The 57671-nt window shown below is 43.3% G+C and carries 46 protein-coding genes and 1 tRNA gene (1 of these 47 running past the window's edge); 25 read left to right on the forward strand and 22 right to left on the reverse strand.

Annotated elements, in window-relative coordinates; all coding sequences use genetic code 11:
* Positions 1-127: 127 nt before the first annotated feature.
* On the reverse strand, positions 128-1918 hold the full coding sequence (locus tag ACFQZX_RS12785) for a M61 family metallopeptidase (RefSeq protein WP_377115902.1): 1791 nt from the start codon (positions 1916-1918) through the stop codon (positions 128-130).
* Between the two features lie 197 nt (positions 1919-2115).
* Here ACFQZX_RS12785 and ACFQZX_RS12790 point away from each other — a divergent pair, with 197 nt between their 5' ends.
* From ACFQZX_RS12790 to ACFQZX_RS12810, 5 genes are read left to right on the forward strand one after another with little or no spacing between them, the layout of a single operon-like run.
* On the forward strand, positions 2116-3189 hold the full coding sequence (locus ACFQZX_RS12790) for an efflux RND transporter periplasmic adaptor subunit (RefSeq protein WP_377115904.1): 1074 nt from the start codon (positions 2116-2118) through the stop codon (positions 3187-3189).
* Positions 3190-3195: 6 nt separating this feature from the next.
* On the forward strand, positions 3196-6315 hold the full coding sequence (locus tag ACFQZX_RS12795; RefSeq protein ID WP_377115906.1) for an efflux RND transporter permease subunit: 3120 nt from the start codon (positions 3196-3198) through the stop codon (positions 6313-6315).
* A gap of 5 nt (positions 6316-6320) precedes the next feature.
* The gene (locus tag ACFQZX_RS12800) at positions 6321-7637 is read left to right on the forward strand and encodes a TolC family protein (protein ID WP_377115908.1); all 1317 of its coding nucleotides are present in this window, start codon (positions 6321-6323) and stop codon (positions 7635-7637) included.
* A 31-nt stretch (positions 7638-7668) separates the two neighbouring features.
* Entirely contained in the window at positions 7669-8052 is a 384-nt protein-coding gene (locus ACFQZX_RS12805) for a response regulator (RefSeq protein WP_377115910.1), read from the forward strand.
* Entirely contained in the window at positions 8049-8912 is an 864-nt protein-coding gene (locus tag ACFQZX_RS12810) for an N-acetylglucosamine kinase (protein WP_377115912.1), read from the forward strand. Before ACFQZX_RS12805 ends, ACFQZX_RS12810 begins: the two co-directional genes overlap by 4 nt.
* 46 nt (positions 8913-8958) lie before the next feature.
* Here ACFQZX_RS12810 and lnt read toward each other — a convergent pair whose 3' ends face one another.
* Entirely contained in the window at positions 8959-10569 is a 1611-nt protein-coding gene (lnt, locus tag ACFQZX_RS12815) for an apolipoprotein N-acyltransferase (protein ID WP_377115914.1), read from the reverse strand.
* A gap of 86 nt (positions 10570-10655) precedes the next feature.
* Positions 10656-11618: an isopenicillin N synthase family dioxygenase gene (locus ACFQZX_RS12820; protein ID WP_377115916.1), complete on the reverse strand. Its 963-nt coding sequence runs from the start codon at positions 11616-11618 to the stop codon at positions 10656-10658.
* Between the two features lie 169 nt (positions 11619-11787).
* Here ACFQZX_RS12820 and ACFQZX_RS12825 point away from each other — a divergent pair, with 169 nt between their 5' ends.
* Positions 11788-13242: a DUF6600 domain-containing protein gene (locus tag ACFQZX_RS12825; protein WP_377115918.1), complete on the forward strand. Its 1455-nt coding sequence runs from the start codon at positions 11788-11790 to the stop codon at positions 13240-13242.
* 55 nt (positions 13243-13297) lie between these two features.
* Here ACFQZX_RS12825 and ACFQZX_RS12830 read toward each other — a convergent pair whose 3' ends face one another.
* Together ACFQZX_RS12830 and ACFQZX_RS12835 are read right to left on the reverse strand one after the other, a co-directional pair.
* Positions 13298-14143, reverse strand: coding sequence for a ferritin-like domain-containing protein (locus ACFQZX_RS12830; protein WP_377115920.1), 846 nt, complete (start codon positions 14141-14143; stop codon positions 13298-13300).
* A gap of 11 nt (positions 14144-14154) precedes the next feature.
* Positions 14155-14844 (reverse strand): ferritin-like domain-containing protein, encoded by a 690-nt coding sequence (locus tag ACFQZX_RS12835; protein ID WP_377115922.1) that lies wholly within the window; start codon positions 14842-14844, stop codon positions 14155-14157.
* A gap of 415 nt (positions 14845-15259) precedes the next feature.
* Between ACFQZX_RS12835 and ACFQZX_RS12840 the strand changes: the two genes are divergently transcribed.
* From ACFQZX_RS12840 to ACFQZX_RS12850, 3 genes are all read left to right on the forward strand, one after another.
* The gene (locus ACFQZX_RS12840) at positions 15260-15571 is read left to right on the forward strand and encodes a hypothetical protein (protein WP_377115924.1); all 312 of its coding nucleotides are present in this window, start codon (positions 15260-15262) and stop codon (positions 15569-15571) included.
* Between the two features lie 95 nt (positions 15572-15666).
* A tRNA-Val gene (locus ACFQZX_RS12845) sits at positions 15667-15741 on the forward strand.
* 262 nt (positions 15742-16003) lie between these two features.
* Complete coding sequence (locus tag ACFQZX_RS12850) at positions 16004-17098, forward strand: heavy metal-binding domain-containing protein (protein WP_377115926.1); 1095 nt, start codon at positions 16004-16006, stop codon at positions 17096-17098.
* 296 nt (positions 17099-17394) lie between these two features.
* Here ACFQZX_RS12850 and ACFQZX_RS12855 read toward each other — a convergent pair whose 3' ends face one another.
* Positions 17395-17958 carry an RNA polymerase sigma-70 factor gene (locus tag ACFQZX_RS12855; RefSeq protein WP_377115928.1) on the reverse strand — a complete coding sequence of 188 codons (564 nt, stop codon included), beginning with the start codon at positions 17956-17958 and terminating at the stop codon, positions 17395-17397.
* A 197-nt stretch (positions 17959-18155) separates the two neighbouring features.
* Between ACFQZX_RS12855 and ACFQZX_RS12860 the strand changes: the two genes are divergently transcribed.
* The 3 genes from ACFQZX_RS12860 to ACFQZX_RS12870 all read left to right on the forward strand — a co-directional run bounded on the left by ACFQZX_RS12860 (position 18156) and on the right by ACFQZX_RS12870 (position 24678).
* Positions 18156-19220 (forward strand): FecR family protein, encoded by a 1065-nt coding sequence (locus tag ACFQZX_RS12860; protein ID WP_377115930.1) that lies wholly within the window; start codon positions 18156-18158, stop codon positions 19218-19220.
* A gap of 118 nt (positions 19221-19338) precedes the next feature.
* Positions 19339-22884 (forward strand): TonB-dependent receptor, encoded by a 3546-nt coding sequence (locus tag ACFQZX_RS12865; protein WP_377115932.1) that lies wholly within the window; start codon positions 19339-19341, stop codon positions 22882-22884.
* An 18-nt stretch (positions 22885-22902) separates the two neighbouring features.
* Positions 22903-24678 (forward strand): RagB/SusD family nutrient uptake outer membrane protein, encoded by a 1776-nt coding sequence (locus ACFQZX_RS12870; RefSeq protein WP_377115934.1) that lies wholly within the window; start codon positions 22903-22905, stop codon positions 24676-24678.
* Between the two features lie 343 nt (positions 24679-25021).
* On the opposite strand, the gene ACFQZX_RS12875 is transcribed toward ACFQZX_RS12870, so the two are convergent.
* The 10 genes from ACFQZX_RS12875 to ACFQZX_RS12920 form a co-directional block, all read right to left on the reverse strand.
* On the reverse strand, positions 25022-26203 hold the full coding sequence (locus ACFQZX_RS12875; RefSeq protein ID WP_377115936.1) for a glycoside hydrolase family 76 protein: 1182 nt from the start codon (positions 26201-26203) through the stop codon (positions 25022-25024).
* 7 nt (positions 26204-26210) lie between these two features.
* Positions 26211-28577: a GH92 family glycosyl hydrolase gene (locus tag ACFQZX_RS12880; protein ID WP_377115938.1), complete on the reverse strand. Its 2367-nt coding sequence runs from the start codon at positions 28575-28577 to the stop codon at positions 26211-26213.
* Between the two features lie 33 nt (positions 28578-28610).
* The gene (locus ACFQZX_RS12885) at positions 28611-29834 is read right to left on the reverse strand and encodes a glycoside hydrolase family 76 protein (protein ID WP_377115940.1); all 1224 of its coding nucleotides are present in this window, start codon (positions 29832-29834) and stop codon (positions 28611-28613) included.
* Between the two features lie 51 nt (positions 29835-29885).
* Entirely contained in the window at positions 29886-31004 is a 1119-nt protein-coding gene (locus tag ACFQZX_RS12890) for a SusE domain-containing protein (protein ID WP_377115942.1), read from the reverse strand.
* A 19-nt stretch (positions 31005-31023) separates the two neighbouring features.
* The gene (locus tag ACFQZX_RS12895) at positions 31024-32655 is read right to left on the reverse strand and encodes a RagB/SusD family nutrient uptake outer membrane protein (RefSeq protein ID WP_377115944.1); all 1632 of its coding nucleotides are present in this window, start codon (positions 32653-32655) and stop codon (positions 31024-31026) included.
* Between the two features lie 28 nt (positions 32656-32683).
* On the reverse strand, positions 32684-33772 hold the full coding sequence (locus tag ACFQZX_RS12900; protein ID WP_377116175.1) for a TonB-dependent receptor domain-containing protein: 1089 nt from the start codon (positions 33770-33772) through the stop codon (positions 32684-32686).
* A 15-nt stretch (positions 33773-33787) separates the two neighbouring features.
* On the reverse strand, positions 33788-35833 hold the full coding sequence (locus ACFQZX_RS12905) for a SusC/RagA family TonB-linked outer membrane protein (RefSeq protein ID WP_377115946.1): 2046 nt from the start codon (positions 35831-35833) through the stop codon (positions 33788-33790).
* A 38-nt stretch (positions 35834-35871) separates the two neighbouring features.
* The gene (locus ACFQZX_RS12910; RefSeq protein WP_377115948.1) at positions 35872-37311 is read right to left on the reverse strand and encodes a sugar porter family MFS transporter; all 1440 of its coding nucleotides are present in this window, start codon (positions 37309-37311) and stop codon (positions 35872-35874) included.
* 5 nt (positions 37312-37316) lie between these two features.
* Positions 37317-39122 carry a class I mannose-6-phosphate isomerase gene (locus ACFQZX_RS12915; protein ID WP_377115950.1) on the reverse strand — a complete coding sequence of 602 codons (1806 nt, stop codon included), beginning with the start codon at positions 39120-39122 and terminating at the stop codon, positions 37317-37319.
* A 462-nt stretch (positions 39123-39584) separates the two neighbouring features.
* Positions 39585-40892 (reverse strand): spondin domain-containing protein, encoded by a 1308-nt coding sequence (locus ACFQZX_RS12920; protein ID WP_377115952.1) that lies wholly within the window; start codon positions 40890-40892, stop codon positions 39585-39587.
* 321 nt (positions 40893-41213) lie between these two features.
* Here ACFQZX_RS12920 and ACFQZX_RS12925 point away from each other — a divergent pair, with 321 nt between their 5' ends.
* Together ACFQZX_RS12925 and ACFQZX_RS12930 are read left to right on the forward strand one after the other, a co-directional pair.
* Positions 41214-42017: a helix-turn-helix domain-containing protein gene (locus tag ACFQZX_RS12925; RefSeq protein WP_377115954.1), complete on the forward strand. Its 804-nt coding sequence runs from the start codon at positions 41214-41216 to the stop codon at positions 42015-42017.
* Between the two features lie 62 nt (positions 42018-42079).
* Positions 42080-43540 (forward strand): alpha/beta fold hydrolase, encoded by a 1461-nt coding sequence (locus ACFQZX_RS12930; RefSeq protein ID WP_377115956.1) that lies wholly within the window; start codon positions 42080-42082, stop codon positions 43538-43540.
* Between the two features lie 147 nt (positions 43541-43687).
* On the opposite strand, the gene ACFQZX_RS12935 is transcribed toward ACFQZX_RS12930, so the two are convergent.
* Positions 43688-44143, reverse strand: a complete 456-nt coding sequence (locus ACFQZX_RS12935) for a winged helix-turn-helix transcriptional regulator (RefSeq protein ID WP_377115958.1) — start codon at positions 44141-44143, stop codon at positions 43688-43690.
* Between ACFQZX_RS12935 and ACFQZX_RS12940 the strand changes: the two genes are divergently transcribed.
* The 3 genes from ACFQZX_RS12940 to ACFQZX_RS12950 all read left to right on the forward strand — a co-directional run bounded on the left by ACFQZX_RS12940 (position 44136) and on the right by ACFQZX_RS12950 (position 46946).
* On the forward strand, positions 44136-45095 hold the full coding sequence (locus ACFQZX_RS12940; protein ID WP_377115960.1) for an alpha/beta hydrolase family esterase: 960 nt from the start codon (positions 44136-44138) through the stop codon (positions 45093-45095). The genes ACFQZX_RS12935 and ACFQZX_RS12940 overlap by 8 nt on opposite strands.
* An 80-nt stretch (positions 45096-45175) precedes the next feature.
* A complete protein-coding gene (locus tag ACFQZX_RS12945; protein WP_377115962.1) occupies positions 45176-46012 on the forward strand; it encodes an SDR family NAD(P)-dependent oxidoreductase in 837 nt (278 codons plus the stop codon).
* Between the two features lie 28 nt (positions 46013-46040).
* Complete coding sequence (locus tag ACFQZX_RS12950; RefSeq protein WP_377115964.1) at positions 46041-46946, forward strand: helix-turn-helix domain-containing protein; 906 nt, start codon at positions 46041-46043, stop codon at positions 46944-46946.
* Between the two features lie 193 nt (positions 46947-47139).
* Here the strand turns inward: ACFQZX_RS12950 and ACFQZX_RS12955 are convergent, their stop codons facing one another.
* Positions 47140-47979 carry an NAD-dependent epimerase/dehydratase family protein gene (locus ACFQZX_RS12955; RefSeq protein ID WP_377115966.1) on the reverse strand — a complete coding sequence of 280 codons (840 nt, stop codon included), beginning with the start codon at positions 47977-47979 and terminating at the stop codon, positions 47140-47142.
* Between the two features lie 63 nt (positions 47980-48042).
* The gene (locus ACFQZX_RS12960; RefSeq protein ID WP_377115968.1) at positions 48043-48894 is read right to left on the reverse strand and encodes a helix-turn-helix domain-containing protein; all 852 of its coding nucleotides are present in this window, start codon (positions 48892-48894) and stop codon (positions 48043-48045) included.
* 90 nt (positions 48895-48984) lie between these two features.
* On the opposite strand from ACFQZX_RS12960, the gene ACFQZX_RS12965 reads away from it, so the two are divergent.
* Genes ACFQZX_RS12965 through ACFQZX_RS12975 form a run of 3 tightly spaced genes read left to right on the forward strand, consistent with a single transcriptional unit; the run spans position 48985 to position 51793 of the window.
* A complete protein-coding gene (locus ACFQZX_RS12965) occupies positions 48985-49932 on the forward strand; it encodes an SDR family oxidoreductase (RefSeq protein ID WP_377115970.1) in 948 nt (315 codons plus the stop codon).
* A gap of 1 nt (position 49933) precedes the next feature.
* A complete protein-coding gene (locus ACFQZX_RS12970) occupies positions 49934-50860 on the forward strand; it encodes an NAD(P)H-binding protein (RefSeq protein ID WP_377115972.1) in 927 nt (308 codons plus the stop codon).
* A gap of 12 nt (positions 50861-50872) precedes the next feature.
* Positions 50873-51793: a helix-turn-helix domain-containing protein gene (locus ACFQZX_RS12975; RefSeq protein ID WP_377115974.1), complete on the forward strand. Its 921-nt coding sequence runs from the start codon at positions 50873-50875 to the stop codon at positions 51791-51793.
* A gap of 73 nt (positions 51794-51866) precedes the next feature.
* Here ACFQZX_RS12975 and ACFQZX_RS12980 read toward each other — a convergent pair whose 3' ends face one another.
* Complete coding sequence (locus ACFQZX_RS12980) at positions 51867-52226, reverse strand: winged helix-turn-helix transcriptional regulator (protein ID WP_377115976.1); 360 nt, start codon at positions 52224-52226, stop codon at positions 51867-51869.
* A 130-nt stretch (positions 52227-52356) separates the two neighbouring features.
* Here ACFQZX_RS12980 and ACFQZX_RS12985 point away from each other — a divergent pair, with 130 nt between their 5' ends.
* The 5 genes from ACFQZX_RS12985 (at position 52357) to ACFQZX_RS13005 (ending at position 56478) form a co-directional block, all read left to right on the forward strand.
* Complete coding sequence (locus ACFQZX_RS12985; RefSeq protein WP_377115978.1) at positions 52357-53154, forward strand: SDR family oxidoreductase; 798 nt, start codon at positions 52357-52359, stop codon at positions 53152-53154.
* Between the two features lie 219 nt (positions 53155-53373).
* Positions 53374-54231 (forward strand): SDR family oxidoreductase, encoded by an 858-nt coding sequence (locus ACFQZX_RS12990; RefSeq protein WP_377115980.1) that lies wholly within the window; start codon positions 53374-53376, stop codon positions 54229-54231.
* Complete coding sequence (locus ACFQZX_RS12995) at positions 54228-54488, forward strand: Atu4866 domain-containing protein (protein WP_377115982.1); 261 nt, start codon at positions 54228-54230, stop codon at positions 54486-54488. Before ACFQZX_RS12990 ends, ACFQZX_RS12995 begins: the two co-directional genes overlap by 4 nt.
* A gap of 9 nt (positions 54489-54497) precedes the next feature.
* Complete coding sequence (locus ACFQZX_RS13000) at positions 54498-55412, forward strand: helix-turn-helix domain-containing protein (RefSeq protein WP_377115984.1); 915 nt, start codon at positions 54498-54500, stop codon at positions 55410-55412.
* A 250-nt stretch (positions 55413-55662) separates the two neighbouring features.
* The gene (locus ACFQZX_RS13005) at positions 55663-56478 is read left to right on the forward strand and encodes a glycerophosphodiester phosphodiesterase family protein (protein ID WP_377115986.1); all 816 of its coding nucleotides are present in this window, start codon (positions 55663-55665) and stop codon (positions 56476-56478) included.
* 145 nt (positions 56479-56623) lie between these two features.
* On the opposite strand, the gene ACFQZX_RS13010 is transcribed toward ACFQZX_RS13005, so the two are convergent.
* Both ACFQZX_RS13010 and ACFQZX_RS13015 read right to left on the reverse strand, forming a co-directional pair.
* Positions 56624-56905 carry an ATP-dependent Clp protease adaptor ClpS gene (locus tag ACFQZX_RS13010; protein WP_377115988.1) on the reverse strand — a complete coding sequence of 94 codons (282 nt, stop codon included), beginning with the start codon at positions 56903-56905 and terminating at the stop codon, positions 56624-56626.
* 60 nt (positions 56906-56965) lie between these two features.
* Positions 56966-57671, reverse strand: partial view of a carboxypeptidase regulatory-like domain-containing protein gene (locus ACFQZX_RS13015; protein WP_377115990.1) — the final stretch only. It continues 1961 nt past the right edge of the window; the window shows 706 of its 2667 coding nt (coding positions 1962-2667); its start codon lies off the right edge, out of view; it ends in the stop codon at positions 56966-56968.

Genomic DNA, 57671 nt, shown 5'->3' on the forward strand with positions numbered 1-57671 from the left:
CATCCCGAAAAGAATAAAGCAAGCTGACACGGTCCAGCCTTACTGTTAACTAACCCAATCCAAACAAAAAGAGGCCACCTCATAATGACTTATGAGACGGCCTCTTCAAATGGATATTGTTATCACATTAAAGCTTTAACCATTTATTACGTACAGCAATTTGCCTGGCAGTAGTTTGCGGCAATTCCACTATAGTATATCTGGATGCATTGTTACGCTGCAGGGTAACCGGTATAATAATCCGCTGGCCATCTCGGGTAACAGTGACATTTATTTTATCGCCTGTTTTTTTACCTTTAAGCATTGTGGCAACATCAGTAACAGGCGTGTCATCAATGGCTGTAATTTCGTCGTTAACATTTAAACCGTCAACCCAGCCAGCACCGCCTCGCAACACCGTGGTAATTATTTTACGCGTGTTAGTAAATACACCTAATGATGGCTCGTTGGTTTCTGCAAGTTCATCAGTGATCTGGTAACCGGCGTAACCAAGGTATTTATTGTAGTCGATATCAGCTAACCCATTGATATATTTAGCATAAAAATCATCCAGGTTCTTACCTGCAAACTTTTCAAAGCCAGCCTTAAATTCAGCATCAGTATAACCGCGCTTTTTGCCTTTATAATAAGTATCGTACATGTACTTCATCACATCGTCAAGCGAGTACTTTCCATTGCTATTATTGATGATCTCCAGATCCAACAACATGCCTACAACGGCCCCTTTATCATAATAAGATATACCGGTGTTATAGGAATTTTCATTAGGGCGGTAACCTTTTATCCAAGCATCAAAGCTCGACTCGGCCAATGGCTGCACTTTGCTGCCCGGCTGGTTCTCAACCGTATTGATATCGCCGGCCATATCGCCCAGATAGCTTTTAACATCAGATATACCGGCATGGCGTAGTATAAGATTTTGATAGTAGGCCGTGAAACCCTCCGCTATCCATAAATTGGTAGTGTAGTTTTCATTATCGTAATCAAACGGGCCCAGCGCTATCGGGCGCAGGCGTTTAACATTCCAAAGATGAAAGTGCTCATGCGCTACCAGGCCTAAAAACCCGCGGTAGCCACGTTCGCTGCCATACTGGTCGCGCGAGGCGCCTAACACAGTTGAGCTTAAATGCTCCAAACCGCCCCCGTTACGCAGTTTATTATGTACTATAAAAGTATAATGTTTATTTGGGTTCTCGCCGTATACAGCAACTTCAGCTTCAATCACTTTAGCCATATCAACCTTTAATCGCTCTTTATCATAATTGCCCCCGCCATACATCGCTACCTCATAATGGGTACTGCCAACATTAAAATCAAAAATATCCTGTGTACCTATTTCCAGCGGCGAATCATATAAAATATCGTAATTAGGAGCGGTGCGGGTAAATGTATCGCCGTTAACCATCTCTAAACTTGTTGATACTTTATTCCAGTCCTTGTAAGGCTTAATAATAACGGTAGACGGATTGCTTACCATCCCTTTAGGATACATAAATATACCTGTAGTTGACAGGAAAGCGTGCGAAACATCTATAAAGCTTGTACGTACAGATAACTCAAAGGCGTATACCTTGTATTTTATAGTAACCGCGCTAACGCCGGCGGTATTTATCTTCCATGTATTTTTGTTGATTTTAGGCGCAGCCACATCCTTGCCTTTAATACTCGCAGATAAAGATTCTACGTTTTTCGCAAACTCGCGTACCAGGTACGATCCGGGTGCCCAAACAGGCATTTTAACTTCGAGCGATGGTTGGTTTAAGCCACTGATATTCATCTCAACATCAACGTAGTGTGCCTGTGCCTCGGGGAAACTAACTGTGTAAGATATTTTAACAGGAACAGCCGCACTGACTGACGAATTACTCATAAGTAAAATAATTAAATAAGCAAGTACTGATGTGTAAACTTTTTTCATGCTGCAAGTTAAAAAAATAAAATTCTTAATTAAACTGCACAAAACAGTTGGGGTTGTAAAATGGTTGATACAAGCAAGCAATTTGATTTTTAAGGTCTTATAATTGTAAGATAAACCGCTGCATGCACTTTGCAGATGGCAATTACAAAAGCTATTATAAACAATAAATTATACATTTTAAGCAGCAGCATGCTCAAATGAAAACACGCTATATCATATATACTCTATTAGCCCTTGTTGTTGCATTTTTAATTTATAACAAGTTTTTCAGTAAAGGCGCGAAAGAAAAGCAAACTGCTACTGCCGGAAAAGGTAAAAAGAAAAATGGCCCTGTGGCTGTTAATGTTTTAGTAGTGAAGGATACTGCCGTTACTAATCAGATAGACATTACCGGCACCATTGATGCTAATGAAAAAGTAAACCTGGTTAGCCAAACCGCGGGCAACATTACTAATATTTATTTTAATGAAGGCAGCCATGTAAGCAAAGGGCAATTGCTTGTTAAAGTATATAACCAGGACCTTCAGGCTTCCCTGCAGCAAATACAGGCTCAGATAGTACTTGCCAGGGATATCAACCGCCGCAATCAGATATTGGTGCAAAAAGAGGCGATAAGCAAAGAAGAATCTGAAACCTCCCAATCATCTTTAAACGCATTACAGGCACAGGCCGATGTAATAAAGGCACAAATAGCCCGCACCGAAATAAGGGCCCCTTTCTCTGGAATTATAGGCTTAAGAAATGTTAGCCCGGGCGGCTATCTTTCTCCATCCACCCCTATCGCAACACTGGTCAATATCGATCCGGCTAAGGTTACTTTCTCGGTACCTGAGCGTTATCTGCCACTGATTAAAAAGGGCGGAAAAATAATTTTTACAGTAGAAAGCTCGAGAAAAAACTTTTCTGCTACTGTATATGCCATAGAGCCATCGCTTGATGCAACATCCAGAACCATAACCGTTAGAGCCAAGGCACCAAACGCCGATAACCTGCTTACCGCAGGCGCCTTTGCAAAAATAAACCTTACGCTCGACCAAATACCTAAAACTATTATGGTACCTACAGAAAGCGTTATACCTGATATAAAAAGCAGCAAGGTTTACATCTATCATAATGGAAAAGCGCTTGCAAAAGATGTTAAAACAGACTTACGTACCGATACTAAAATACAAATTGTTGATGGGCTGGCTTCCGGGGATAGTGTAGTGGTTTCGGGTTTGATACAGATACGGCCAAACGCACCTTTAAAAATTCTTAAAGTTATTAAGTAAGCAGGTATGAGTTTATCGTCAGTAAGTATAAAACGGCCGGTACTTGCAACAGTAATGTCTGTTGCCATTGTTGTATTTGGTATAATTGGATACAAATTTTTAGGGGTAAGGGATTTTCCATCTGTAGACCCGCCCATTATATCGGTATCTACCAGCTATTCGGGGGCTAATGCAGATGTTATCGAGTCGCAGATTACCGAGCCTTTGGAAAAAGCCATCAATGGCGTGCCGGGTATACGCAACATTACCTCTACCAGCTCAGTAGGTTCAAGCTACATTACTGTTGAGTTCAACCTGGATGCTGACCTTGAAACCGCCGCGAACGACGTACGCGACAAAGTAGGGCAGGCACAGCGGCAACTACCGCAGGATATCAATGCCCCGCCGGTTGTAACTAAGGCCGATGCTAATGCAGATAATATCATTACCCTTACCGTAAGCAGCAACACCCGCAATATTATGCAGGTGAACGACTACGCTGAAAACGTTTTACAGGAAGGTTTGCAAACTATCCCGGGGGTTAGTGCCATTAATATACAAGGGCAGCGGCAGTATGCCATGCGTTTATGGATAAATCCTAACAAGCTTTCGGCCTTAGGTTTAACAGCTACAGATATTGGCGACGCACTCTCACGAGAGAATGTGGAGCTGCCAGCAGGTAAAATAGAGGGTAATAACACCGAGGTTACCATACGCGCGCTGGGTAAACTGACCAATGAACAAGACTTCAATAACCTTATCCTCCGCACGGATAGTAACCGTGTAATCCGGTTGAGAGATGTGGGCTATGCGGTGCTGGGTTCGGCAAATGAGGAAACAGCTTTTAAAGAATCGGGCGTGCCACAGGTAGGCCTTGCAGTTGTACCACAGCCAGGGGCTAACTACGTACAAATTGCAAAAGACTTCTACATTCGCCTTAAACAAATAGAAAAAGACCTGCCGCCAGATATTAACGTAAAGGTAGCGCTGGATAATACCAAATTCATTAACAACTCTATAACAGAGGTAAAAGAAACACTTATTATATCTTTTATACTGGTGGTGATCATTATTTACCTGTTTTTCAGGGATTGGCTTATAGCTTTCCGCCCGTTAATAGATATCCCGGTATCGCTTATAGGAGCGTTTTTTATCATGTATGTCTTTGGATTTTCCATTAACATATTAACATTGTTAGGTATAGTGCTTGCGACCGGTCTGGTGGTGGATGACGGTATTGTTGTAACAGAAAACATCTACAAGAAAATAGAGGGAGGCATGGCCATACGTAAAGCAGCGTTTGAGGGTTCGGCCGAGATTTTTTTTGCAGTGATATCTACCTCAGTTACGCTGGCAGCAGTATTTTTACCTATTGTGTTTCTGCAGGGCTTTACCGGCCGCCTTTTCCGCGAATTTGCGGTAGTTGTTGCAGGAGCGGTGCTGATATCTGCCTTTGTATCCTTATCGTTAACGCCAATGCTTAATGTTAAGCTGATACGCAAAAATCAAAAGAAATCGAAGTTCTATATCATGACCGAGCCATTCTTTGAGAAAATGACCAGCGGTTATACCGAATCGTTGATCAACTTCATGAAGAAAAAATGGGTATCGTTTGTGATCCTTGCCGTTTCATTGATTGTTACAGCCATCCTGTTTAAGGCTACCCCTTCAGAACTTGCCCCGCTGGACGACCGCAGCCTGCTGCGTTACTCGGTAACCGGTTCTGAAGGTGCTACCTATGAGTACATGACAAAATATATGGATAAGGTGGCTAACCTGGTTAGCGACTCTATACCCGAGGCCAATATCAATATCGAGATTGTTTCCCCATCGTTCGGTGGTGGTTCAGCAAACTCGGGGTTTGGCCGTATCGGTTTGGTTGCACCGGATGAGCGTGTACGCACTCAACAGCAAATTGCCGACTGGCTGAACGGAAAACTCTCACGTATGCCTGATGCCCGGGCCATTGTAGTGCAAGAGCAAACCATCAGCGGTGGCGGCAGTGGGGCGCGTACATCGTTACCTGTACAATTTGTATTGCAAAACCAGGACTTTGACAAAATACGTAAAGTACTACCCGACTTTTTTTCAGAAGTATCCAAAAGCCCCGTATTCCAAGGCTCTGATGTTAACCTGAAATTTACTAAGCCAGAGCTACGTGTAGTTACAGATAGGGAACGCGCACGTGATTTGGGTGTTTCTGTTGCGGATATTGCTCAAACCCTCCAGTTGTACTACAGTGCCGGTCGGTTAGATTACTTTCTGATTAACGGTAAACAATACCAGGTAATAGCACAGGTGGACCGCGCCAACCGCGACCAGCCGCTCGACCTGAAGTCTGTTTATGTACGCAGCAGCAAGGGCACCCTTGTACAATTAGATAACGTCGTAAAAGTGTCAGAAAGCGCTACACCACCTTCAATATATCACTTTAACCGCTTCAAATCGGCAACTGTACAGGCTGGTCTTGCGCCAGGCTATACTGTTGGTGATGGTATTGAAGAAATGAACCGTATTGCCAAAGGCTTGCTGGACGATACTTTCAGCACGGCACTTTCAGGCCCATCGCGCGATTATGCGGAAGGTTCATCAAATATCATGTTCGCGTTCGGGTTTGCGCTATTACTTATATACCTTGTTCTGGCAGCGCAGTTTGAAAGTTTTGTCGATCCATTTATTGTAATGCTTACCGTGCCGCTTGCAATTTCAGGCGCTTTTATATCCCTTTGGCTGTTTGATCAAACTTTTAATATCTTCAGTCAGATCGGCATTATCACTCTTGTAGGTTTGGTTACTAAAAACGGTATCCTGATAGTGGAATTTGCTAATCAGCGTATGGAACATGGCTTAAGTAAGTACGAGGCTGTGGTAGAAGCCGCTACGTCAAGGCTTCGCCCTATTTTAATGACCAGCTTAGCCGTTGTATTAGGTTCGGTACCTATTGCGCTGGCTTTAGGCGCTGGTGCAAAAAGCCGTGTTTCGTTAGGTATAGTCATTATCGGCGGAATGCTGTTCTCATTAGTGCTAACCCTTTATGTAATTCCTACCATGTACATGGTGTTTGCATCAAAAACGCGCCGTGATCCTGATGAAGAGCCCGAGGAAGAACCACAATCTAAACAGCCCTTATTAATAGAAAAACTTTAAGCAATATGCGATTCAGAAAAACACTGTGTTTTACATTTTGCTATGCCCTGTTTTGGGTTGCAGCAAAGGCGCAGGATGCTCCTTTGCTCACACTTAAAGATGCGGTTGAAATTGCCCTGCAAAACAACTATAATATCCGTCTATCTAAAAATAATGCAACCATTGCCGGGAACAATGTTACATTGGGCAATGCTGGTTTTTTGCCGCTGGTGACAGGCGATGCTGCTTTAAATAAAAGCAATCAAAAGGTTAAACAAACCCGCAACGACGGCACAGTGAATAACCTGAATGCTAATAACAGTAACAACAATTATGGCATAAACCTTAACTGGACCATATTTGATGGCTTTAACATGTTTGCCAACTATGATATGCTTAAACAGCTGGACAAGTTGGGGGCTGTTCGTCTACAGGATACTATCCAAACCACTGTTGCTAACGTTATAAATACGTATTATAACCTCATCAGCCAAAACGAGCAGATTAAGGCCCTTAAAGGCGCCATTGATATATCGCGTACACAACTACGCTATGCTAATGACAAATTTACTGTAGGCCGGGTGTCAAGGCTTGATGTTTATAACGCGCAGGTAAACCTTAATACCGATACTGCTACCCTTATTACGCAGTTGCAGCAATTTAAAACAACAAAGATTCAACTTAACCAGTTACTGATACGCGATCTGCAAACCGAATTCAGCGTTGGCGATACCATTTTGGTTGATAACACGCTGGTGCTGGGTGACATTATTACCAAAGCCCAAACCCAGAACCCTGATATATTAGCCTCTCAAATAAACAAGCGCCTGGCGGAGATCAATTTAAAACAAGTACGCTCCACACGCTATCCTGTTATTGGTTTAACATCGGGATATACATTTAGTAACAGTAGAACCCCTGCCGGGTTTACATTGCAGCAAAACGCACATGGCTTTGCCTACGGCCTTACTGCGTCAATCAACATATTTGACGGTTTAAACCAATGGCGGCGTGAACGGAATGCCAAACTGCAGATAGATAACGCGGAAATTAACCAGAAACAAGTACGCCTGGATGTAGAAGCACAGATCAGCAACTTTTATGTAGCCTATCTTTCGGGGCTCGATTTAATCAAACTCGGGCAATCTAATGTTGAGCTGGCACGTAAAAATCTTGAGATATCTTTAGAAAAATATCGTTTGGGTAACATAACTCCTTTGGAGATACGGGAAGCCCAACGCAATTACCTGAATGCGCAGTCGATATTTTACAATGCCCAATACCAATCAAAAATGGCCGAAGTAACTCTTAAACAAATAACTAACAATATAAATATTCAGTAATATTTTATTTTAAATATGTTACTTTTGATCAATGGCTGTTAAATACAATACCTGTTTACTGATTGACGATAATTATATCGACAATTTTGTATCTCGCAAGATATTGGAGAGCAGCAAATTTGCAGAAAACATTATTGTAATACAATCGGCACATGAGGCCATTGATGCGTTGCGCAGCGAAAGAATAAAGCCCGATGTTATTTTTCTGGACATCCGTATGCCGCAAATGAGCGGATTTGAATTTTTAAAGCAATACGAATTATTAGAGATTAACAATAAGCGTAATGTTAAAATATTTATGCTTTCGTCATCCCTCGACCCAAACGACATGAATAACTCGTTAAGCAATAAATATGTTGCCCGCTTTGTTCACAAACCGTTGACGCATGAGGCTCTTGAGGAACTTTGTACATGATTTTAGTAGCAGATAGCGGATCATCAAAAACTGACTGGCTTTTAGCCCTTCCCAACCAACAAAACCGCGCCTTTAAATCGGCCGGATTAAACCCATACTTTCTAACAGAAAAAGAAATAGCCAAGATCATTCAGGAACAGGTAACTGAGATGGTTAGCTATGGAAAAGAAATTACAGAGATTTACTTTTTTGGTGCGGGCTGCTCCAGCCCCGACAGGCATGAGATAGTAAGCAATGCCCTTAGCAGTATTTTTCCTGGCGCCTATGTAAGTGTCGACAGTGACCTGCTGGCATCAGCCTATGCCACCTGTGGGCATCAAAAAGGTTTTTGTTGTGTGCTGGGTACGGGCTCTAACATATCTTTTTTTGACGGCGAAAATATACACGACGGGCAGCATGGCCTTGGTTACGTACTTGGCGATGAAGCATCGGGAACATGGTTTGGCAAAGTATTATTAACCGATTATTTGTATGAGCGAATGCCTGCAGATATAGCCTTGAATTTTAAACTGGCTTATCATCCTACCAAAGAAGGGGTGATTGAGAATGTGTACCGTAGGGCAGGTGGCAACTCTTACCTGGCCACTTTTTCAAAATTTCTGAGCAGCATACGCTATACCGAATACGGGCAGGCTTTGCTAAAGAAAGGCTTACAGGAGTTTGTAGATACCAACATTATACAATCCTACCCGCAGTATGACAAATTCATGTGCCATTTTGTTGGTTCTATCGCTTATGTATTTGCCGACGAGCTTAGGGACACCTGCAATGCAAAGGGCGTACATGTAGGTAAGATCATACGCCAGCCTATTAATGACCTGCAAGAGTTCATAATAAAGCGTGACAGTAATATTGTGTAAAAACAAACCGGGTTTGCGCCTACTCTTTATGTTCAATGAAGGATGATCAGCTTTTACGTTTTAACAGCAAAAATAATATACCTAATACGGCCATAATGCTTCCAATTTTGGGCAAATAATCGCCATGCCGGGTGTAAAATGTAACGTCGGTATTGAGGTTAATATCCTGCTTAAGGGCGGTGCGCACCCACCACTTGCTTTGCTGTACTATATCGCCCCGCTGGTTAATAAATGCCGATATTCCGGTGTTTGCCGAGCGGCATACCCAACGGCGGTTTTCTATCGCACGTAATTTTGCGTAATCCAGATGCTGATCTTTGCCCGAAGTATTCTCCCACCAGCCATCGTTAGTAATAACGGCAATAAACTGCGCTCCATGCCTTACCGATCTGGCTACCCACTCTCCCCAGATAGACTCGTAACAGATAACAGGCGTTGCACCAATGCCGCTTTGCGAGTAGAAAACACTTGGTTCAGTCTGTAAGCCATAAGCACCGGTAGCGCCGCCCAAATGTTCAAACGCGGGCTTAAGAAACGATAAAGCGTTCCCAAACGGCAGCGACTCGGCACCCGGAACCAATCTGGATTTATGATAAAACTGCACCCGCGATGAATTTTCGATATTAATAGCTGCGCTGAATCTATCATAAAACCCAGCTCCGTCTGCTGTGGGGCTGGCTGTATTTGTAACCCTTTTGGCATATAACTTATAAGTTTCGCCGCCTGTTAAAACATTGCCGTTTTTGTATTTATTTAAAAAGCTGCGCACTTGCAGATAATAATTGTTGGTGTAGATATGATCCTCATCAATACCCGTAGCTGATGGTATAGCTGTTTCCGGCCATATAAAGTATTCTGTATTAGGTTGGCCTATTGAATCGCACAGGTGTGTCAGGATATTTATTTGCTGATAAGTTGGTATTTCGCCGCCCTTTAAATAAGGATCGATATTAGGTTGCGCCACCACAATGTTTGATGGATTTGGCTGCTCTTCGTAACTATAATAACTATAAAGCGAAAAACCCATAGGTAATACAAGGCTTACAACTGCCGTAACCACTAACCGTATCCTTAGTTTTTTAGGCTGCGCTTCGCGGAGGCCCGTGTATAGTAAAAAAAGCAGAATATTAATAAGCCATATCCAGATAGTTCCGCCGTAAACACCCGTATACTCATACCATTGCGCCCACTGATGCGAAACTGCCAGGCCATTACCCAAGGTCATCCATGGGAAATTAAGATCCCAGCTTTGATGTAGATACTCATACCCTATCCAAAAGCAAACCAAACCCATTAGACTTATAGTGCGGTTTGTTCTTAACCTTAGCCTGTAATATAACCAGCATGCCGCAGCCATAAGCAGAGGCCCTAAAGCATATGGAATAAGCGTAATGGGTATGGCTGTTATGGGTCCAATGATTTTAAGGGAGTTGTATACCCAATAAATACACAACGTGTTCCATACAAAAAACCCGAGAAACGTAGTGTTGAAAATCTTTCGGCCTTTGCCTTTAACATCTGATTGGATAATATTTTCCATAGCCAGCAGCATAGGCACCAATCCAATAAAAAGCAGGAAAGTAGTGTAATGCGTCGGGGGCCATGCTACCCACATCATTAATCCGGAGAATAAAGCTAACGGCAGGTTTCTTTTCATCAATCAGTGTAGTAATAACTATATGCGCAGGCTAATATTGCATTAAAGCCCTGCTTGTGGCAGAGCTTTAATAGTTACTTTAGTATTTATTTTTTTAGTCCGATTTCTCTTAATCGCTCGTCGAGATATTCGCCGGCGGTTATGTCTGTATACAATTTGGGATGCTCAGCATCTATAGTTGATGGCAGGCTGGTAAGGTCCATATCTGCCTTTGGATGCAAAAAGAACGGCACCGAGAAACGCGAGTTTTTCATTTCCTCACGAGGGGGGTTAACTACCCGATGGGTTGTTGATTTTAACTTGTTATTAGTTAAACGCTGCAGCATATCGCCCACATTAACTACAAGGTCCTCGCCATGAGCTTTAACCGGGAACCACTCATTATCGCGGGTTAAAAGTTCAAGGCCATCAGCACTGGCACCAATTAACAATGTTATCAGGTTAATGTCCTCATGCGCACCTGCACGTACAGCATCTTCCGGTAATGCATCCGGGTTTTCAATCGGGAAATAATGCAGTGTGCGCAAAATAGAGTTACCGTTGTGTACCTTATTGTCAAAGTAATTTTCCTGCAGGCCAAGATAAACAGAAATCGCCCTCAATAAGTGTATGCCTGCGGCTTCCAGCTTTTTATATACTTCTAACGTAGTTGTGTTAAACTCCGGCAGTTCGGCTACCTGTACGTTATCCGGGTAAAGTTCTTTTTCCGGCGAATCATCGCTAACAGTTTGCCCTATCTGCCAGAACTCTTTCAAATCCGGAATCTTAAACCCTTTGGCTGTTTCTTTATTTTTACCGGTATAGCCACGCTGACCGGCAAGCCCGGGTATTTCGTAGTTGCTTTTTACATCCTCCGGTAAAGCAAAAAGGGCTTTTACCTGGGCATATAAGCTATGGATCAATTCTTTACTTAAACCGTGATTGGTTATCGTAACAAAGCCTGTTTCATTAAATGCCTTACCAATAGCATCAGAAAAAGCTTTGCGTTCTTCGGCCGAGCCATTGATATAGGTATTAAGATCAAGGCGTGGGATATTTACTGTACTCATAATAGAAATAAAGTTCAAAATTATCTATTTTTTACCACGAAACGTTTACTAACATAAAATATCTGCCGCAATGTAATAGTTTTATCACACAGGCTTTAAGGGTTAAGCGTTTATGTTATTTAACAGTCTGACCTGTATAGACAACCAAACCAATTATACCGTTCAAATCATGAAAAAACTAAATATATTCAGCATCACATTTATAGCTTTAATGCTGATGCTTTTTTCGCCGGGCAAATCAATGGTCCAGGAAGGTGAATACATATCAGACCAGGAGTTTTACGACGAGCTTGCCCCTTACGGCACCTGGGTATACGACGAGCAGTATGGTAACGTATGGATACCGGATGTGGATCAGGATTTTAGGCCGTATGCAACCAACGGCTATTGGGCAATGACAGCGTACGGCAATACCTGGGTATCTGATTATCCCTGGGGCTGGGCTGCTTTTCATTACGGCAGATGGCGATTTGACGACTACTACGGCTGGGAATGGATCCCCGGTAACGAATGGGCGCCTGCATGGGTTACCTGGCGTAATGGAGGTGGTTACTATGGATGGGCTCCGTTACAGCCCGGCATAAGCATAGATGTTTCATTTGGTAACGATTACTATGTACCAGATAATTATTGGGTTTTTGCACCGCAGCAATATATTAGCTATACTAATATTTACAATTATTATGTTCCGGCTTATCGTGTCAGGAGCATCATCAACCGCACTAATTATATCCATAATCGTTATGCTTACAATAACCGAACTTATATAGGCGGCCCAAGGCGCGAGGAAATACAGCGCTATACAAGCCGCCCGGTTAGGATTTATAATATTAATAATGTTAACAGGCCAGCACGGGTTACCGTTAACAATAATAATATCAATATTTACAGGCCGACTGTAAGGCACAATGAAGATGCCCGCCCAAGACGTGTTATTGATGGCAGTGCTTACAGGCAGCTAAATCCGTCTGAACGAATTGGTGGAACCGACAGGCGCCGGGGTACTGTTTACAATCCGGCCAATGCATCTAAACTTGCTGAAACCGCAAGAAGTAACCGCCCTGACAATAATGTAGTAAAGGTAAATACACCAGACCACAACCGTGAAAATGCTTTGGGCAACAGGGGCGTAAGAGCTAACCGGCCAACAGTTGCAGGTGATGCTGTGCAAACCGAACAACGCCGTATTGACCGCAGGCAACGCAATGAGATACAACAGCAGTTAGGTAATCAACGCCGCCAACAACAGAATAATCAGGAAAATCAACAGCAGGAAGAGCAGCGTCGTCAGCAACAGCAACAGTTAAACGAGCAACGCCGTCAGCAGCAAGACCAGCAGCTTCAGCAGCAGGAAGAGCAGCGTCGCCAGCAGCAACAGTTAAACGAGCAACGCCGTCAGCAGCAAGACCAGCAGCGTCAGCAGCAGGAAGAGCAGCGTCGCCAGCAGCAGCAACAGTTAAACGAGCAACGCCGTCAGCAGCAAGACCAGCAGCGCCAGCAGCAGGAAGAGCAGCGTCGCCAGCAGCAGCAACAGTTAAACGAGCAACGCCGTCAGCAACAAGACCAGCAGCGCCAGCAGCAAGAGCAGCAACGCTCAAGTGGAGGCAGGCCAATACGCACATAAATTAAAAAGGCGACCCTTTTAAACCGGGTCGCCTTTTGCTTATAAATTTGGATTGTTACTTTTTAACAAGGAAAGTTCCAGACAACAAGTTAAGCACATCCTGAGTGCCAAGGGGTTCGTCGAAGGCACCAGTGACAATCCTGACATTTGCCAGACTGGTTAGATCAATACCACCTTGTTTAACATTTTGCTCGCCTTCATAGTTCCCGTTCACAGCGCTTAAGCCTGTATCGTTACCCAAAGAAGCGGTGCTTTGTATATACGGCCTGGTAGAGTCGCTTTGCCCAAGATCATGGCGTAATTGGCGAATAGCAGCAGCATGGCGTGCTTCTACCGCGTGTATAGATAATGCAGCAGTTAAAACTGTTTTGTTACCAACCAAAGTAGGAGCTTGCCCTTTATAGGCTCTTACACCAGTATCTTCAAATACTTGTGCCACCGTAAGAAAAGTTGCGAAATCTGTTAAAGCTGCTTTATATGGACCGTTGCCGCTGCCATTACCACCAGAAAGATCTATTTCCGGCTTGCTTATAGGAGTAGCATTCAATGAGGTTATCACAGTTTTTAAAAAATTAACATGTGCATTTTCATCACGGGTTATAGGCGCAATATAAGAACGGTTTGCAGCAGGTATTACATTTGCAGATGTAGCCTGATTGTAAAACTCCGCTTCGAGATATTCAAGTGTTAAGGCAAAATTCAACACGCCTACAACATCAGTTGCAGAGGCTTCTCCGTACGCTTTTTTAAATAGTGTACCTAAAGCGAAAGGCATTGCAGCAACTGCTACTTTTGAACCAAAACTGGTTATGTTTTTGATAGCGGCACGACGCGGATTAAGGCGTTCATGTATTTCCGGATCAACTTTTTCTATATCTTCAATGATATTAAATAAATTCATGGCGATGATAATTAGGGTCTGTAATTAAAGTTTTGTGCGCTTACCTTTGTTTTAAGGTATAAATTGGCTGTAGGTAATACATCTGCTATTGATGCTACCTTATTAAGGCCATTGTTATCTACCTGGTCGCTTGCAAAACTTCCGGGATCAATAAGGTTAGATATCAAAGCAGCATGCCTGGCCTCAACCGAAACAATTTTGCCGGCAATGGTTAAGTAATCAGCGCTTTTAAAAAGATACCCCGCCCCATCGTATGCCTGAACACCTAAATCTTCAAATGCTTTGGCTGTAGCCAATACCTTGTCGCGGCTACTGAAATCAATCTTACTGAAATCAGGAGTTAGTTCCATAATTGCATTGCCTGCTAACGCTTTTTTAAAGAAATCACGGTGCAATACCTCATGGTCACGAATGTCTGTAAGATAAGCTGTTTCAATGCCCGACATTCCACCGTATGGATGAGCTACAACCTGAGTGTAAAAAGCAGCCTCTAATTGCTCAAGCGCATAAGCATAATTAAGAATGCCTATATCACCCGAGCCAATATCATTACCCCCGGGCTCCACGTCTACCCTGTCTTTGTGGCATGCGGTGGCAGCACCCATTACCGCTATCGCGGCAGCCCCTGTTCCGGCATATCGTAAAAATGACCTCCTGGCCACATTTACTCCGCCTCGTGTTTGGTTAAGTTCTGTTTTCATAGAAAGTAGTTTTATTTATTGAACTATACCTGCACGTACGGCCAAATGTTTAACTAAGATTTAAAATATTGTATTTTATAGCAAAAGAGAGTGAATATAGCAGAAGGGAGTAAGCTTAAATAATAAAAAAGGCCGAAAGACTCTCGCAGTATTCCGGCCCTACATCTACCTATGAAAAACTCCCTTTGAGAAGGGTATTAATATCTGTACAAAAGCGATGCCTATTCTGCAATAGCTTTAATTTCATCAAAAAACAGCCATTATTAAGGTTATTTTAATATCTATTGTAGAAATTGCTTCTCGGTATGTAGAAAATTAACTCAGGGTTATTATCCACCGAGGTTTCGTTTTCATATAATCTAAATGGTGGTAATAATTTTTTAAACTTATTATAATTAACAATGTTACAGTAAATATGGATTACAATGTGTATTTATTGGCTACAGACCCTAACAACCCTTGCCGGGATGTAATACACTCGAGGGATACAAGTTTGAAGATACGTGTTTATTGCCTCAACGAAGACAGCTTTACCCCAAGCGAAAATGAGATACAGCTGTACGGATACGCGCACGACAAACTTTATGCTTTTGAAACAATAAATATTAATGCTGAAGACGCCTTAGATGTTGTTGGCGCCATACAATGGTATGCTGAGTATGTTGATTACCCACAGATGGAAATATTACCGGACGACCCGCGGGGCGATCGGGAAATAGCGATGTAAAAGAAATTAGCCTGTGTATCTTTCACTTACATTTTTTTTGAAAAATTATTTTGAGCAATTGGTTCTGATTTCTATATTTGCAGTCCCAAAACGATGGGAGCATAGCTCAGCTGGTTCAGAGCATCTGCCTTACAAGCAGAGGGTCACAGGTTCGAATCCTGTTGCTCCCACTAAACAAACCCTTCAGAGATAATCTGAGGGGTTTTTTGTTTGATTTATATTTGCTTATCTATTCAAAATGTTTGCAAATTTTACAGGCAACCAAACCAGGCGAATGATTTGATTTACTACATCCAATATACGGAAAAAAGCCGTAATCTCAGCTGCTGACTTATGAATAAAGGTAATTAATAATCTTAAATGAAAAGATCTCGTTTAGCAATCGCTTAAAGAGAAACTTCAAATGATTACATTCGCACAAACCTTATTATAATGAGTAAAATATTAGTTACTACTACCGAATTGTTATCGGGAATGGAAATCGAATCCTATGTAAAGCCAATATTCGCTAATGTAGTGATCGGTACAAATATCTTCAGTGATTTTAGCGCTTCATTAACAGATATATTCGGAGGCCGGTCATCAACTTACGAAAAAAAATTACAATCATTAAATGACAATGCCCTTCAAATTTTAAAGTCTAAAGCATCCGAACTGGGTGCTAATTGCATCATAGGGCTTAAAATCAACTCTCAGCAAATCAGTGGCAAAAATGTTCAAATGTTTATGGTATCAGCTTACGGTACAGCAGTAATCGCACGGAATATATCAAGCGTTAGGCAACCAACACTGTCTTCAAAAGAACTCGACAAATCTACAGTAATTGAAAAAGCTGCTTTGATTAAATTGCTGAATGATTCAAATAATCAAGAGTTTAAGTTTACCATTCAGTCCATTGAACTGATATTAGAAAGTAAAAGCGAAGAATTTGCTTCGTTGTTTCTTTCTAAATTTATTGAGTTTGTAAAGCTTAATGCATATGATGAAAATCAAAATAATGCCAAGAAATTGCTTTTTGAATACTTTGGCACTATAAATCCTGAGACAACGATCCCGTTATTGTATGAAGCATTACGCAAAGAGTCGAGTGAACGAGTAATTAAGGAGCTTTTATTGTTAATCAAAGAGTATGATTTAGTCGACATTGATCAATGCTTAGTGATGTTAGACTCCGAAGAAATATCGGTGAAAAAGATTGCACTTATAGTTTTGAGATACGATAAGCCAACATATATTCACGATGATATAAATGCTTTACAGAAAACGATTACAAAAATCGAAAACTCTTTCCCGAACCTCTCATCTACTTCGATAAAAAAGGGATTCTTATCTTCGAATGAAAAAGAGGTATGGATATGTAAGTGTGGTAAGTCAAATGAGATGAGCACAAGTTATTGCTTTAATTGTCAGTACAACGCATTTGGATTCAAGTCTGATGAACTCCAACCAGCTACAATAATAACCCAATTACATAATAAGGTTGAAGCCTTGAAGGAAATATTTAACCATACAACAGAACTGGTTTAAACAAGAAACTAACATTATAAATGCCAGGCTCCTTAGCTTGGCGTTTCTTACTTAATAGATAAACGCTACGGTATATTCACCTCCATCGCTACCAAAATAGAAAGGACTTCTTAAATTATCCTACACAGAATTTGAGGTGAATGGGGATAGGAATTGCTATGATCAAGAACCATTAAGTATAGCAGTTATCATATTTATTACACTTGCATATTTAGCGCTAAAATGCTTATGATTTAAAAAGACAATTGTGATTACTGTCGATCAGTCTTTTTTAAATCTCATCAATCACAACTTACTTAAGAATTGATCAAATTAACAGAATTCTTAAGCAGTTTCCTTAGCTTTTCAAAAGCAATGCACATATGACGTTCAACAGTTTTTTGGGAGATTCCTAATTGGGAGGCGATGTCCTTGTATTTCATATTCCCGTAACGGCTCATTTTAAAAACGGTACGACACTGTTCAGGAAGGCTGCCAATGGCAGCACTTATTTCTATAGCTAATTCCTTGTTATTAAAGGCCTGCTCAAAGTCTGCGGGCTGGTTGCTGGTATCTTGCTGGTGCTGTAGGTAAAGCACGTACAGACTTTCAATTCTTTTGTGTTTAAGATAATTTAAACATCTGTTCTGGGTCATCTTAAACAAGTATGATTTAATTGACCCGGTTACCTCTAATTGCGCTCTTTTTTCCCAAACGTCAGCAAACAAGTCGCACGTTATTTCTTGGGCAATCGTAATATCATTGACAAAACGATTGGCAAAGAGTGTTAACATTCGATAATATGATTTAAATAAATGCTCAAATGAATGATGATCGCCCTCACGCAATTTATTCATCAGAATAATCTCATCATTTTCCATTCGAAATCTTTTAATCAGGATTAAAATCTTAACAAGATAGCAAAAAAGAAAAAGCTTTGAAAGACATTGCAATTAAATAGTGATTTTGTTAACTTTTTTATAGATAACCTCTATTTAGATTGTATTTCTTTTACTTCCTAACTTTTTTTAATAACTGATTGGGGGTTTGTTAACTGACAGTTGTCTTCTTCTCAATTATGATAAACGACGAAGAGCTTAATTCGTTATTGATAAAGTATATCGTTAAGGAGGCAAACGATGCAGAAATCGTGCAGATACGCACTTGGTTGAAAGCCCACCCTGAAAACGAACAGTATTTTGTGCAATTATATAACGCATGGCATTCTTCAATGTTACTTGATGACATTAACATTGATGTTGACCAAGCTTATAATGATTTTAAAACCTCTCACCCGTTAAAAAAGCAAAAACAAAAGCTCTGGTTATTTACCTATCTACCACATTTAATAGCGTTACTTTCATTGGGCGCTGCTATCTGGTGGTTTTATCCACGTAAAGGCACTGGCTATCAACATGCTATGAAATTGGTTACAAGTCGCGGATCGGTACGTAAATATGAGTTGCCGGATCATACAGTAATATGGCTTAATGCCGGATCAAATTTATCAATTGACCCGGGCTTTAATGTATCCAACCGTACCGTTTTTTTGGAAGGCGAAGCATTTTTTGAAATAGGACATGTCAAAAATCAGTTTCCCTTTCTGGTAAAGACGAATAAATTTTCTATTCGGGACATCGGTACAAAATTTAATGTAAAAGCCTACCCGGAAGACAAGTTTTTTGAAGCTTCCGTAATGGCCGGCGCAATATCCGTAGAGAACGGTAGTATTAAGGAAACGGGAAATAATCGCATCTACCTAAAGGCACATCAAGTATTGCGTGTATCGCGCGATAACCCACAACCTGTTCCTGGAATTTCCGATGTCAAATCAAATCATTTCGACCGGGTACAAGTGGAGCAGATTGCCGAAGGGCAGCAAATCAATTACTCTGGTTGGAAAGACAACGTCCTGGTTTTTAACGATAGCTCATTAGAAGAAATTGCCACGCAGCTTAGCCGGCACTTCAATATCACTTTAAATATAGCTGATGATCAACTTAAACAACTGAAATACTCAGGAACTTTCAAAAACATATCAACAGTTGATTTGATACTGGAAGCCATTAAGGAAAACACAGATATAAATTATACAAAGCAAGGCAATACCATTACTATAACAGGAGGAAAGAATATGAAATAAACCTACATATCAAAACAACCCCGGGATGCGCTAACACCCCGGGGGCTTATTCTCTATTAATAGCTAATACCCTAACGCTTGGGGAAGCACAGTATTAACTAATTAACATCGCAAATTTATGATTAATTTTTACAGAAGCACGCTGGCATGCCTTGCCATGCCGCGCAAAATGCTCATTATTATGAAGCTTGTAACATTGTTCCTTTTAACGGGGCTTATGCAAGTGCATGCCAAGGTTTTTTCTCAAACGCTTTTCAGCTTTAATAAAAAGAATGTTCCAATATCAGAGATGTTCAAACAGATTGAACAGGCAAGCGATTATTCAATTTTTTATAGACTGGATCAGGTAGATAAAAAAAAGACCGTATCTGTTTATGCAAAAAATGCAGACATAGCCGAAGTAATGAAACAAGTGCTGCAAAATCAGCAGCTGACTTTCCATGTGGTTAATAACCTGGTCATCGTAAAACCAGCTGATGGCCAATTGGTACAGATATTAAACGTAACCGGTACGGTGACAGATCAGGATGGTCAAACACTCCCTGGGGTAACGGTAAAACTGGCGGGCACCAACGTTGCTGCTGTAACCGATATACAGGGACGGTATAGTTTAAATCTGCCGGAAGGTACAGGCACTTTGGAGTTTAGTTTTGTGGGGTTCATAACACAATCGGTACCGGTTAACAACAGAACAACCATTAACATAAAGCTCGCCCCTGAGTCAAAATCATTAACCGAAGTGGTTGTGGTTGGTTACACAACACAGCGTAAAAAAGACCTTACAGGCGCGGTTGCCGTGGTTAATGTAAAGAATTTGAATAAAACAGCATCATCATCCGTAACAACACAATTGCAAGGCCAGGCATCGGGTGTCACGGTTATCGGATCGGGGCAGCCCGGAGAACAGCCGCAAGTCCGTATACGTGGGTTTAATACTTTTGGTAACAATACCCCACTTTACGTAGTAGATGGCATCCCTACCGAAGATGTCAGCACCCTAAACCCTAACGATGTTGAAAGCTTCCAAATATTGAAAGATGCAAGCTCGGCATCTATCTATGGTGCTAGGGCAGCAAATGGCGTTATAATCATCACTACCAAACGCGGTAAAGGGAAGGTGACTATTCAGTATGACGCTTATTATGGCACTCAGGTGCCAAAGGGTGGTAACGTATGGCATACCCTCAGTCCGCAGGAAATGGCCGACCTGAAACTGATTGCTGAAAAAAATACAGATCCGGAGAAGAGTGACTTCACCGATGAACAATATAACCCTACAGGGACTGGCAATAAATACTCCCTGCCTGATTACATTGTGCCGGCAGGTGCTAAGAATGGCGATCCTGCTACAGACCCTTCTTTGTATTACGTTAACCCTTATTATACCTCAGGGGATGATTTCAATAGCTTTTACAGGATAACGAAAGCCAACAAGTCGGGTACAGATTGGTATCATGCCATATTTAAATCGGCACCTATTACCAGCCATAATATCGCCGTCAGTTCGGGCGATGAAAAAGGCAGTTACCTCTTTTCTGCTAACTACTACAATCAGCAGGGCACCTTGATAGAAACCTATCAAAAGCGTTATACCCTGAGAGCCAATAGCGCCTACAACTTAAGCAAGCACGTAAGAATAGGCGAAAATCTGGCATATTCCATCACAAAGAATCCAAAAGTGGGCGGAAACGATCCAGATGGTGTGATCACCATGGCTATACGCCAGCAGCCCATTATACCCGTTTACGATATAGCCGGTAATTATGCAGGCAGCTATGGCTCTGGCATGGGAGACGCCAATAACCCTGTTGCCATTCAGGAACGCTCTAAAGTTAACGGAGATATCGGTTACCGACTATTTGGGAACGTGTATGCAGAGGTTGATTTTTTGAAGAATTTTAATTTCCGCAGTTCTTTCGGTGGGGACATATCTAATGGTAACTCCCATTATTTCAACTTCCCGACTTATGAGAGTAAGGAAAACACCCAAACTAATGGTTATGGCGAAGATTGGTATAACAACTGGAATTACACCTGGACCAATAGCCTAACCTTTAATAAAACTATAGATAAACACGTTATCAAAGTAGTAGCGGGTGCTGAGGCTTATAAGGATTACTCGAAGTATGAAGGTGCAACCAGACAGAATTATTTCTCCTTTGATCCAAACTACGTAACACTCAATACAGGTTCAGCAACTGGTCAGGGCAATTATGGCGATGTGGCCGAATACTCATTATTTTCTCTGTTTGGCCGTCTCGATTACGCTTATGATGGTAAATACCTGTTTAATGCAACCTTCCGTAGGGATGGATCTTCTAAATTTTCTCAGGAGCATCGTTATGGTTACTTCCCGGCATTTAGCGCAGGTTGGCGCATTTCACAGGAAAGTTTCTTAAAAAGTGTGAATTGGCTAACCGATCTGAAGATCCGTGGAGGTTGGGGAATCATGGGTAACCAGGGTAACCCGGGTGCTGCAAACGCCTATAACACCTGGGGCTCAAGCATCGGACAATCCTACTATCCCATTGGCGGAGGCACCACCATTGTGCCGGGATTTTATCAACAACAAATTGGTAACCCTAATGCAAAGTGGGAGAAAGACATTAACAGTAACATTGGTTTCGATGCCACCTTATTCGGCGACAAACTGTCAATTACCGCAGACTATTATCGTAAGGATATAAAAGACCTGCTATTCAATCCCGAAGTGATCGGAACGCAAGGTAACGGAACAGTGCCATATGTAAACATAGCACAAATGCGCACCGATGGTTTAGATGTTGCTGTGACCGGCAACTTCAAGATCAATTCTGATATCAGCTTTAACTCAACCTTATCATTAACCACTTATAACAATAAAATATTAAAACTATCCAACGGCTCTACCTCAACTTATTTTTATTCAGATATAGCTCGGAGGTTTGATGTCAATATGGTACGTAACGAAATAGGTCACCCAATCGGTCAGTTTTACGGCTACAAGATAGCTGGCTTCTGGAATTCGCAGGACGAGATAGACGCTGCAAACAAGAAGGTCCAGGATGCAACAGGGAATTCTAACGCTGTTTATCAAAATGATACAAAACCTGGCCGTTTCCGTTATGCGGACGTAAATGGTGACGGTGTGATTGACGATAGCGACCGCACATTCATAGGCGACCCCAATCCTGACTTTACAGCCGGGTTAAATTTAGGATTTACCTATAAAAATTTCGACTTTAACATGTTGCTATACGGATCATTTGGCAGTAAAATTTGGAACAATGTAAAGTACTGGAGAGATTTTTATTCTTCATTTGAAACCGCAAAAAGCTACACGGCTTTATATGATTCATGGACACCGACGAACCATAATGCCAAGGCGCCTATACAGGAGCTGGACGCATCAACGAGCAGCGGCTCTACCCCTAACTCTTACTTTGTTGAAAATGGCACTTATTTGCGCGCACGTAATGCCCAAATAGGTTACACGTTTAACACTTTAAAAAAAGTAGGCATTCAAAAACTTAGGGTGTATTTGTCGGCAACAAATCTGTTTACAATTACAGGTTACAAAGGTACCGACCCTGAGCTCAATGGCGGCGTTTTAAATTTTGGAATTGATGAGGGTACTTACGCCAGCCCACGCACATTCTTGATTGGACTTAACGTTTCATTATAATCTAAAACAGTTTATCATATGAAAACCAAAGCATTGATTGTCATGACGATAATAAGCGCCGTATTTGCGAGCGCATGTAAAAAATTTATTGATCAACCCTTAAAAGGTTCCTTAGAAGGACAGTTTTTGGGTACTAAAGAAGGAGTTCGCGATCTATTGATCGGCACCTACGCTGTACTCGACGGCCAGCAAGGCGGCGATGCAGCCATTGGTGGCGGCGGGGCTTGGGAAGCTTCTCCGGATAATTGGATATATGGTGGTATTGCCGGTGGTGATGCTAATAAAGGTAGCGATCCTGGTGACCAAACCCCGATCGAATCTATATCCAGATTTACCACAGATCCCACAAATGGTTTTCTCAACAGCAAATGGAAAGCTGATTACGAAGGTATATCAAGAGCAAATACAGTATTACGCACTGTTACCCTTGTAAAAAACTATACAGAAGATGAATTAAATAACATCATCGGTCAAACGCGTTTTTTAAGAGCGCACTATTATTTTGATTTGAAGAAAATGTTTGACAAGGTTCCGTATATCGACGAGAACACCACCGACTTTAATCAACCGAACAACACTGATATTTGGCCGCAAATAGAAGCCGACTTTAAGTTTGCTTACGAAAACCTACCGGGTTCACAGGAAGATGCAGGAAGAGCCAATAAATGGGCTGCCGGCGTGTATTTAGCTAAAACTTACCTTTACGAGCATAAGTTTGAGCAAGCCCGTGATCTATTTGAAGTGGTTATTGCTCAGGGAACAACTGCAAATGGCCAACATTATGCGTTGAACGAAAGATTTGAAGATAACTTCAGGGCAGCAACAAATAATAGTGCTGAATCGGTTTTTGCTGTACAAGCCGCTGCCAATGCAGATCCGGGTGGCATATCAAACGCCAATAATGGCGATATGCTCAACTTCCCATATGGCGAAGGCAGCCCTTTTGGTTGCTGTGGTTTCTATCAACCATCTATTGACCTGGTAAACCACTTTCGTACTAATCCAACTACCGGCTTGCCTTATCTCGACGATTATAATAGCCATGCTATTAAAACTGACATGAAGTTAAAATCATCTCAGGATTTTACTCCTGACGAAGGCACCATAGACCCCCGTTTGGATTGGACCGCTGGCAGACGTGGAATTCCATACTTAGATTGGGGGATTCACCCTGGAAATGACTGGGTACGAAATCAGCCTTACGCCGGACCGTATTCACCGATAAAGATGGTTTACGGGCAGGCGACGCAAGATACGGAAGGTGATGGCCATTCCTGGGCTCCAGGATCAGGTATCAACAATAATATCATCCGATTTTCTGATGTTCTGCTGATGGATGCGGAAGCGCAGGCGCAAACCGGCGGACTGGCACGTGCTATGGAATTAGTTAATATGGTACGTAAGCGCGCCGCAAACCCCGATGGCTGGGTGCATACCTATAAAGATCCTTCCAAACCAACGGGCGGTTTTACTAATACGCCTGCAGCTAATTATAAAATTGGTTTGTATACGATGGCATCGTTCAGTTCAAAAGAAGATGCTTTAAAGGCCATTTACTTTGAGCGTAAAATAGAACTGGCTTTAGAAGGTCATCGTTTTTTTGACCTGGTGCGGTGGGGTATAGCCGAGAAAGAACTTAACACCTACTTTGCTTACCAGGGCCAGCTTACTACCGATGTAAGAAACGGACATTTTACAGCAGACAAAAATGAATATTACCCTATCCCGCAGCGGCAAATTGACTTGAGCGCAGCGGGCGGCACATCAAAATTATCACAAAATAAAGGCTATTAAACAGAATAAGGTTTGGATAAGAAAGCCTGCAAATGTTGCAGGCTTTCTTATTGTATTCATAAATTCGCCATTATAACAATTGGTACTTTGAAGTAATAGATTGTTTGTGAAGGGCGCTAGCTTTACAAAGTATTGTTATCAATTAATTGATATATAATGTTCAAATCCTGTTGCTTCGATCAAGTGGACAATCACAAACTACAAAAACCCTGTAAATTAGCTAATTTACAGGGTTTTTTCTGATTACAAACTATTGCATCAGTAATGGTACTTTAATGTTTATTGCAACAATCCGCAAGCTGTTAAAGCTCACAGTTAGCAATCAAATCATATTTATTTAAGATCAATTAGCCTTAGATTTTAGTAAATATAATCTTGCGTAAAGCTCAGCTATACAAGCCTCATCTAATAGCCATTTAGGCTTTTCCAATTGCTTTTCATGGGGTAACCAGCTTTTAGTTACAAAGCCATATTTATCCCTTGAATTCTGCCATGCGTAATTAAGATCGTGTTCAATGGCGGCAAGATATTTGTAATTGTGGTCAATTCTATAAAGCGCTTCATAACCTCTGAATAACACGGTCACAAACCATGGCACATCAATATGCAATTTCAAATCTTTGCTGTGCGGTAAGTTACTGTAATAGATATAGCTGCTTAAAGCCAATTGCTTTGCCTGTTCAAGGTATTTCTTTTCCCCGGTAAATTTATAAAGCATTACAGCCGCCTCAATCATTGATCCGGTGTTATAGGTCCAAAATGTACGATTTTGTTTACCATCAAGCTTCACATCATTAGTAATAATACCGGTTGAGCTATCTCTAAGTGTAGTGTACATCCAGTTGTAAAAACGTTTCCCCTGATTTAAATAATACGGTTCTTTGCATCCCTCGTAAATTTTGAGTGCTGTTAACGTGGCCATACCATTGCTGCAGGCAGGTTTCTGATCATTATGCCCCTCCAGCCAGGTTACACCGCCGCCAACATCATTATTCCACCCGCTTAAAATAAATTGGAATACCTCTTTAGCCCGCTGCAGGTACAATGGGTTCCTGGTATTAAAATAGGATTCCATGTAATCTATACCTACCAAACCATTGTCATCATAATAACGGTCGGTTTTTTCAAATTTAACGGGATATGCCTGATAGCCCGGCGGCTTTCGCCGGTTATCCCGGTATTGCTCAATTCCAATTACCAAACTATCCTGGTAAGGTTTATACTTGGCTTTTAGACCATGGCCGCGCATCAGGATATTAGTTGCTGTAAAAACACCGGAGAACGGCCAAAGAAAGCTAACTTCTTTTTCCTTAACAGCTTCGCCCTGAAAATAATTCAGCGAATCGCTTTTACCAGTAGGATAATTCTCCGAGAACAGCCCGGTATACTTGCTTACCCGATAGCTTTTCCACACTAAACCGTACATCGCCTCAGCACGTTGCTTGTATATATTTGCAGTTGGTTGTGCCCATAGCAGACATGGCAACAATATAATTGTTAAAACAAGAGCTAAAATATTTTTCATGTTGTACTTACTGCGCCGACGGCGGTGGTACCTTTGTTCCCCAGGATGTATTAGGCTGATTGCCCATCACAAATTTTAGTTCGCCGCCATTCATCAAGTCATCCCTATATAGCCAGCAGTTATCCAGTGGCTTGCCATTGAACAAAGCCGATTGAATGTATACATTACTTGCGCTATTATTTTGCGTCTCGATCGTTAGCTTTTTACCATTACCAAGCGTAACAGTGGCTTTGGCAAATAGCGGACTGCCAAGCTCAATGATCGGTTTCAGATCGGTTAGACCTTTTACATCAAATAAGCCGAGCGCATTGATCACATACCAAGATCCAAGCTGTCCCTGATCTTCATCCTGTCCGTAACCGTAGCCATGTATAGGTTCTATGCCGTAAAATTCACGGCCGATTGCCCTTGTCCATTTCTGTGTAAGCCAAGGCTTGCCAGAAAAATTGAACAGCCAGCTGATGTGTAAATTAGGCTGGTTGCCGTGGTTATAGATGGAATTGATACCAGCAAACGCATCGATTGTTTTACCGCCGCCAAAACCGAGCTTTTCTGATACGGTAAATATGCTGTCAAGACGTTTGTTGAAATTGTCTTTCCCAATTGCATTGATCAAACCCGCTGGATTTTGCGGCACATAAAACGTATATTGTACAGCATTGCCTTCCTGAAACCCCCGCCATGGTTGGTAAGGATCAAACTTGTCAATGAAGCTGCCATTAGCGCGCTTAGGTTGCATCAGTTTATTTTGTGGATTAAAAATATATCGCCAACCATTAGATAGCTTGATAAACTTGTTATAGTCAGCTGTTTTACCCATTGCTTTGGCCATTTGCGCAGCGGCGAACGCGCTGTAACTATATTCCAAAGTATGTGAACCGGCAAAATTTGATCCGGTAGAATCGGTCACAAAATCACGACCGGTCTGGTCAAAATAAGGCACATATCCGTGCTCTAAAAATGCTTTTATATCTAATTTACCTGAACCCACAGGGCGGTTTTTATAGCTCAGTTCGTTGGCTTTTACTGCCTCATAAGCCAAATCGACGTCATAATTACGGATACCCACCTGATAGGCACCGGCCACTGCAAGCCCCACAAAATTGGTTCCTACGCCCGATACATATTCACTGTTGGCAATACCATCTCCAAACCAGCCTTTATCTTTATATAGTTGAAGCTCCGTATTTACAAAACTGCCATACCAATCGGGGTATGATAGCGCCCACAATTGTGTTATGTTCCAAAACCCTCCCCATATCGCATCAGAATTGATAAACTCAGCCTTAAGCTTATCATTCGCCTGCGAGGGCAAATGGCCGGTCTGACCGCTGTGTTTAGGGTAATCGCCGTTTACATCGCTAGCTATACCGCGGCCTAACAAGGCATGGAAAAGCCCGGTATAAAATTTGGTCTTGTTTTGGATATCGTTATCCTCAACAGTTATTTTACCAAGTTGGTCCTGCCACGTTTGCTGCGCCTGCTCTTTAGCGTTTTCAAAGCTTAAGCCTTTAGCTTCAGCTAAGTAATTGGCTTTGGCATTCGCATTAGAAGTATAGGAAAGCCCGGTTTTTACCTCAATGGTTTCATTATCTGCTGTTTGATAGTTCAATACTAACCCGGCTCCCTTACCTTCGGCATGATCTGTTTTATCCAGTAATTGCTCTGCGGTAAAAGCCGTCACACTTACAGGCTTTTTACTTAATTCTCCGTAAAAATACATGTTCACCTTTCCTTGCGGATCGTATATCTTCACATATTTAGGGTAAGTGCTTACAAAACCTTCAAAATGAGTATCATCAAGCATTTTAATGTTGGCATCGGTTACAATGTCACTTTCGCCCTGCTTATTACCTATATCCAGGATGATATGGGATTGGTCGTTTTTAGGGAATGTGTAACGCTGAAAACCAACACGCTTGGTAGCAGTAAGTTCGGCGGTAATTTTGTAGTCATCCAGTAGCACCTTGTAATATCCCGGCTCTGCAACCTGGTTCTTTCTATCAAACTTGGAGCGGTAGCCAGGTGTTTTTCGTTCCAGATCGCCAGGCTTGGTGATAATTGCGCCGGTAGTTGGCATGTAGCTTACACCACCCACCTGCCATTCATGGAAATGAACAAATCCTTCGATAGAATTTTGCCGGGTATCGTAACCCACCGCCTCCCAACCTGAAGGATTGCCATAGCTTCCATTGGTTGACGGAGCAAGCTTGGCCATACCATAAGGCACCGCAGCCGGTGTATAAAAAAACCAGCGACTATGAGCTGTGCCGATGTTCGGATCAACGTATTTTAAGATACTTTCACGTTTGGTGCTACAACCAGCTAATGCAAGAGCAACGAATGCAGCAACTGAACTATACTTAAATTTCATGTAGATAGTTTTAACTAAGCGGCAACACCGCTTTTATTTATTATTATATTTTGACATCATGGCCTGTATTCTTTGCATCCAGGCTTGGTCTACGCCTTCTATTTCAGGAGAGCGATCGTTCCCTGCAAATCCGGCAAAGTAATAATATGCTTTGGTATCGGCATTACGGGAAGCTTTATTTAATGCATCAATGTTATTACGAGCGTAAGTCAGCCACTTTTCGTTTTTGTCCTTCTCATACAAACGGATCATTCCCTGTGTACCCCATCCACACCATGCAGGGTTAACGCGGGTTTGGGTAGGATCAGTATTAAAAATGTACCCTTTATATTGTGCGTTCCATAAGATGGCATTCATGGCATTACCAATAGCTTGCGCTTTTGCAAGATATGATGGATCTTTCAAAGCCTCGCCCAAAAGGATGTCGGCTTCCAGCATAATCGCATTATCGTATGTAAATTTCTCGTAATGCTTAGTGCCGGCACCACCGCCGTCAATTTTCCAAATGTATAGTCCGCTTGCCGAATCATACATATTTGCACGCAACCAATCATTCACTTTAACTGCCCAATCCCGGTAGGTTGTTTCTCCTGTGATTGTGTAGAGCTTTGCAAAAAGCTGCATGGCTACACCGTTTGATTGCGTTGGTTTATCGGGCTTGGAGGTGTTCCACCAAAAGCCGCCCCCATAGGTACTATCCCACAAGCCGCTATTGATCAGCCATTCGGCACAGGCTTTTGCCTTAGCCAGGTACGCCGCCTTATCAGCGCCACTGGTTACTTCATAAGCTTCGAGGTAAACCATGCCTGTAAGGCCATTATCATCCACAAACTTATCGCCTGCCGCACCGGTACCGTTCAGGTTTACCGAGGCGAAATAACCGCCGCGCAGATCTGTCTTGTCCCAAAAGTTTTCCATGAACTGAAATGTTCTGTTCATGTACGTAGCTTGCGATGCATCTCCGGCAGCTATAAGGGCAGCATCGGCGTATATTTGGCTTACATTGTACCACTCGTAGCAATTATTAGCATGCGTAGTTGTATTGGCGCGGTAGCTAAAGTTAGATGTAAGCAAATTATTGGTTATAAAATTTCTTGTTTCTTTGGCCAGGGACAAATAATCAACACTTGTTACAGGCGGATCTACCGGCGGTTTTGTACCACCCCCACCTGTACCAGGATTAATCTCTTTATCTTTCCCGCAGGATGCAATCAGTATAGCAACTGCGGCAGTCAATCCTAATATTAATCTTTTCATAATGATAGATGTAAAAAATGCACCCGCAGCATGCTGCGGGTGCTCACAAATTTATAGCACAGTTACTTTATGTGTATAGGCTGCTGGTTGCAGCATCACATCCACCTTCACATTCTTCCTGTCGGCAGATGGGTCAAATTTATAAGTATTGTCCCACTGGGCATTAGTAACCGGCACCAAGTAAAAATAAGATGCAGGCTGGCCTGCCGGTGCAACGTTGTTGGGATTTGTGCTGCCCTGATATTCCAATCCGGCTGCTGTGTGCAAAATGAATTTGTAACGCTCGTCACGACCCCAGTCAAACTGGTAGAATTCCACCGCAACCTTCGGCGCTTCAAAAACGCCATTGCCTATATAGTTAAGCGTACCGATCTCCTTGCCGTATGCAGACATATACAGGCCAATAGATTGTATCTCGACCGATTTGGTGGTAGCAGATGTAAAATCAAAGTTTAAACGATATGCTTTGGCATCACCCGATACACTTGTCGTTTGCGAACCTTCTTTAATAATGCCATTTTCTATGTAATATTGCTTGCCCCCGTCAGCATTTTTATCTGTTAAATAGTAATCACCAGCTTTGAGTGAGGTATATGTTTCAAAAACGCCGTCTTCAATTTTTTTCAACTTCACCGCCTTACTCAAATCAGTTCCGCCTTCAGTAGCTGAACCAGTGATGTATAAATCGACCGGATTTTCAGCAAATCCAGCCGGACGCTCAAGCTGCAGCGTCCGTGATGCTGATGCAGGTTTGGCATTTGTTCCCTTTGAAGCGATCACCGTCCATTTTAATTTACCTGTACTTGATGAAGGTATGCCCGCAGCGTTGGCGATTTTGTTCAGCTCTTTATGGCTGATTGTAAGTTGTGTTTGTACGCCAGCACCATCAGATAATATCTTAGATACAGGCTTACTAAAATCTCCGTCCTGTTTATCAAAGGCGACCTCATAAAGCACAAGTCCTCCATCATCTGTACTTGCAGCATCCCATTTGAAAAGCACACTTGCAGAGCCTGTAGGGTCCAGCTTTACATCAGCGTTATCATTTGGTGTAGCTAATGCGCCTACCGGGCTCAGGTTTAAGTTCAGCGGCATTTTATCTTTTTTGCAGGAAGCGGCGATGATAGCCATTAACAGCAGGCAACCGGCCAGCTTTATTATCTTTTTCATATTGATTGTTTTATTAATATTATTTGGTGTAACCAGGATTTTGCCCGAGGTTCTTGTTCAAGTCAACATCATGTGCAGGTATAGCCCATAAATAATCGCGGTTAGCATTGAATTTACGCAGCTGCGTCCTGATGTAGCCATTATCCGTATTTTGGTCGGTAGAGAATTTAGCGCCGTGGATATACCCGTTCATTACAGTTTCAGCAATTTTCCATCTTCTGATATCATCAACACGTAAACCCTCCATTGCTAACTCTACCCTGCGCTCGCGGCGGATGATATTGGTCATATTCGCCGGCCCCGGATAATTCAACGCTCCGGGATCAGTAAAGCCTGCCCGTTGACGCAAAGCACCTATCGTTTTGTTCCATACAGTGGCATCCATTTGGCCGAGGCTTTGCTTAGCTTCGGCGTAGTCCAGTAGTATCTCTGCGTACCTGATGAGGTGCAGGTTGTTGCCGGATACGAAGTTTGCTAAAGCGCTTGGGTCGTAATATTTTCTCCAATAATAAGCGGTAGCCGATGCTGCCTGCGAGCCCGCACTATATTCGTCAAGGCCGGGTTGTACAGGATCTGTACCTGGTTTGATATATATAGTTTTGGTAGTATTATTAGCATTAACCCAGGTGTACCGGTCATACACAATTGTAGCTGTTAAGCGCGGATCACGGTCCACGTAAGGATTATTCTCGTTATAACCCGAGCCGTCTTCTTTAACACCTTTTCCGTTCAGCATAATATAATCGTCAACCAGTTCCTGTGTAGGTGCCATACTGCTTACGCGGCCGCCCACTGTACGTGGTGCAAAGTCCCAAAAGTTTTGCCAGGTGCGCAGCGTGGGCACATACTGTAACGATAAGATGCTTTCCTTTGTATTCTTATTTACGTTAGGATCACTAAACAATGCGCTATAACTGGTCTCTAAACCGTAAGTACCGTAAGTACCCTGCTCGTTAATCAGTTTTTCACAAATGCTTACCACATCTGCCATACGGTCGCCCTGGTACAACAAAACTCTTGCTTCTAATGCAAGTGCAGCACCTTTGGTAATGCGGCCATTCTCGTTAGCAGGCAGGTTAGTACTCGTTGGAAGGTCGTTTACTATGGCCTCCAGTTCATCAACAACAAACTTCACCACCGCAGCTTTTGGTGAACGTGATATTGTCTGCGCTTCTTCGGGTGTAATGTCCTTATCAACAATTGGCACATCGCCATACCATTTAGTAAGGTTAAAATGTTCAAAGGCACGAATAAAACGTGTTTCTGCAACGAGCCTTGCTTTTGTAGAGGCAGGCAAGGTGGTATTTTTGTCAATGTTTGCCAAAAAAATATTGCACGACTTAATAGCGGAATAATAGTTATTCCAGTCTCCCGCAAATTTGCCAGTTTGCGAAGTTGCGTTACCACTGGCAATCACATTAAGATCACCTGAAGGTGAATAAGCGTTATCAGATAGCGCTTCAGCGTCGAAATATAAGCCGCTATTATAAATCAGGCTGTAATTATTATTAAGTGCGTTATATACGTTTGCATCCACCTGCCAAAAGGTAAGGTCAGAGAAACGGTCTGTTGGTGCAATATCAAGTTTCTTACAACCTGATGCCGCTAAAACCGTAACAGATGCGATTAAAAGCTTTTTAAAAAATTTCATTTTCTTATATTTTAAATATGATCTGTTCTTAAAATGTTACATCAAGGCCTGCCCCATAGAATACCGGCAGCGGATATTGCCTTGCACTGTTTGATGCCGAACCTGGGTTAAGATTATTACCAAACTCAGAGGTCTCTGGATCTATGAATTTAAGCTTGCTTAGCGTTGCCAGGTTTTGACCGATAAGTGATAAACGCAGGCGTTGTATGCCAAGCTTTTTTGTTACTGCAGGGCTAAAGCTGTAACCAATATTTATGTTCTTTAAACGTACGTAGGCGGCATCGTATTTATACAAATCTGAACCTGTACGCCAGTTGTTGGTGTTTGACGGCGAACCAATATTAGCCAATATCGGGTACCGGGCGTTTGGATTGCTTGGCGACCAGATATCGGTTTGATGCTCATACACGGTAGCGCCATATCCGTAATGGAAGGGCTCAACCAATTCGCCGCGAAGAAAGGCATCACGCTTGCCAACACCCTGGATAAACAAGGACAGGTCGAAACCCTTGTAAGCAATGCGGTAGGTGAAACCAAATGTATACCGTGGGAATGGGTTACCTAATATAGTTTTGTCTTTTTCATCAATAATACCGTCACCATTTAAATCTTTAAATTTCAAGTCACCCGGCTGCACGTTATTGCCGGCAATTTTTGGTGAATTGTCAATGTCCTGCTGGTTCTGGAAAAAGCCGTTGGTCTCATAACCGTAATATTGAGTTATAGGAGAGCCTACGCGTCTTATCAGTTGAAATACATCCTGGTTATAGATGGTTTCTGTTGCGCTGCCGGTAAGCTTTAACAACTTATTCTGGTTATCTGCCACATTTAAACTAAAGCTTTGTGTAACATCCTTACTGCGCAAATTATAGGTTACCGAAGCTTCCCAACCGGTGTTTCGCACTTTTGCTACGTTATAATCAGGAGATGCGGCACCAAATATGAAAGGTACATCAGCACGCGGTGCCAGAATATTACTTGTTGTAGAACGGAAGTAGTCAAATGTAGCTACGATCTTATTATCAAATAAACCTGCATCTAACCCGATGTTTAGTTTAGCTGATCTTTCCCAGCCTATGTCAGGGTTAGCAATGTTTGTTCCCGCGCCACCAACAATATTGTTACCAAATCCTTAGGCATTAGGATAGTTAAAATAAGTGGTTTGATATTGGAAATTATTAACGTTTTGGTTACCCACTGTACCGTATGAGGCCCTTAACTTTAAAGTAGTTAAAGTATTCTTTAACGATTGCATAAACGACTCCTGCGTCACAATCCAGCCGGCGCTCACAGATGGGAAAAAGCTTGCTCTTTTACCCGCTGCAAACTTAGAGGACGCATCATTACGGAACAACGCTTCAAACAAGTATTTATCTTTATATGAATAATTTAAGCGTCCGATCACAGAAAGCAAGGCATTTGAGTTGACCGCGATGCTGTTTGTAGAAGCATTTGCATCAATAATAGTACCTGTTGTAGATGTACCCAATAAGGGATCAGTAAAGGTTTTTTGCAACTGGAAGCCTCGCTGACTATAAGTTTCGCTCTCGACACCTGCCTGTATCTTGAAAGTATGATCGGTTATTTTTTTACTGTACTCTGCAAAAACCTTGGTATCAGTTAAAAGCGATTTGCTGTTACCATCTAACACGGACAGGTCATTACCATAAACTCCGGCCGGAAGGTAATCAACTTGTGTACGGCGGAAAAATGTCCCGTTATTTTGTATAGTACCACCAAACTGACCGGTAATTCGCAAATCTTTGGTAACGTTTAACTGTCCGGTAAATGAGCCGAATATCTCATCATTGTCCGCCTGGTTATAACCACCTTTTTCCAATACGCCATACTCATTATACTGAGATGCTACCGGATTGGTCAGATAGTTTCCATTCTCATCCTTCCAGTTATAATTATGCGGCACACGATTGGCGTCGGCAAAAATGTTATTATCACCAACGCTGTTTGTTTTGTTACGCGTTTTGGTGTAATTAAGAATAATGTTTGTTTTGAATTTACCTATCTGCGAAGTTTGATTTAATCGCAGGTTGTATTTCTGGTAACCAAAGTCGGCTCCGCTGCCGCCATTGCCTATCAGGTTGCTTCCCTGATTTTGATAACCTGCCGATACGTAATAAGAATTTGTTTCGCCGCCGCCGCTAATGCTCACATTATGCGATTGAAGCGGTGCCTTTTTCAAAAGATGCTCAATATCCCAGGTTCCGTTCCCCTCATCTTTCAATGCCTGTATTTGCTCGGGGGTGTATGCAGGCGGCAGACCCGAGTTAATGAGCGATTGGTTTTTATAATAAGCGTTGTCCCACGCATCAACTTTATGAACCAAAACGTTTGCATCCTGCAAACCGTAACTACCATTGTAGTTAACCGTCGGTTTGGCATTTAATCTGCCGGCTTTAGTGGTAACCAAAATAACGCCGTTGGCCGCACGCGAACCATAGATAGCAGCGGAACCTGCGTCTTTAAGTACCGATACACTGGCAATATCATTAGGGTTAATGGTATTCAAATTACCGCCGATTATACCGTCAATCACTACAAGAGGTGTATTGTCTCCTAAAGAGTTAACACCACGGATGTTTACGGTAACATCGCTGCCCGGATTAAGATTAGTTTGTTGTATGATCAAATTGGGAGACTCACCCTGCAGCGCCTGGTAAGTGTTAAGCACCGGTTTATTCTCAATATTTTTTGAGCTGATCGTTCCTACGGCACCGGTAACGTTTATGCGTTTTTGAGTACCATAGCCAACCACAACCACTTCATCAAGGCTGGTGTTATTAGGTTTTAGCGTTATATTAATTTCGTTACGGCCACTAATGGGTGTGGTTTGTGTAGCGAAACCCAAAAAGGAGTAGGTGATACTGCGTCCCGCATAAGTGTCAGGCACGTTAAGTTTATACCTTCCATTCACATCGGTCACAGTGCCAATGGTTGTTCCTGCAATGCTTACGCTTACACCTGGAAGAGCCTGATTGTTTTCATCTACAACGCGACCACTTACTGTGATGTCGAACCGGTTGACGGTTAAATGAGCTGATGTTTTTACGGGTGCTGCGTTTGCCATGCCGCTGACTCCTCCTGCGGCACAAAGCATGGCAAGCAATGGCCGGCTAAAAAGCCACTTGCGTTTAAAGTTGTGTAATAATTTTGATCTCATATTTTTTAGGGTTAGTTGGTTAGTTTATTAATGGTTACTTATATAGGTGACGATTTATTTACCTGGCCGGCCTGTTTAAAATCTTCCTTCCAGTAGTTTTCAATATTTTCTAATGAGCGGCCTTTGGTTTCAGGAATTAATTTCCATGTGAGCCATAAAGCAGGTGAGCAGCATAAGGCAAACAGCCAGAATGTCCATGAGGAGCCGAGGCCCTCAAGCATTAAAGGAGTTAATTGCCCAACCAGGAAGTTTCCAATCCACAAGGACAATGTTGCCAGGGACATGGCCGTACCCCGTACCGAATTTGGAAAAATCTCACTTACAATAACCCAGCAGACCGGGCCAAATGAAAATGCGAAGCAGGCAATAAATGCAAGGATGAAGATGAGTATCCACGGACCTGAAGTGATATCTAATGCAAACAGGATACCTATAATAATCAGAGAGGTTACGGCACCTCCAACACCTACGTAAAGCAGCGGGCGGCGGCCCCAGATATCAATGGTAAAAATGGCTACAAACGTAAACACCACGTTAACCAGCCCAATGGTCACCTGGCCGCCCAAAGCGTTATTAAGTGTAAAACCAGCCTGTTCTAAGATGCGTGGGCCATAGTATATTACCGCATTGATACCGCATACCTGCGATAAGAATGGCAACAATAAGCCTATCCAAAGCGCCTTGCGGTAAATGGGCTTAAATAGCTCCTTTACTGAAGTATCCGCATTCTTGTTTTGCTGTTTAAATGCGGTGATCTCGCCTTCAGCGGCCTCCTCGCCGTCTATTTTGATGAGGATGTGCTTTGCTCTCTGCTCCTCTCCTTTAAGCAGTAGCCATCTCGGCGATTCCGGAACTGCAAACAGCGACAAAAGAAATATCCCTGCCGGTAAAGCGCCCAAGCCCAGCATGGCCCGCCAAACCTCGGCAGAAAAAATAGTTCTCATTTCGCTTCCTGCGTATGTATCGTTAGTATGCGCAGCGAGGTAAGCGTTAGAAAAGTAGGCCAATACAATCCCGATGGTTAAAGCCAGCTGATACAAGGAGACCATCATCCCCCGGTAACGCGACGGCGAAAATTCTGAAATATACAGCGGTGACACCATCGAGGCTACACCTATTCCCAAACCACCTACAAGGCGGAAGATAATCAGTGTTGTAAAAGACGAAGACCACATACAACCTAATGCTGAAGCAAGAAACATAACAGCAGAGATGATCAGTACAAGCTTGCGCCCATATTTGTCGCTCATTTTGCCCGAAAAAGCTACCCCAACAATGCAGCCCAGCAAAGCACAGCTTACAAACCAGCCCTCGCTAACCGCATCAAGTGCAAAATCCCTTTTGACCAAACTTACCGTGCCTGAGATAACCGCTGTATCAAAGCCGAAAAGGAAACCGCCAAGTGCCGCTACTAAACAAATCAGGTATAAATATGTGCTGCCTTTTCTTGCGGCCGTATTGTTGATTGTACTTGCCATATACGTTATTTTAAAAAGGCTTTGATTACTTTGGCACGTCCGGTGCCGTTGTTGGTCAATTTGTATGCAGAGGCTGCTGCAGGTATTACAAATGTTTCTGCATATGCAAATTGCGCTTTGGTTCCGTCTGCAGTTTCCAGCAATACACTTTGCCCCTCAACCAACATTAATACATGACAGGTATTATTGGTAGCAATTTCAATCACGTCATCAAACTCAAGGCGGTGAACATCATAAAAATGGTCGGCGTGGGTTGGCAGGTGTATCAGTTGATAATCTGAAGCTGCTTCTATCACCTGTGGTTTTGAGATCAGTTCACGCTGTACCTTTTCCCCTTTTCGTGTAAAATCAAGGTTATTAAAGGCATGGTCAATATTAATTGGCCGTGGTTTGCCATCAAGATCAAGCCGAACCCAATCGTACATTTTAAAGGTAAAAATGTAAGGCGTAGCACTGATCTCTAAAACAAGATTACCCGCACCTGCACTGTGCACGGTGCCGTTAGGGATAAGAAATAAATCGTGCTTTTCAGCATTATGTACTTGCACATATTGGTCAATCTCTATCGGGCTCCCTGTTTCCTGGCTCCCTTCAAGCGCAGTTTTAAAAGCTGCGGGGTCAATATCGTCCTGAAACCCAAGGTAGACACTTGCATCCCGGTCGCAATCAAGTATGTAGTAGGTTTCATCCTGCGTTATGTTTTCACCAAAGTTCTCTTGTATATACGTTAACTTGGGGTGGCACTGTATAGATAGGTTCCCGCCTTCATAAGTATCCAAAAAATCAAAGCGGATAGGAAACTCATCACCAAAACGCTCCGCATGTTTACCCAAAACATTTTGGTAGTTGCTAAACATCAGCATATCGAATGACACCTCAAGGAGGTTGCTGTCGCTTTCAAATACCAGCCCGTTCTCAGGCACAATCAACTCAAAAGACCACGCAAGGTTCACTACATCTTTGTTCAGGCCGCCAATATGCTTTTTCATCCATTGACCGCCCCACGCTCCGGGCTCAAACCAGGGCCGAACCCTTATCACTGAATGACTGAGTTGTTTAAGCGCTGCTTTAAGGTCCTGCCCGTACATCCAATTAATAGTTTCAGGCCATTGTCCATCGGCTATCACCGCTATACGGTCAAGGATGTTAGTTTTATGCTGATTGAGTAGAACCCAATCCACAAAGTAAAAGCGCTTGTAAATACGGAAAGGCTCTTCCGGCTCGTTTGCACCTAAATTAGTAATGCTTCCGGCACGCATCCTGAATTGGATTTCGTTCTTAGGCACATCAACATAAATAATGGGCGCTTTCCAACCTGCCAGGGCAGCGCCGGTACCCAATACGATATTGATATCATATGCGGCATCCGGCGCTTGCAAACTGATTGCAGGCTCATATAAATCAACTAAATCAAGTTTAGCTTTTGTACCCCAAACCGCTTCTTCCGAGCCAAGGAACGGGTTGACCATGGCATCGATAATGTGCGAGGGCTTTAAATAGTCGGCTGCATATATCCAGTTAACGCTTAAACCTTTTTCGTCAAAACAGTTTTGAAGCGCCTGTTGCAACTTATCCCAAAACACACCGCCAAAACCGTCTATCAAAACATTTTTGTTGTTAATGATGTAAGCCGCCAATGTGTCGAAACCATTGAAAATCTTGCCGCTGCCTAAGTGCTTAACCGGATAAATATCATATCCACTCTTATTTTCAGAAACGCTCAGGTGCGCTGGCATCAAATATTGCTGTGTCTTCCTTAGTTCAGGATATGTAAATGCTTTCTTTTCGGCTTCAATGGGAGCAGTAATCATAAATTTTGTTGTAATGTATATACATAATTAAACAAAGACAAAGCTTGCCACTTGAATATGTATGTAAAATCTGAAATTTTTTATGGTTTATAATGTACAAACATATAAACAAAATTAATGCTTGCAAATTTTTTCAGGAAAAAAATTAAGTTGCACCTCAGTTATTTATAGTAGCTGATGTGTGTACTTAATACAATATGTACATACATTCACATAGCCTTATTTATGCTCTTATGACTGGCCTTACATGATATGAACTGCTTCATTGACCATACAAGCCCTATTTACTTCGAACATACAGGCTAAAGATCTATTGCGAAGGCTTATTAAATCGGAAAAAGTTTTAAAATGACAAAGCTTTACCTAATTGGAGTACTTGAATATCTTATTATATATAACAGCAAAGCACAGGAAGCCCCTATTGACTACCCCGTGCTTTCTGACAACGACTAATTATTGCTGTTATTTAAGCGTCACCTTAATAATATTTGGTACGCTGGGCAATGTGGTAAATGCATTTGGATTAGGGACCGCAGTTATTGGCTGGCTCTCTTTAAGGGGTGTTCCGGCAAGATTGAACTGGGTAATGCCGGCGCCAGGGAACTGGTTGATAGCACTGCCGTCGTCATACAACTGTATACTGCCTGAAATGTCTCCTTTTTGCGTGGCATCAACACCATCTCCTGTAGTTGCAAAGAACCAATCGTTTGAAAAGCCATACATCGTTGCTATGGCAATACGGTCGCCCTGGCTAATGGAAAGTTGCTGCGAAACAACGCCACCAGGCTGGTTGCCAATTACCGGTAACAGTATTTTTGTATTGGGTGCAGGTAGCACATAAACTGCTTTAATACCAGGCTTACCTTTAAGGTAGGCAGCCAGTGTATCGGCATTGCCTTTTTGAGCCAGTGGTGTAAGTCCCTGTCCGCGGTCTGCCTCACTTGTTTTATAAATGGGATTTTCTATACCATTATAAATAACAACCAGTACCGGCGATAAAGGTGTAAAAATACCGGTTATGCCTTTAATGTAACCTGACAAAGGTGCGTTGTCTCCCGCTTCTGCAATATTGGTTAACCCGTTTGCAGTAGGCTGGCCGGCCGTGTATAGCGGATTGGGGCTTTGTAAGTTGCCCCCTACGATGTAGGACACTGCCCATACACCCGGGCTAAGCGGCGTTTCATTCGCGGTTCCGCCGGAAGTATTTTGCAGGGTAAGAGTAAACACGGAATTTCCGTTGTATTTCAATGTTGCCTTGACAAGTTTGGAGGCTGCCAAATAGCTGTTGCCTTGTGCATCAGTACCGTTTACCTCAGTGATATTTTTAACATCCACAGCACCCGGATGAGTGACATTAGCACCTGGCTTTTGATTAATGCGTGTACCGTTATCCCAAAGTTTGATCTGTGATGAAACATCGCCTTCTATGGGGTTTCCGCTACTGTCATAAACCTGTATACCTGGATTTGCAGGGGCGAAAAACAGATCGTTAGACCAGCCGTACATGGTTGCAAAGCTGATAGCCTCACCTTTAGCAGCCGAAAACTGAATAGAGGTTGACTGCCCCGGCAGAATAAGGGCTGGTGAACCCGAGCCCTGAAAAGTGCCCGATTCTACTAAGGGTTGAGATTTGAGCACGTTTTCGACGGTAATTGTAGATTGCTGGGTAAGTACGCCGGATTGACCCTGGTTGTCTTTTTTACAAGCAGTAATAATTAGAGGTAATATTGCCACTAATAACCTTGTATTGATTTTCTGAATAAAGTTCATATTACTTTTTTAAGCGCTTTGTCGAGGTTGTTCAGCCTTTCTTACAACCGCCTTGTAATATCAATGTCATAAACGCTTGGGGCGGATCTGCTAAAAAATGAAATCAGGTTGATATGGTCATTTGCAAGGTAGCAAAGATCAAATTAAGCTTGCTGCTTATTATTGCACTTCCCATACAGATACTTACAGGGCTATTGTGAATCTGCCAACCGATTGATGATTACAGTTAGCAAATAATATGACTATTTCCTAAAAGCTTTGTGTTCAGAACCATTGTAACCTTTGGCTTGAAAAACCGTCTTAGTAAGCAGCAAACTTATTATGATCGAAATATTTCAGAACATCCGGGAGATTTATGACTTTACCGCCCCATGCGGTGAGTTGCTGCCATTCGTGGAATTTTTTTCGGAATCTTCGGCAGAAAAATGTGGACGGTATTTTAGCCGGGGGCATGAAAGTGTAACGATGTTTGAAAGCTGGACACCTACTTTTTATATCAACCTGACTGGCGGCTATATGATCGATGTAGGTAATAAGCGGTTTGTGGTTGACAACGAACAGGACATCCTGATTCTGCGGAACGGTACAGTGACCCGGCATAACCAACCGGGCGACCAGATATTTACCGTAAAGTTCTATCCCGGAGGACTGGAAAGGGTGCTGGGCCTCAATCAAGTATCGATGACAGACCGGGTAATTAGCCTTAATCAAATTTTACCCCAGGATTTGCTCAGGCAAATCAAACGGGCAGCTTCATTTGACGAACGTGTTACCGCGATTGAAGTTTTTCTGCTGCGCTCGATGAAGCAAACTAAAACTGACCATTATTCAAGCATTGTCAATAAGGCAATTGGTGAGTACACAGCTTCAGGTATGCAACTGAACACCTCTGAGATCGCAGAACGTCTATTTATTACATCTAAAAGTATAAGCCGTTATTTCAACCGCGTGGTAGGTGTTGCACCCAAAAGCTACTTTTCCACACTGCGGGCAAGAACCGCACTTACCGCCATGGTTGCCGATAGGGATAACTTTAAGCCCTGGACCTATGGCTACTATGACCCGGCCCATTTTTATAAGGACGTATTTAGGTTTACCGGTCGCAAGATTAGCCAGGTTTACTAATTAATTATCAATTGTCCGATTTTTACTTTAGGCTATCGTGCTGTCCGGATTATTTTGCAGCCATGAAACGCATCACTTTTTTTAATCTATACTTATATCCTTTTATAGCTACATTGCTAAGTCTGGCAGCAAAACCGTCATTTGCCCAGAAATATCCGGTCAGCATCGAGCCCTATCCCAAATTGGTTAAGGCCGATCCAAGGTTGATCCTTAAAACAGGTTACCTGGTAGTGCCCGAAAACCGGAAGAAGCCTAATGGACGTACAGTGAAGCTGCCTTTTTTCTTTGTGCGGCGTCCCGATCAGGATACACACAAAAATGTATCACTTTACATGACCGGCGGGCCGGGTTATAGTACCACTGCAGGGATTGACAGTATTAGTTATAATTCTGGTTTTTTGCGGTACGGTGGCTTTATTGCTTTTGACCAGCGGGGAACAAAGCGGGCCATACCAAATCTGGAAGCGGATGCAGTGTATGATGCCATTAAACAGAGTTACCGTGAAGGCCGGAACAAAGATAGCCTGGTGATGATGGCCGTAAAGCGGTCGCGTGAACGGCTCGTTATGCAGGGTGTTGATCTGTCCGCCTATAACACGGCAGAAACCGTTGAGGATATCAACGATCTACGGCTGACGCTTGGTCTCGATTCGTTGAATTTAGTGGGCATCTCATACAGCGGCGGCTTGATGTTGTCGGTAGCGCAGGTACATCCGGAAGCAGTACGCCTGCTCCTGCTCAACTCCCCGCTGCCTGCGTTTGTTACCTATGAGGAAAGTGCACTTAACAACATCAACGAGGCGCTGGACCAGGTCTTTGCCAATTGCGATGCAGACTCATCAGCAGCCTATAAGGGCCTGAAATTTCGGTTTCGCCGGTATTTTCAGGAACTGGACAATAAAAGATTTGCAATCCGTTATCTGGAGAAAAAGGGCATTGATAGCATAACCGTCCGTTACGGCAAGCAGGAATTACTTGATGCCATCATTAACCGCCTGAATACCGCGCAGGTAAAATCGGTACCATATGTTATCTCAGAGATTATTAACGGGCGTGCAGCGCCTTTCGTTCGCGAGATTCTGGACGGCTATTTTGCAGGTAACCCATCAGTTAGCCTGGCAATGCGCTTTTCCGTCTATTGCAGCGGGCAGATCGCTTTTGCGAGTAAATCGATTGAGATACGTCAAGAAAAACGTTTCCCCTGGTTAGCGGGCTATCGATTCAACAACGTAGATCAACCTATTTGTGACTGCTGGAAGGTAAAGCCTGTAGCCAAATCAATAAGGACACCAGTACATTCATTAATTCCTGCACTTATATCGGCAGGTGACGCTGACCCCTGGTGCCGTCCGTCCTTTAACCGGCTGATTAAGCGCGGCCTGCCCCATGCGCAACTACTGATCCTTCACGATAAAGGACATGGTGCTGGGTATTCAGCGGCTGGCGTAAATTATTCGGATGAATTCATGAAAGCTCCATTAAAACCTTTGAAGGTAACTCATACTGGCGCAGTTGTTGAATGATGTTGATGATAACACCGCGTCGTTTAAGGAACTTGATCATCAGCAACATCGTCACAATCAGCATGTCGCGTTCATCCTTAAATTATCGTGCTTTGTACTTTAACTTTTAAAGCTTAAAGTTGTCGCTATATCGTTTAACGCCTGCCATTAGCGCTCTTGCCTGATTTTTTCACGGTGATTTACACCCCAGCCTATCAGGGCATAGACAACCTCCTTTAAAGTTTGACTATAGGCCGTAAGTTCATACTCTACCAATACCGGCATTTGCTCGCTATGTACCTTGCGTTTAACGAAACCATTTAATTCCAATTCCTTTAATTCTTTAGCCAATACCTTTCCTGATAAGCCGGGTATGGTTCGCCTAAGATCATTGAAGCGCTTATGCCCTTGAGAAAGGGCAATGATCACGCTCAGTTTCCATTTACCGCCAATGGCATATAATGAATCGCCTACGGCCTGTAATTTTTCTGCGCAGCTTAATTTGCTTAACTCACTTTGTTCCATATAAATAACCTCAAAGTAACCAGTTACCTTTGGTAAACTGGTAGCCCAAGGTAACCAAAGGTAGATATCTTTGCTTAAAAATTCAGGCGAAATGATCATATTATCTGTGGCCGCTGGTGTGCTATTCACTGGGATAGCATTATACTTTTATTGGCTTTATGCGCCCATACCTCCGGAACCTGCCTTAGCTTCCAAGATCTCCAGGGAGCGGATAACGGTTGGTGGTCATGAACGTACTTACTGGCGATATGTTCCACCGCGGTCAAGCCATGAGGACAAAATGCCGCTGCTGATTGTGTTACACGGCTCAGGTATTGACGGCGCCCGGATGCGGGCATGGACCGGATTTGAATTTGATATACTGGCCGACCGCTATGGCTTTGCGGTGGCCTACCCGGATGGTTACGAAAAAAACTGGAACGACATCCGGAAAAGCGCTCCCTTTAAAGCAAAGGAAAAAAATATAGATGATATAGGGTTTATCAAAGCACTCATTGAACGGTATCAATCGGTTGATAACATAAATATTAAGCGGGTGCATGTTTTCGGTTATTCAAACGGTGGCAACATGGCTTTCCGGCTCGCCTTACAGGAACCAGGTCTGCTGGCGGCAATAGCTACTGTTGCCGCCAGCCTGCCTACTCAGGATAACCGACTGGCAGAGCCAAATGGCTTTCCGCTGCCGATCATGATGGTAAACGGCACTAAAGATCCGATCATTCCCTATGATGGCGGCAAAGTAAACTTCTTTGGCAAAAAAATGGGGAATGTAGTGAGTGCTTTGTCTACAATAAAAACATTTATCCGCGCCAGGCCAAATGTTAGCGAGGAAACGGAACCGTTGCCACATTTAAACACGGGTGGAGGCACATCTGTAGAAAGACTTGTATGGCATGAAGGAGGGCGGGTATTAGCGGTACTTTATACCGTGCACGGCGGAGGGCATGTAATACCGCAACCTGTCGCGAGGTTTCCGCGGCTAATGGGCAAAGTTGCCGGCGAACTGGATGCTCCGGGGGAAGCGGTCGCCTTTTTCGGCCTCAATAAGTAAAATGAACACAAACAACCTTGATCGGGATACTTTTGCCTGCTGAGGGTTTAAGAGTTTTGCATAAACAAATCATTAAACTTATGAATGAGATAAAAGGACCTAAAGTATGGTTGATCACCGGAGCCTCTAAAGGCATGGGGTTGACACTGACCAACCTACTGCTTTCACTGGGACATAAGGTAGTTGCTACGAGCCGTGACACTGCCAGCTTACAAAGCAGTGTTACTGTTAACAAGGAAAATTTGTATCCCCTACAAGTGGATGTAACTTCTGACAAGGTGGTAAAAGAAGCCATAGCAAGTGCAGTTGCGCACTTTGGCCGCATAGATGTTGTAGTAAATAATGCGGGGTATTCCCTAGTTGGTAGTATGGAGGAAATGACGGACGAAGAGTTTCGCAGCACTATGGATGTCAACCTGTTCGGTACGGTAAACGTTATTCGTAACATCATGCCTTACTTTCGTAAACAGGGATCCGGTCATATAATCAACATCTCTTCCAACGCGGGTTATATTGGATTTGCCAATGCGGCCAGTTATAATGCGGCAAAATTTGGCATGATCGGTATCACGGAAGCCCTGGCACAGGAAGTTGAACGTTTCGGGATAAAGGTAACCGTTGTTGCCCCGGGCCAGTTCCGTACCGAGTTTATGAATTCGATTCAATATGTAAAGAACCGGATCGATGTTTATGGAGTGAATGAAGCAGAAAAGATGTGGTCTGAATTTAGCGGCACCCAGCCTGGCGACCCGGCTAAATTGGCGCAGGTGTTGGTAGATATAGCAGCAATGGATAAGCCGCCGCTACACCTTTTACTCGGCCCGGACACCTACGAACTGGTCACCAATAAAAGGAAAGCTGAGGATGCTGAGTTTGAAAAATGGCGTGATATCACTTTATCTACTAATTTTGACTAAATAGTCAATTAGTTAAACACACCGGCAAATGAAGGTATATCCAATAAATTCTATACGTCACTTGCATGAGTTGCTGGCCCTGCCAAAACCCAAGCACCCTTTGATCAGTGTGATCGACTTTGCAAAGATTACCTGTTTTACCGATCAAGCCCTCGAATCAGTTACCTATGGTTTTTATTGTATAGCGTTAAAGAAAAACTTCAGTGGCGTAATGCGATATGGCCAGCAGCCGCATGATTTTGACGATGGCACGATGACCTTCTTTGCACCCAACCAGGTAGTTACTACTCAGGTTCAGGATACCTGTTCGCTCGAAGGTGATTGGCTGGTGGTGCACGCCGGCTTTTTGCAGGGCTTTTCCCTGGCCAGGAATATTCGCCAGTTTGGCTTTTTCTCTTATGCCGTAAATGAAGCGCTGCATCTTTCTGAAGATGAGGAACGGATGATCCGTTCACTGATGGCCGATATTGCCCGGGAAAGCAGGCAAACGCCGGACAAATTTTCGCAGACGATCATTATCAAGCAGATCGAACTGCTCTTGAGTTACTGCGACAGGTATTACCAACGGCAGTTCCTGACCCGAAAACAAGCCGGCAATGATCACCTGTTGGCCTTTGAGCATTTATTGGACGAGTATTTTAACAGCCAGGAGAGCGAAGGCAACCAACTTCCCGGCGTTGCCTACTTCGCCGATAAACTTAACCTATCGCCCAACTATCTAAGCGATATGCTGCGCAGCAACACCGGTCTTAGCGCGCAACAACATATTCAGCAGAAGCTGATCGATAAGGCAAAGGCATTATTAACTTCAACGGAACTCTCTGTCAGCGAGATCGCCTATCGTTTAGGTTTTGAATACCCGCAGTCCTTTAGCAAGTTGTTTAAAAATAAAACGGGCCAGACGCCCAAAGCTTTTCGGACCTTGTATAACTGACCCGCTTAAATGGGGTGTGATCTTTTTAAACGGTTATTGTTACCGTTATAGCACTATGCGTTTACAGTTAAAGAATAGCATATGAAGCATTTAATTATCTATCAGGCGAAAGCTTTATCATTCAAAATCCAGGCTTAGCGCAACGGCTTTGACACTTATGCCTGACCGACGAGAAACCGGTAAAGACTATTCCTTATAACAGGTCCATATCCCGGGCCACGTAATAGCTGGGCACCAGCGGACGAAAGCCGGTCCAGCCGCGCAGTTTGGAACTATCCAGCACACCTTCAAACGGATCGCTCAGCGGGCCCGATTCAGTGTCGAAAGTTTCCGCTGCTTTTCCAACCGAATCAGCCAGCTCGTACAGGCTGATTGGCGCATCATCCGCAACATTGAATATCTCGCCGTTCAGCCCGTCGTGCTGTAGCAGCATCAGCAGTGCCTGAGCAACATCCAGGTGGTGCACCATGTGCATGCGGTAACCGGGATGGCGTTTCCATTGTTTCAGGATGGGCATAATCTCTTCAATATGCGGGTCTCGGTCGCCATATACAAAACCCAGGCGTAGCACGCGCACATCCGGGTGGAGCTGCAGCAATTCCTGTTCGGCAGCTATCTTACTGGCCGCATAGGGCCTCGGATCGTTAATGTCCACAGGGTCTGTCTCTTTGGACGGATGGCCGTAGCCGGTATGATAAACATTGCTGGTGCTGGTAAAAACAAAGCGTTTTACGCCGGCGGCCAGCGCGGCTTTTGCCAGTTCTACGGTACCCGAATGATTTGTTTTGATGATACCTTGATTATCGGTAAAGGTACGAAACAGGGCCGCCAGATGGATAATCGCATCCATACCCGCTACAGCCGCAGGCAGCGTTTCCGGTTCATAAAGATCGCCAACCACTACCCTGGTGCCTGGCAGCGCTTTGGCCGCATCGCGTACTAAAATAGTGACCTCATAGCCTTTGGCTAAAAGGCGCGGCACTAAACGGCTGCCGACTTTTCCGGTTGCGCCGGTAACTAATATTTTTTTCATAATGCAAAGTTGTACCGAAAGGCACGTGCACACAATCAATAATCAAACTAAAAATTATGAAAATCAAACCTTTCGGAAGGCATTTGGCGTGGTGCCGGTCAGCCGCTTGAAAAAATTATTGAAATAGGCTGGGTACTCAAAACCCAGCGCATAAGCGATGTCTGCCACACTCCAATCGGTATGATGCAGCAACGCTTTCGCTTCGGCGGCGATGCGTGCGGCGATATGAACCGAGGTTGGCTGGCCGGTGACGGATTTAACCGCGCGGTTAAGGTAATTGACGTGCAATGACAGCCTTTCGGCAAATTGCTGCGGGTTCCGCATCCGCAAGGGATCATTCGGCCGTTCGATCGGAAACTGCCTTTCCAACAGGTCCAGGAACATGTGCGCAACACGGCCGGCACCGCTTTGGAAAGCCGCAGATTGTCTTGGCGGCTGGATCTGCAAGGCTTCATGCAGGACCACAGAAATGCAGTTCCGGATCAGGTCGCTTTTATAAGGATAATCTTCCTGGTATACCTTCAGCATTTTACGGAAGATACTGTCCATAAAAACCGATTGCGCGCTGTCGAGTGGGATCACCGGGTTGTCGCCCGCGCGAAACAGGGGCGAATCATGCAGTTCGCGGCTATTCATAAAGGCTTCGGTGAATAGGCAGGCGTATCCGCTTGTGCGGTTGACACGGCTCACCACCGAATGCGGAACTTTGGGATTGACGAAAAAGAGAACCGTACCCTTGAGTTCCAACAATTCCCCGCCGTATTGAACGGTCATATCGCCGTTGACCAGGCCCATTTTATAAAAATCCCTGCGGCCACGGCGTAGCGGAAGTTCCTGAGATGCTTGGAGGGCATGCACCCGGAAACCTTTGAGCCGCAGATCTGCCATATTCACACCCGGAATTTCATTTATCATTCCGCAAAACTAACAAAATCAAACCTTAGAAAGTAACCTAACAATTGGAATTGGTACAGCGTCGTGGTTTCGGCTAAACTAAACATGGATTTGGCTAAATCTTTCTGCTTCTTACAACGGTTCTTTGTATCATCAAAAAAAAACAATATGAAAGTATTCGTTACCGGAGCCTCTGGCTTCGTAGGTACTGCCGTTGTGCAGGATTTATTAAAGGCCGGTCACCAGGTATTAGGACTGGCACGCTCGGAAGCTTCAGCAGAACAGTTAAAAGTCGCCGGCGCAGAAGTTCATTACGGAGATTTGGAAGATTTGGATAGCCTGCGTAAAGGCACCGCCGAAAGCGACGGGGTGATCCATTGTGGTTTTATTCATGACTTTACCCGCTTTGCGGAAGTGTGCGCGGTCGACGAGCGGGCTATTAATACAATGGCAGAGATATTGGCCGGTTCTGATCGTCCGTTGATCGTTACTTCAGGCACGGCGCTGGTTAATCCAGGTAGCCTGGCTACAGAAGCAATGCCCTCACCATTTAATCCTGCATGGCCACGAGCCTCGGAACGTGCGGCAGAAGCTGCCGCGGCTAAAGGCGTTCGTGCGGTTGTTTTGCGCTTGCCGCCTTCAGTACACGGAGATGGGGATAAACACGGTTTTATTCCTATTTTGGTAAATATGGCAAGAGAAAAAGGCTTTTCTGCCTATATTGGAGAAGGGCAGAACCGCTGGAACGCCGGTCACCGCTTGGATGCCGCCTTATTGTACCGTTTAGCTTTAGAACAAGCTACACCCGGAGCGCGTTTCCATACCAATACAGAGGAAGGCATTACGGTTAAAAGCATCGCTGAAGCTATTGGTGCCCAGTTGAACCTGCCGGTCAAATCTATAACCCCTGAAGAAGCAACCGGGCATTTCGGCTGGTTTTCTCAAATGGCGGGAACCGACTGTCCGGCTTCCAGTAAGTGGACGCAGGAACACCTAAACTGGCAGCCAACCCATTCTTTGTTGTTAACAGACATCGAAAACGGCATTTACACGCAATAAGATGAAGTTGGTAGTAACCGGTTCTTTAGGGAACATCAGCCAACCGTTGACGGAAGTTTTAGTGGCACAGGGACATGATGTAACTGTAGTAAGCAGCGATTTAAATAAGGAGGCTGCCATCAAAGCTATGGGTGCTTCGGCAGCTATTGGCTCTATTGGCGATGTTGATTTTCTTACCTCGGTATTCCAGGGAGCGGATGCAGTGTACGCCATGATTCCGCTGAGCTTTACGGAGCCGGACCTGGGCGGTTACCTGCGCCGGATGGCCAAGAACTATTTGCAAGCCTTAAAAGCTACGCAGGTCAGGCGCGTAGTTGTGATGAGCGGCTGGGTCGCCGATCTGATCAAAAGCGAAAACCTGGAGAACGAGTTTGACGGCCTGGAGGCATCCGTTACTTTTATGCGCCCGGGGGCATTTTACACGAACTTTTATCAGAGCATGGACCTGATCAAAGGTAAAGGACTGATGGGTAAACTGCTCACTTTACGTTATTCTGGCCTGTGGGCGTTGCTGACAGGGAAAACCGGCTTGCTAATGGGTAATTACGGAGGCGACGACCGGATTGTTTTTGTCTCGCCAAAAGATATAGCCGATGCAGTTGCCGAAGAACTTGTGTTAATGCCCGAACAAAACAGCATCAGGTACGTTGGCAGCGAAGAACTGACCTGTAACGAGGCGGCCCGGATTATTGGCACAGCAATTGGAAAGCCCTGGCTGAAATGGGTGTTGATCAGCGATAAGGCCATGATGCAGGGAATGAAAATAGCCAATGTGCCGCAAGGATTCGCAAAAACTATTGTGGAAATGCAGGCGGCCATGCACAGCGGCAAACCCTTGAAAAACTTTCATCGCAACAACCCGAAAATGGGAAATATCAAGCTCGCAGATTTTGCCAGGGAATTTGCCAATGTATACCATCAAAAATAAGTATTTTGTAGCATGAGCAATTCGACGCCTTTCCGTTTCAGCACTGTTAGCGACTATCATCGTGCCGCCGGTTTGCCTAAACCGGCGCATCCGCTGATCAGTGTGGTCCGCATGGAAGATATTAATCTGCCGATCGCCGAGGTACCCTTTAGCCTGGTGGGTGACTTTTACTGGATCTCGATGAAAAAAATGCAGCATGTGAAATTCCGCTACGGCCAGCAAAGCAGTGACTTTGACGAGGGTGTGCTCTTTTTTATGTCGCCCGGCCAGTTGTTTGGCGTGGAAAGTGTGGAGCATGCAGCTAAAAAGCCAGAAGGCTGGATGATCCTCATCCACCCCGACTTTCTGTGGAACACACTGCTCGCAAAAAACATCAAACAGTACGAGTTTTTTGGCTATTCGGTGAACGAGGCGCTGTACCTGTCTGAAAAGGAAGAGGCAATGCTCACCTCGATCGTTAACCAGATCGAACAGGAATATAACACCGCTATTGACCGCTTCAGTCAAAATGTGATCATTGCGCAACTGGAGTTATTGCTTACCTATTCTGAACGTTTTTATCAGCGGCAATTTATTACCCGTAAAAAATCCAGTCATGAACTACTGACAAGGCTGGAAGATTACCTGGATAGTTATTTTAACAGCGGCGCCTTAGCCAAACAAGGTTTGCCGAGCGTAACCCACATCGCCGAAATACTGAATATTTCTCCGGGTTACCTCAGCAGTCTGCTTAAAACGCTAACCGGGCAAAACATGCAGCAACACCTGCATCATAAGCTCATCGAACTGGCTAAGGAAAAACTATCCACGACGAACCTGTCGGTCAGCGAGATCGCTTATGAGCTCGGGTTCGAACATTTGCAATCCTTCAGCAAACTATTTAAGACGAAAACTAACCTGTCGCCGCTGGAATTCCGGCAATCTTTTAACTGATCGTTCTGTCGATCGTAATTTATCCAAACCAACAAAATCGACCGATGCCGTAAACTGTTTTTTAAATTTATGATTATTTCACAACCGGATCCCAGGTGCACTGCTGCTCCGGCGGTGCTATTTGATTTCCCCAGTCAAACATGGCTTTCAGCACGGGGATAAGCGTTTTGCCCAGTTCGCTCAGCTCATATTCTACCCGTGGCGGTTTCTCCATGTAGCTGTGGCGGATGATCAGCCCATCCTCTTCCAGTTCCTTCAGTTGCTGACTTAGTATCTTGCGGGAAATATCAGCCATTTGTACACATAACTTACCAAACCGGACTTTTCCACCGTTCAATAAACGGATCAAGATGATAGGTTTCCATTTGTTCCCTATATAACCCACCGTTCTTACCACAGCGCAATTTTCGGGATTTTGCAGTATCTTTCTCATTTGTCAGTTACCAATAGGTTACCGCTATTTCGCTTTAGTTACATCCATGTAACCACTAATAGCTACGTATTATCAAATATAGTGCATCTGCTTTGGTTTCTTTGTGAAACAAAAGTAAATATATCATAAAATGGAAATACGTAATCAACAGATCAAAGACCTTGAAGGGAAAATAGCATTGGTAACAGGCGGCACCAAAGGTATCGGCAAAGCAGTAACCGCAAAACTATTGGCTGCCGGGGCAACGGTCATTGTAACCGCACGTAATAAACCCGAAGAACAGAACTGGCCTTATCATTTCATTGCCGCTGACCTCGCAAAACGTGAGGATGCAGAAAAAGTCGCGGCAGAGATCAGCGAGCTATTCGGCGGTGTTGATATCCTTATCAACAACATGGGCGCAAACACCTTTCCGGGAGGCGGTTTTAGCACGCTTGCAGATGAGCACTGGTACCAGGCACTGGAGATCAACCTGCTTTCATCGGTAAGGTTAGACCGGGCTTTATTGCCAAAAATGCTGGAAAAGAAAAGCGGCGTTATCATCCACATATCATCGACAAGCGGGCAGTTCCCGATATGGGAATCTACTATGGCTTACAGTGCGGCCAAAGCGGCATTAAACTCTTATAGTAAATCGCTGGCCGATGAGGCGGGGCCGCATGGTGTGCGCGTACTTACCGTATCACCCGGGCTTAATAAAACAGAAGCAATGTCTGATTTTCTGAACCATCTGGCTGCGAAGGAAGGCATTACCTTTGACGAGATGACCCAAAGGCTTTTTGACCGCGTTGGTGGCGTTCCGCTGGGCAGAATGGCTGAACCGGAAGAAACAGCCGAACTTATTTACTTCCTGGCTTCTCCAAAAGCATCCTACATCAGTGGAGCAAATTATTTTATCGACGGAGGCAACTTTCCTGTTGTTAAGTAAGGAATACCCAGCGCATATTTGAAGTAACCTGGTGACCGCCTGAAATCGTCGCATTGGCCTTTTACGTATCTTCATCCATTTATTTATGTAAAGGCCCAATTGTTAGCCCACATGTTTGGTGAAAACTTATCCAACTGAGAAATGGCTACAACTATCCAAGGAAAGGCTACATTCCGGATCATAACATTGCGGACTTTTGTTTTATCAAATCATCATACAATGAGAAAAGAAATAAAGCAAACAGAAAAAGTATGGTTCGTGACCGGTGCATCCAAAGGATTAGGCTTCCATCTTGTGCAACAACTATTAGCTGAAGGTTACAAAGTAGCCGCAACCTCCAGAAATAAGCAAGCCCTGATCGAAGCGATCGGCGTGCACGAAAACTTTTTACCATTGAATATGGACGTAACCAGCAACGAGGATGTAAAAAAAGTGATCGGGCAGGTGGTAGATAAGTTTGGGCAATTAAATGTAATTGTGAATAATGCCGGGTTCAGCCAAATTGGTGCGGTTGAGGAACTTTCTGCCGAAGAGGTGCAAAGGAACTTTGATGTAAACGTATTTGGGCCACTACATGTGATCCGCAATGCCGCGCCATATCTTAGAGCGCAGGGGTCAGGTCATATCTTCAATATCGCCTCGATAGGCGGCTTTGTTGGTAATTACGCCGCATTCAGCATTTACTGTTCAACCAAATTTGCTATGGCGGGTTATACCGAGGCATTGGCTGTAGAAATGAAGCCGTTTGGCGTGCACACTACCCTGGTTTACCCTGGTTATTTCCGCACCAGCTTTTTAGAGAAAGATTCTGCCATGACTCCTGCGCAAAAAATCGATGCCTATGCGAATGCCCGTGAAGCCGAAGCGCATCACCTGAACGATATCAGTGGCAACCAGCCTAATGATCCCAGAAAGGCAGCTGTTGCATTTATTGAATTGAGCAAACAAGAGCACCCTCCTGTGCATTTCTTTATGGGCGTAGATACCGCTGCACTTGTTAAAGACAAGATCAAAACCATTGAAGAGGCATTACATGCTAACCTGGATCTGACCGAATCAACAGCAATAACTGAATGATGGAAAAGACAATAGAAGAAACCAAAGCATACCTTGGCATGTGGGTGACCACGGATGGCTACGTACGGCACGAATTACTCAAAGGTGGGCGCTATGATGAAGCGCGTGGTGACCGCAAGAGTGCTTACCAGGGAAACTACCGGGTTTCGGGGAATCATATTGATTATAAAGATGATACTGGCTTTAGCGCCGACGGCGAATTTTGTGACGGCGTACTTTACCACGGGGGTATGGTATTTTACAAGGAGGATAATTAAATCAGATATATGTCAAACACATTTCATTTTCATAAACTATCAGAATTGCATGCCTATTATGGCTTACCGGGACCGGAGCATCCAATGATCAGCCTTATTGATTACAGCAAAGTTAAATACCCTGATGATACAGCGAACCTGAAATGGCTGCAGGATTTTTACATGTTCGCTTTAAAGCGTAATGTACAAGCAAAATTTAATTATGGCCAGCAGGCTTATGATTTTGATTCGGGTGTGCTGTCTTTTTTTGCACCGCAGCAATTGCTTCAGATGGAGATTAAGCCTGATGTATCGGTCAATCAGACGGGCTGGCTGTTACTTATCCATCCTGACATGCTTTGGAATACGCCATTAGCTGCAAAAATCAAAAATTACGAGTTCTTTCAATATAAAGTGAATGAAGCGTTGTTTCTGTCAGAAAAAGAAGAAGGGGTAATCACCGAGATATTTCAAAAAATAGAGAAGGAATACCAGTCGAATATGGACCAATTCAGCCAGTCATTGATTATTAATCAGTTGGAATACCTGCTGATTTACGCTGACCGCTTCTATAACCGGCAGTTTTTGACCCGCAAGATCACCAATCACCATATTTTAGAAAAACTTGAAGGTTTGCTTCATCAACATTTTACAGAAGATAACCTGACCGAAAAGGGGATACCGACAGTGCAATTGGTCGCAGATCAATTAAATGTCTCGGCTAATTACCTCAGTACCTTGCTAAAAGTCTTGACAGGACAAAGCACCCAGCAGTTCATTCATGACAAGCTGATTGTGAAAGCAAAAGAGAAGCTTTCGGCCACTAATCTCTCGGTTTCTGAAATCGCTTACAGCTTAGGATTCGAACATTCGCAATCCTTTAGCAAACTATTTAAAGCTAAAACAGATCTCACTCCGCTGGAATTCAGACAAGCTTTCAATTAAAAAAAATTGACTTTCAAAAGTTCAGAATACGCTAATTCTGCAGTCTTTTCGCTTCCACCAGCCAGTACAGCACTACTGGCAAGCTTCGTCATACCCTTAATTCTGGTTGTGATAGGGATAGCTCTACAAAATTGTTGCAAATGTCAACTTCTATACCTGTAAGTACTACATCCCGAGATGCAACATTATGGTAATGATAAGTCAAGTATTATTTAATCATAGATGTTTAGTTTGGCCGGATAAATTCGATATGAAATATTCGCTTACGTTACTGTTTGTTATTTTAAGCTCTTTTAAAATAAACGCACAACCAAACCCAATTCCAAAACCGAAACATCAATTTACAGTTATTGCTCACCGTGGCGATCATGTTAAATATCCCGAAAATACTTTAGAAGCCTATCTGGAAGCTATTAAAAATGGGGCGGACTATGTGGAGATTGATCTGCGAACAACAAAAGACAGTGTTTTGATAAGCATGCACGACGGTAATATTAGCCGTATGACAGGCGAACCCGGTAATATTAAAGATCTTACTTTTGAAACAATAAGGAGCTTAAAAGTCCAAAGCAAAAACACGCAGGACACTACCGCTTATCATATCCCTGCTTTTGAGGACATTCTTAAAACCTGTAAAGACAAAATATACATTTACCTTGATTTTAAGGATGCCTCCGTACCGGCTACTTATGCCGCTTTGCGCAAATATCATATGGAAAAGCAGGTAATTGTATACATTAACAGCTTTGATCAACTGGAAAGATGGAGAAAACTTGCACCAAAGATTCCATTAATGTTAAGCTTGCCCGATAGCGCTAAAAATATAAACGATATCAAGGCCTTTATACACCAGACACATCCTGATGTACTTGACGGTAACTGGAAAACTTATAATACTGAAATGCTTGAGTATCTTACAAGCCAACGCATACCAGTTTGGCCGGATATACAAAGTGCCAATGAAGACCAGCACTGGCCAGATGCCGTTAAATTAGGTTTTAAAAGCTTACAAACAGATCATCCTGCAGCGCTTATAGAATATCTGACAAAAAAAGGCTTGAGGTAACGCTTTAAGACAATATTATCTGCTCCGTTTTAACCTGCATTAGGCATCATTTAATCATTCGGGGTTACGGAATATGAAGCGACGCGTAACAAAATATATCTCTAAAATTTAAATGTTGAATATTAACCTGATAAACCTCCCTAAGTTAGTCAACGCTCACAGTAAGCCCTTCCTGCTGAAGTATTTTGCGGTATATCTCCATTTCTGTGAATGAACCTTCCAGTACAGCACACTTACCTTCGTTATGTACTTTCCAGGCAATCTTTTCAGCTTGAGTTTCATTATAATCAAGGTACTTCATCATGCAATGGATAACATGATCAAAAGTATTATGGTCATCATTCCATAAAATAAGGCGGTGCATCTCTTTAAGAGAGGCCAATATCTCGTCAAGCGTGAGCGTTTCTTCCTGTACTTCAGTCGGCATACCTGCAAATTTACTCAAAACGAGCGATTATTTTAACTGCCCGAAAAAATAACACCGGCATTACTCAACTTTATACCTGTAAACGGCACGGCCAATGTTGCCTTCATCATCTATACCTTCAACAACAATGCGATAGGTTCCCTTACTACCGGCATTAAAATAAGTCAGATTCGCATTGCCATTTCCATAGGTTACAACATTAGGGTTCCAATAAATAGTTGTACGCAGGTCTGCTAATTTTTTGTTGGTTTTGGCATCGTATTTTGGCGAATAAAATGTACGTGAGTGATATATGCCCTTAGGCGCATAAGGCTTTATACCACTGCTAAAATATCGTGGGTATTCGGTTGGTTCGTCGCCGCGCTTGGTAGTTATTATCAATACGCCTCCTGCCCCCCTACTACCATAAATACTTATCCCCCCGATATTTCTCAACACTTCTATAGACTGCACATCATTTGTATTAAGAGTGTTCATTAAAGATGCATTTGCGTACAGGCCATCAATTACCACCAGCATAGGTGGCCCGCCCCTTGTTGAAAACGGAACCCCATTCCTGAAAATCACACCTAAAAGCCTCCCCTGCAGGCAATCGGCCAAACGTATGCAACCATAGTTAATATCCTTGGCAAATAAAACCTGATCTGCATTACCCGGGCCATTTAAATTAGATGAATGTTTAAGTGCATTCTTTTTAGCCCGTATCTGCACTTCCCGAAGGCTGATCACATGATTTCCCAAGCCGTATTTAATTTGCTCAAAATAA

This window comes from Mucilaginibacter litoreus, assembly GCF_042676805.1.
Lineage (GTDB): Bacteria > Bacteroidota > Bacteroidia > Sphingobacteriales > Sphingobacteriaceae > Mucilaginibacter > Mucilaginibacter litoreus.

Excerpts from the sequence above, each read along its gene's own strand:
- ACFQZX_RS12785 (WP_377115902.1), bottom strand. The coding sequence starts at position 1,918 with ATGAAAAAAGTTTACACATCAGTACTTGCTTATTTAATTATTTTACTT.
- ACFQZX_RS12790 (WP_377115904.1), top strand. The coding sequence starts at position 2,116 with ATGAAAACACGCTATATCATATATACTCTATTAGCCCTTGTTGTTGCA.
- ACFQZX_RS12795 (WP_377115906.1), top strand. The coding sequence starts at position 3,196 with ATGAGTTTATCGTCAGTAAGTATAAAACGGCCGGTACTTGCAACAGTA.
- ACFQZX_RS12800 (WP_377115908.1), top strand. The coding sequence starts at position 6,321 with ATGCGATTCAGAAAAACACTGTGTTTTACATTTTGCTATGCCCTGTTT.
- ACFQZX_RS12805 (WP_377115910.1), top strand. The coding sequence starts at position 7,669 with ATGGCTGTTAAATACAATACCTGTTTACTGATTGACGATAATTATATC.
- ACFQZX_RS12810 (WP_377115912.1), top strand. The coding sequence starts at position 8,049 with ATGATTTTAGTAGCAGATAGCGGATCATCAAAAACTGACTGGCTTTTA.
- lnt (WP_377115914.1), bottom strand. The coding sequence starts at position 10,569 with ATGAAAAGAAACCTGCCGTTAGCTTTATTCTCCGGATTAATGATGTGG.
- ACFQZX_RS12820 (WP_377115916.1), bottom strand. The coding sequence starts at position 11,618 with ATGAGTACAGTAAATATCCCACGCCTTGATCTTAATACCTATATCAAT.
- ACFQZX_RS12825 (WP_377115918.1), top strand. The coding sequence starts at position 11,788 with ATGAAAAAACTAAATATATTCAGCATCACATTTATAGCTTTAATGCTG.
- ACFQZX_RS12830 (WP_377115920.1), bottom strand. The coding sequence starts at position 14,143 with ATGAATTTATTTAATATCATTGAAGATATAGAAAAAGTTGATCCGGAA.
- ACFQZX_RS12835 (WP_377115922.1), bottom strand. The coding sequence starts at position 14,844 with ATGAAAACAGAACTTAACCAAACACGAGGCGGAGTAAATGTGGCCAGG.
- ACFQZX_RS12840 (WP_377115924.1), top strand. The coding sequence starts at position 15,260 with ATGGATTACAATGTGTATTTATTGGCTACAGACCCTAACAACCCTTGC.
- ACFQZX_RS12850 (WP_377115926.1), top strand. The coding sequence starts at position 16,004 with ATGAGTAAAATATTAGTTACTACTACCGAATTGTTATCGGGAATGGAA.
- ACFQZX_RS12855 (WP_377115928.1), bottom strand. The coding sequence starts at position 17,958 with ATGGAAAATGATGAGATTATTCTGATGAATAAATTGCGTGAGGGCGAT.
- ACFQZX_RS12860 (WP_377115930.1), top strand. The coding sequence starts at position 18,156 with ATGATAAACGACGAAGAGCTTAATTCGTTATTGATAAAGTATATCGTT.
- ACFQZX_RS12865 (WP_377115932.1), top strand. The coding sequence starts at position 19,339 with ATGATTAATTTTTACAGAAGCACGCTGGCATGCCTTGCCATGCCGCGC.
- ACFQZX_RS12870 (WP_377115934.1), top strand. The coding sequence starts at position 22,903 with ATGAAAACCAAAGCATTGATTGTCATGACGATAATAAGCGCCGTATTT.
- ACFQZX_RS12875 (WP_377115936.1), bottom strand. The coding sequence starts at position 26,203 with ATGAAAAATATTTTAGCTCTTGTTTTAACAATTATATTGTTGCCATGT.
- ACFQZX_RS12880 (WP_377115938.1), bottom strand. The coding sequence starts at position 28,577 with ATGAAATTTAAGTATAGTTCAGTTGCTGCATTCGTTGCTCTTGCATTA.
- ACFQZX_RS12885 (WP_377115940.1), bottom strand. The coding sequence starts at position 29,834 with ATGAAAAGATTAATATTAGGATTGACTGCCGCAGTTGCTATACTGATT.
- ACFQZX_RS12890 (WP_377115942.1), bottom strand. The coding sequence starts at position 31,004 with ATGAAAAAGATAATAAAGCTGGCCGGTTGCCTGCTGTTAATGGCTATC.
- ACFQZX_RS12895 (WP_377115944.1), bottom strand. The coding sequence starts at position 32,655 with ATGAAATTTTTTAAAAAGCTTTTAATCGCATCTGTTACGGTTTTAGCG.
- ACFQZX_RS12905 (WP_377115946.1), bottom strand. The coding sequence starts at position 35,833 with ATGAGATCAAAATTATTACACAACTTTAAACGCAAGTGGCTTTTTAGC.
- ACFQZX_RS12910 (WP_377115948.1), bottom strand. The coding sequence starts at position 37,311 with ATGGCAAGTACAATCAACAATACGGCCGCAAGAAAAGGCAGCACATAT.
- ACFQZX_RS12915 (WP_377115950.1), bottom strand. The coding sequence starts at position 39,122 with ATGATTACTGCTCCCATTGAAGCCGAAAAGAAAGCATTTACATATCCT.
- ACFQZX_RS12920 (WP_377115952.1), bottom strand. The coding sequence starts at position 40,892 with ATGAACTTTATTCAGAAAATCAATACAAGGTTATTAGTGGCAATATTA.
- ACFQZX_RS12925 (WP_377115954.1), top strand. The coding sequence starts at position 41,214 with ATGATCGAAATATTTCAGAACATCCGGGAGATTTATGACTTTACCGCC.
- ACFQZX_RS12930 (WP_377115956.1), top strand. The coding sequence starts at position 42,080 with ATGAAACGCATCACTTTTTTTAATCTATACTTATATCCTTTTATAGCT.
- ACFQZX_RS12940 (WP_377115960.1), top strand. The coding sequence starts at position 44,136 with ATGATCATATTATCTGTGGCCGCTGGTGTGCTATTCACTGGGATAGCA.
- ACFQZX_RS12935 (WP_377115958.1), bottom strand. The coding sequence starts at position 44,143 with ATGATCATTTCGCCTGAATTTTTAAGCAAAGATATCTACCTTTGGTTA.
- ACFQZX_RS12945 (WP_377115962.1), top strand. The coding sequence starts at position 45,176 with ATGAATGAGATAAAAGGACCTAAAGTATGGTTGATCACCGGAGCCTCT.
- ACFQZX_RS12950 (WP_377115964.1), top strand. The coding sequence starts at position 46,041 with ATGAAGGTATATCCAATAAATTCTATACGTCACTTGCATGAGTTGCTG.
- ACFQZX_RS12955 (WP_377115966.1), bottom strand. The coding sequence starts at position 47,979 with ATGAAAAAAATATTAGTTACCGGCGCAACCGGAAAAGTCGGCAGCCGT.
- ACFQZX_RS12960 (WP_377115968.1), bottom strand. The coding sequence starts at position 48,894 with ATGATAAATGAAATTCCGGGTGTGAATATGGCAGATCTGCGGCTCAAA.
- ACFQZX_RS12970 (WP_377115972.1), top strand. The coding sequence starts at position 49,934 with ATGAAGTTGGTAGTAACCGGTTCTTTAGGGAACATCAGCCAACCGTTG.
- ACFQZX_RS12975 (WP_377115974.1), top strand. The coding sequence starts at position 50,873 with ATGAGCAATTCGACGCCTTTCCGTTTCAGCACTGTTAGCGACTATCAT.
- ACFQZX_RS12980 (WP_377115976.1), bottom strand. The coding sequence starts at position 52,226 with ATGAGAAAGATACTGCAAAATCCCGAAAATTGCGCTGTGGTAAGAACG.
- ACFQZX_RS12985 (WP_377115978.1), top strand. The coding sequence starts at position 52,357 with ATGGAAATACGTAATCAACAGATCAAAGACCTTGAAGGGAAAATAGCA.
- ACFQZX_RS12990 (WP_377115980.1), top strand. The coding sequence starts at position 53,374 with ATGAGAAAAGAAATAAAGCAAACAGAAAAAGTATGGTTCGTGACCGGT.
- ACFQZX_RS12995 (WP_377115982.1), top strand. The coding sequence starts at position 54,228 with ATGATGGAAAAGACAATAGAAGAAACCAAAGCATACCTTGGCATGTGG.
- ACFQZX_RS13000 (WP_377115984.1), top strand. The coding sequence starts at position 54,498 with ATGTCAAACACATTTCATTTTCATAAACTATCAGAATTGCATGCCTAT.
- ACFQZX_RS13005 (WP_377115986.1), top strand. The coding sequence starts at position 55,663 with ATGAAATATTCGCTTACGTTACTGTTTGTTATTTTAAGCTCTTTTAAA.
- ACFQZX_RS13010 (WP_377115988.1), bottom strand. The coding sequence starts at position 56,905 with ATGCCGACTGAAGTACAGGAAGAAACGCTCACGCTTGACGAGATATTG.